We start from the raw sequence: 57,671 nt of genomic DNA on the forward strand, positions 1-57,671 counted from the left end.
TATCCTGCACCTCGCGCCAAGTTTCGTTGGTGCACCGACCGTCTCAAAATCTATCCATCGAACCGCTTCATCGCTCAGGTCGTGAAGGCCAGCGGCGAAGCGATCGTGGTCCTCGGTACGCGAAAGGCCGAGAGCCAGGCGCGCGCTCGCGCAATGGAGCGGTTCGAGGAAAAGCGAGTGCGAGACAAGCTCAGCCCCAACGGCAAGCTCCTCAACTCCTATGTATACTCGCCGATCGAGAACTGGACCAATGACGATGTCTGGACCTTCCTCATGCAGGTCCGCAATCCTTGGGGTTTCCACAACAAGGACCTGCTGACGATGTACCAAGGCGCGTCGGCTGATGGCGAGTGCCCGCTCGTCATCGACGCTTCGACGCCCAGCTGCGGCGACAGCCGCTTCGGCTGCTGGGTCTGCACTATGGTGGAAAAGGACAAGTCCATGACCGCCATGATCCAGAACGATGCCGAGAAGGAGTGGATGCTCCCCCTGCTTGAGCTGCGCAACGAGCTCGACGTGCGTGATGAGACCAGCGGTAAGCGTGACGACCGGCATTTACGCGATTTTCGCAAGATGAATGGTTCGCTTCAGCTTCACAACAACCGGATGGTGCATGGCCCGTACCTTCAATCCACGCGGGAATATTGGCTCCGGCGGGTGCTGGAGGTTCAGCGCCACATCCGGAGCAATGGCCCGGAGGGCATGGACGAAATCGAGCTGATCAGTCTGCCCGAGCTGCGCGAGATCCGCCGGCTGTGGGTCGTCGACAAGCATGAAATCGAGGACAGCTTGCCACGCATCTACGACGAGGTGCTGGGAGAACCGTTCCCCGATGGCCGAATGGACGACAGCCTGGCCTTCGGCGCGGACGAGATCGCGGTCCTCCGCGACTTGTGCGGGGAGGATCAGCTGCATTTTCAGTTGGCGCGCGAGTTGCTCGATCTAGAGCGCCAGCATCGCTCAATGGCGCGGCGATCGGGGCTCTTCAAGGCGCTTGAGCAGTCGCTACGCCGCGGCTCCTACGATAGTGCCGACCAAGCAGCCGAGACCGCGCTTCGCCGTCGCGACTATCTTGGCGGCCTGCGTGAAGAGGACGACGAGGAAGATCTGCTGCTGCCGCTGGAGGGGCTCACCGCCAATGAGGAAGGGAGCGCGCGGGCATGATCCTCGACGAACTCGTCCTCCACGATTTCGGAGTCTATGGCGGGCGCCAGCGGATCGCGCTGACTCCCACGGCGCGGGACAAGCCGATCATTCTATTCGGCGGATTGAACGGCGGCGGCAAGACAACGCTGCTCGATGCGCTCCAGCTATGCTTCTTCGGCAATGTCGCACAGTGCGCAGGACGCGGCGACCTGACTTACGACGAATATTTGCGGCGCAGCGTGCACCATGGTGCCGAAGCTTCGGAAGCCGCGATCGAAGTGGCTTTCCGGCATACGGTCGACGGCGAGGTGCAGAATTGGCGCCTCACGCGCTCTTGGTCAGCGGGCGAACAGGTGCGCGAGCGCTTTCAGGTGATCCGTAATGATCGCTTGGACCGCGCAGCGAGCGAACAGTGGAGCGCGCAGGTCGAGGATTTCATCCCCGCCAGAATCGCCCACCTCTTTCTGTTCGATGGCGAGAAGGTGGAGGGCTATGCGGATCTCGCGCAGGCACCGATCCTGATTCGTACTGCCATCCAAAACCTGCTGGGGCTCGACATCGTCGAGCGCCTGAACGCCGACCTCGTCACCATCGAGCGCCGGAAGAAGACCGAACTCAAGGCACCCGAGGACGCCGAGGCGCTGAACGCCCTGCGCGACCAGATCCGACAGGTGGCAGCGGCGCGTAGTGGTGTTGTGCGAGAGCGTGCCGCCGCCCTTGTCGACATTGACCGGCTGCGCCGGACGGTCTCCGAACTCGATCAGCGTTACCAGCGCGAAGGCGGGTCCCTTTATGAGGATCGTGGTCGCCTCGAGGCGGAACTCAGCGTATCACGGCGCGCCGAAGATGCCGTCCACCGTTCCATGCGCGACTTGGCCGCGGGCGCGGCCCCGCTCGCCTTGGTGACCCACCTGCTCGACGATATTGTCGAGCAGGCGAAGCGGGAGGAACTCTCCAGACGAAGCGCGCATACCGCCGAGATCATCGCGGACGAACATGCTGCCCTGCTGCAATTGCCCGCGCTGGCCAAGCTGTCGGCCAAGGACCGGGCGGCGTTCCTTGCCTATTCAACGGCACGCATCGACACCCTGCGGTCCGCTGCTGGCGAGCCATGTCTCCTCGAACTTGACGCCGGAACCCACGCGCTGGTTACCAGTCTCCTCGATGGTGACTTGACAGAGATACGTCGCCAGGGCGCCGATCTTGTTGCCCAGGGGCAGCAACTCGCGGCGACAATCGAGCATGCCAAGCTGATGGTCTCCGCGATCCCGAGCGAGGGAGCAATTGCCGATCTGATCAGTCAGCGCGACATCGCGCACAACGAGCTCAGGATCGCCGAATATGAACAGGGACGCCGCGACGCCGAGCTCAGTCGTCTTGATCGTGAGCTTGAGACCTTACGCGAGAAGGAAACGCGCTTGTTGGAGAGCGTTGCACGCGCAGAGTTCGAGCGCGAGGATGTCAGTCGCATCCTCATTCACAGCTCCCGTGTGCGCGAGACCTTGGGCAAGTTCCGCACGGCGGTCGTAGAGCGGCATGTTCGGCGCATCGAGGCCTTCGTGCTCGACAGTTTCCGTCAGCTGATGCGCAAGGAGAATCTCATCACGGGATTGCGCATCGACCCGTCGACCTTTCACCTTGAGCTCAAGGGCTCTCGCGGCCGCACGATCACTGCTGAACGCCTGTCGGCAGGCGAACGTCAGCTCCTAGCGATTGCCATCATCTGGGGACTGGCGCGCGCCTCGGGGCGTCCACTTCCCACCGTTATCGACACGCCGCTCGGCCGACTCGATTCCGCTCATCGCTCCCGTCTGGTCACCCGCTATTTCCCTCATGCAAGCCATCAGGTGATGCTGCTCTCGACCGATGAAGAAATCACGCGCCGCTATTACCGTGATCTCAAGCACTCGGTCGGACGCAGCTACCGTCTCCGGTTCGACGAAGACGAAGCGCGAACCATAGTCGAGGAGGGCTATTTCCCGGACGACACTCCGCGTGTCGAGGAGGCCGCCTGATGGTTGAACATATCCGGCTGTCGAAGCAAGCTCGCGAGCAGCTGATCCGTCTCAAGCGGTATACGGGCCTTGAGCAGTGGAATGTGCTATGCCGCTGGGCTTTCTGTCGCTCGCTCGCCGAGCCGACACCTCCAGCCCCCGCGAAAATCCCCAGCGACAGCAATGTCGAAATGTCTTGGCGCGTCTTCGGCGGCCGCCACAGCGACGTCTATATGGCTCTGCTCAAAGCGCGGTGCCTGCGCGACGGGATTTCGCTAGAGGAAGAAGCCATCTCCCAGCAGTTCCGGCTTCATCTGCATCGTGGCATCGGCCTCTTGGCAAATGATCGCGACCTGCGGTCAATCAGGGACTTTCTCGGCCAACTTGAGGTCTCTTGCGCCACGGCGTGAGGCCGCTCAGTCGGCGCTCCGCCGGTAGGCGCGACACAAAATGCGGTGACGCCGCTCACTCGGTCGGGCACAACGCTCCCGTCCCCTTAGCCGGGGACGGCCGACACCCGCGATGGCGGGCAGTGGAGAGCGTCATTGGGGATCAAGCCGGATCAGTTGTCGATCAGAACGCTGTTCGAACAAAAGCACACCTTCGCCGTTCCGAAATATCAGCGCGGCTATGCGTGGGACGACCAGGCGGTTTCTGACTTCATCCACGACATCGCGAGATGCCTCGCCAAGCGGAAAGAAGGCGGCAAACTCAACCACTTTTTTGGCGGCATCGTCACCGTGCCGAGCGCACTCGGAAACTCGAGCCGATCAAATTACGAGGTCATCGATGGCCAGCAACGCCTGGCTTCCTTCGTCCTACTGATTGGGGCGCTCGTGGCGCAAATGCGCAACGCCCTTGGCGATCTCACAAAGAAGGCCAAGCCCTCTGAGGAAGAGACCAAGGCAAGCGCATTCCTCACCAATACGGTGGACGCCCTCTCCAAACTTTACCTCCACTACCGGGACAGCATTGCACTCGAATATGTCGAGGTACCGAAACTTACGCTTTCCGACGCCGATCGCGATTTTTTCATAGGGCTGCTTGAGGGCAAGTCACCAACAAGTAGCCGCGCTTCTCACGACCGGCTGCAAACAGCGTGGGACCTACTGACCAGTTTCGTGAAGACAACGTTCCTGTCTGAAGGCCTCGCAAAGAATGCCGAGCACATCCAGCTGCTGGCCGATCGCGTGTTAGGGGAGGACTGCACTGTTATTTTTATGTCTTCGGACACCCGCTCGGAGGCGTATCAGATATTCCAAGTGCTCAATGATCGGGGCGTCCAGCTCACCGACAGTGATCTTCTACGAGCAGCTACGATGGAGCTGCTCGACGCGACCCCTCTGGCAAGCTCGCAGGGAGGGCTCGCTAGCGCTTGGGACGAGGTGCTCGCCTACGAGCCCAAGGTGATCGACACGTATCTGAAGTGGTATTACTCAAGCCACGAGGGAAAGCGTCCCTCCTCGTCCGAACTGACCGACCAGTTTTTGGAGTACAGGTTCAAGGTCACAGCCGGCACAAAGGTCACGAAAGCGCTGGCAAACTCCATCGTGGATGAAGTCGAACGCATGGACGCCGCGTTCGAGCTGCTCGATAAAATGGGCGACGGTGCCTGGCCCTTTTCGAAGGACAAGTCGACCGTCCGATGGGATCGCGAACGGCTGTCTATGCTGGTCACCCATCTCAAGCATAGCAATGCAATGCCTTTGCTGCTCGCCTTGCACGAGTTGGGATCTATAAAGTTTGCTGAAGCGGTCGCCTCGCTCGAACGGTTCGTCTTCCGTTACAAGACTATCGGTAACGCGCATATCAGCCCGATGACGGACCTATATCTGCGGCATGCGAAAAGGATCCGCGACAATCCGGCGGGCTACAAACTCAGCACGCTGCGTACGGAGCTCGGGGATCTTCTCGACAAGATGGTTCCTCTTGACGTCTTCGAGGCCAGTTTGCGCCAGCTGCGATACAATAAGCGGGCAGGAAACGGTCACATCCGGTACCTGCTGATTACTCTCGAAGATCATCGCAGCTGGTTCGAAAAGGGCGCCAATGGAGTTCCGAGATGCAAGGACAAGTCCGCCATTCTGGACTTCTCGAACACCACGCTGGAACACATCTACCCGCGCTCAGCAAAGGCCTCCGACAAAATAGCGGCGATGGAACCGCTCAAGGACGCACTCGGCAACCTCGCGATTTTTGGGCCAGATGACAATGACGCGCTTGCGAACAAACCGTTCGCCGAAAAGAAGAAGATGCTCGCCAAGTCCAACGTTTCCCTAAATCGAGAGGTCGGCCAGCTTGCTGACTGGACAAAGGCGACGTTCGAAGCGCGAGCAAATAGGCTCGTCCAGATGGCCCTCAAGATTTTCGTGCCGTAGGAGCATTCATCACGCGCAGTAGTTCTGCTCACCTCCAACCAAGGGGCTGGGGGATCGCGACCTCTTCGAACAGAAAAGGCTCATCCCGCGCTGGCGCGGCGCAATGCAAGGTCGTGACATAGTCGATCGCAGACACCGGGCCATCATGCCATTCCTCAATAAGCTCGTCCGGATCAAGCGCGCACAGGATCAGGACTTGGATCAGGATGAGGGTAAGGCGGATGTTCGCAGGGAACTGCCGGATAGCAGGATCGTCATCGACCGCGTAGGTCGATCGCTCACCCCAATCGTCCGGGTCCGGCTTGCGCAGGTCGCCATGCGCCAGCGCGTTGCGGAATTGGCGCAGATGCTCGGCGGCGAGCGCGGCGAGCGCTCCGCCGGCCGCCGCGCGCCGCACCTCCGGACCCTGCAGGGTACGCCCCTTGTCGAAGCGCAGCGCGATCGCATCCGCGAACGCGTTCCGAAGGCCTGGCATATGCCGGTCGCCAAACCTGCGCAGCAAGAGCTCGCGCCCAAAGGCGCCCTTCGGCTGACCCTTGCCGTCCGCGCCTCGCGCCAAAGCGACTGCGCCTTCATAGGCTGCCCAGACGAGATTGAACGTGATTACGCCGGCAAGGTGCTTCGCGGCGACCTCGCTGTTCACGTCCTCATACTCAGCAGCGGGACTGCACATGAAGCTCGTGTTGGTGATATCGGTGTCGCACGACAGGTCGTTGAGCGAGGCCGCGAGGTGCAGCTGCTCGAAAATCGGAAACCAATCCGCATCGGGCGAACCTTGTTCAAGCTCTCCCGCGACCAGGCACAGGCGCTTAATATGCTCCCGTAGCGGGGTCCAATGCTTGGTTTGTTGCTGGGGTTCATTCCAGATCGGATCCGTGGCCTTGAACCGCGTCCGCAGCCTGCCTTGATCCGCCGCGCTCCGGTCCAGACGGTCCGCCGAGGGCAAGCGTGCGAGCTGGTCCAACGTGAAACTTGGGCGCGTCCGTCGCGGCGGGTCGGGGTCGACCCTCCCCGCAGTCGCGATGAGCCAATTTCGCGTCGCACGGCGCAGGTGCGTCTCTAATCGCCCAAGGCTCCAGCGTCGCCATGCGGGAGGGCTCTGCGACGATTGAGATGCTGATGGCGTGCCCATCGCGACGAACAGGCTATTGGCGGTTGTCGTCGATGAACTTCACGAACTTCTGGATCTGTGCGACCGCCTCCTCCATCATTGGCTTGATATGCTCCCCCTGCATTAGCAAGGTGTCGAGCTTGATCTGCTTCAGCCCGTTCAACAGATCGTTGAGCGCCTTGACGGGGGTATTCTGCTCCCGATGCGAATCCGCTTCGCGGTTGAGGCGCCAAACCGGCGTTGCATCGTCCGGCTCCGAGATGCTCAGCCGCCGCGAGAAGTTCGTGGTCCCCGTCTTCGCATCGTAACGAGCGATCTTCTGCCACAGCCGGATATCCTCCGCCTTCTGGAAGACATTCTCGTTGATAGCGTCGGGATCGTCGCCCGTGGTCTCGCGCTTCTTGGAAAAGGCCCATTTGAACAGCGCCTCCTCGCCCTCGTCTGTCAGCTGAAGACGATCCGGGGTGAAACCGAATTCGTTGCGCGCGTGCGTGCTCGCCAGGATATTATCGAAATAATATTGATCGCCCGCGCCGAGCTTGTTGCCAGCTGCCTCGATCTGCTCCTCATAATTCGCCTTGAAGTGGCTGAACGCGGAAACGGCCTGGATATTCTTCCGGATCTGATCCGGCTTGAGCGGCAGCTCGGCCGCGATCCGGTCGAGGATCGGCTGCTCCAGCCGAAGCGGCTCGTCCTCTCCGTGTTTGTCGTAATAGGCGCTTTCATAAAGCGAGATGATGTAAAGATTGGTGGCGTAAGGCCCCCAGCCCTTTGCGGGCATCACGTGGCGCACGCCAAGCAGACGCGGCAGCTTCAAGCGCAGCTCGGTCGCATCGGCGGCAAGCACGGGATAGACGGTGAGCGTCCTGGTATCGGCGATCAGCTGCTCGATCTTCTTGATCAACAACTCCTGCTGGTGGATCTGCGACTGTGGCGACCCGGACTTGATCAGACGATCGAGCTTCTTCTGCTCGCGATCGAGCCGCTCGGGCAGGCGCTTGAGCAGCGAGACACGTGTATTGCCCTCGACGACAATATGACCTTCGCCACTGGGATGCTCCCAGACGAGAATCTGGTCGACCGGCGTCCACCCTTGTTCGATGATCGAGGCTTCAAGATCGCCGGCATTGTAGGTCTCGTAGACCTTCACCACGAGCTTGCTCTGGACCTCGGGATCAAAGATGGTCTTCGCGTTGGCGTAGCCCGGCGCAGGCTTGGGCGCGATGCGCGGGTTGTTGGGATCAAGCGCGATCTTGTCGAGTTCGAGATCGAACGGCTTGCCGAGATCCTTCTTGGTCTGATCGTTGATGCTCACGGGCGGGGCTCCTTCGTATTCGGGGTAAGATCAAGACTGAACTGCGCCCGTCCATCGTCCGACAGCAGGCGATCGGCTCGGGCCAGATGAGTGAGCGGCAGGCGCGGCTGAACAAGCCGCGCTGCCATCATCGAGAATTGCGCCAGCTGCTCCGATGGCTCGACGAGCCGCAGCGCGGCGCGGATCTGCTCAAGCCAGTCGATCAATTCCGCCGTCACGTCGGCGGTGAGCAGAACGGCCTCGCTGCCGCCGAACGGGAGCGATGTCTTGATCGCCATCGCATAGCGCTCAGGATCGACAACATAGCTGCGCTCGACCTCGCCGCGGTTATGGCAGTCGGCGAGGAAATTCGACAGCGCCAACGGCAGTGCCGGACGATAACGCAATGTCACGTAGCGCAGCCAGGTCGTACTATGGTTGGGCTTGTACCCGCGACTGCCTTGCGCCGCGCCCGGCGCGCGCGTTAGTTCCTCATGCGCAAAGTAGGCGGCGGTCAGCACGCCCATCATCTGGCGCCTGAAGCGCTGGTCCCCCTGCGGCATTCCGAGACTTGGGCCGACCACGTCCAGAAATTCGCTGGGATCCGATCGCTCCGCCCCCATCTGGCTGAAACGGTTATAAACCGCCCTAAACACCGCGGAATTCTCGCTTGTCTCGACGAACACGCCCCACGCGGCATTCTGCTCGAAATCCTCCGGCGCGCCGAAATAAGGGAGGCCATAGAACATGAGCCGGGGCGGATGGGCCGGATCGCTCGCCGCCAAGGTATCCATCGCGTCCGCCCGGGCCCGGGCCTCAACATGGTGCGCCGCCAAGAGTTCGGCGCCGAGCGTCAGCAACTCACCCTTGTCGGCGAAATCGCAGTCGCGCAGTTCGGGAAGTAGGCGGTCGTCGATCTCCTGATAGAGCCAGCGCTGGTCGAACCGATAGGCCAGCGTCGGATTGTCCGCTTGGACAACCCAGGCTTCCGTCTTGCCGGGCGCATAGCGCACGCAGCGCCCCGCCGCCTGCATCAGCTTGATCACGCTCTCGGTCTTGTAGGTGATGACAACGGCGTCGATGCGGGGATCGTCATACCCTTCGAGCAGCATCTGCGCGGAGATCAAGATCGCTCGAGGCTTGGCGGCGAACACCGCCAGGAAATCCTCATTGTCCAACGACAGCGAATTGCCGGTGCCGTCGATGAAACCGACGTCGGTCGATCGCAGCGGATGCCGCGGGTCGGCGTCGATCGCCACGGCCAGACGCTCGTGGAGCAGGCGCATCTGCTCGCGCCGAGTCACGAGGACAAGCGTCTTCTTGAACCGGTCGGCACTGTCGGCAACGAGACGATCGACCAGATCGTTGATCGTGTCGTCGGAGAAGGAGAAATCCTCCACCGCGAACGACTCGAACGTCGGCGTGATGATCGCGCCCCGCTCAGCCAATTCTCGATAGGTGATGGTGAAGGCCACCTCATCGATGCCGATCGGAAGCAGATCCGGTCGGTTCGGCGTCGCCGTTAGCAGCAAGACCGGGAATGGGTGCGGCGCCTCGAAGATCGGCTGATAGGTGGGCGCAGCCGCATGGTGCGCTTCGTCGATCACGACGAGAGCCGGCGGCTCACCGGCATTGATCCTGTCAAGCGCCTCCGCCAGCATCACGAATTCAACGCGACCGGCAAGGTCCAGCGCTCCGCTGGGAAGCGAACTGGGGCTTTCGGTCAGCAACTTGTCGAGCTCGCGGTTCGCTTGCGCATGAAGCGACTTGCGATGCGTCACCCAGATTGCCTTCGAGTCCTTCGACTGGGCGCGCGCGAGCATCTCCAAGATGATGCGGAAGGCCGTTCGCGTCTTGCCCGCGCCTGTCGGCAGAACGAGGCCGATGTTGCCCGCCGGACGACGCCTGAAGGCGTCGAGGCAATCGGCCAGCGCCTTGTCCTGATAGCTCCAGTCGGGGCCGGTGGATGGGGGCGGCTCTTCCTCGGGCGTCGGGGCGGCTTTTTGACCTACAGCTTCAAGAGACAGGCGGACCACCGCTGGCGGCAGCGAGAGCCGCTCTGCCGCCAGCGCCAGGTCGACAGGCGCGCCGCCGCTGGCTGACATGATGCGATGCCCGGCCTCGGCCAGGCGTTGCTGGTCGGCCGCCCGCTGCGCTCTCGATCGCGGACCAAGCCGTTCGGCAGCCAGGCGCAGCGTGTCGAAGCTTTGTTCATTGAGCCCGCGCGAGAACATGTCTGAGAGAACCGCGTGCAGCCGGTTCTGATGGATCGGCTGCCCGTCTCCGGCGAGCACGTCGTTGAGCAGCTTGGCAACCGCCGCGACGCCGCCCGTGTCCAGATACAGCGGCACCACCAGCTCTCGAACGAGCCGCTGCACCTCCTCGCTACCGACGTTGATCCTTGCCATGACGCCCCTCTAAACGCGCCAATTCCAAAATGCAAGCGTTTTGAAATTCAAATGGCTTTCGTTCCATTTTGTGTCGAAAAGAGCTTGCGGCTGCGGAGGGGGCGTGTAATAGGGCAGGAGTCGAAGCCGCGCCCGTGGGCGCGGCAGCGAAGTGAAGGGGGAGAAAAAACGAAACCCCGCGAGGGCCCGGAAGGGCTGTCGCGGGGCTCTGGGGTCCGGGACCGTGATGCCGTCGGCAGTGACGGTTCACCGGCTCACGGGAGGAGAATAAGGTGACGCGCGCTGCTAATCAACTCCCTTCCGTCCCCGGGCTCTCCGGAAGCATCTCACGCGCGCGTGTCCGCCAGTTTATGCGCGCCGCCGGACATGACGCGACCCGCGCTCTGGCACTGCACGATTGGAACGAGCAGGTCGGCGCCGCATTCTATCGGCCGCTTCAAAAGGCAGAGCTGGCGCTGCGCGTCCGCGTGAACGACGCCTTTACCGCCGTCTACGGCCATCGATGGTTCCAGGATCCGTCCTTCACGCGCCGCTCGACCCACGCCGACCGGAAGAGCATCGCTGAGGCGGTGAGTCGCCTGATGAAGGACGGTCTCGCCATCGACGCCGAAGCGATGATGGCGAAATCGTCCTTCGGGCTCTGCGTCGGTCTGCTGCGGCCCGTCTTCAACCCGGATGTATGGAGCACGCAGCTGCGTGTCGTCTTCCCCCATCTTCCCGCCGACCAAGGGAGGCACGAACTAGCCCAGCTCGGCTCTCAGGCCGCGGCCCTTCGCAATAGGATTGATCACCACGAGCCGCTTGTCGACCTCGACCTTTCGCTTCAGCACGCGAAAGTAATGAAGCTTCTGGCGTGGATCGATCCGGCACTGGCAGCGAAGGCACAAGCCGATCACACAGTGCCGCTCCTCCTCCGAGCCAAGCCCTAAGGAAACCGACGATCAACGGCCTGCCGCTCTGGACCCGCGACGAGACAATCCTCGCCCTTCACTTGGCGAGTGACCGCCGGCGCCTCCCGACCAGCGAAGATCCAGATGTCCTTGCTCTTTCGACTTTTCTGCGGGCGAGTGAGAACGGGGGCGGCGATGGTCGCTTTCGCAATCCGCATGGTGTCGCAAGGAAGGTCGCTCATTTCGTTAGCAAGCGGACCGGACAGCCAACGCGCTCCGATTCGGAGATGGAGCGTATGATCTGGCAAGAATTCAGCCATTCGTCACTGGCTCTGATCGAAGCGGCGGAAGCGGCCCGCGCCAGCCTTGCTCAGCGCTGCACCATACCGCCTTCGCCGTCGCGAGGGCCTGCTCCTACGACCATCGACGTCACGCGAGTGCCCCGCCGCGAAGCGGCTTTCGTCTACGTTGCGCGACTTCTCGGCTTCCGAACCGAGCAAGGGAAGATCCTGCTGAAAGTCGGTTTCAGCGGCGATCCTCGCCGCCGTTCGGCGGAGCTGAACGCCGCGTTCCCGACAATCGTGCCGCTTCGTTGGCGGATGATACGGCAATGGCAAATGCAGGATCTCATGCAGGCATATCGCTGTGAGCAGGCGATCCTGACCTGGGCGGAACGTCGGCAATTCTCCTGCGGCGGCGAATTCCTCCTTATCGCAGAAACTGACGTCCAGATTTGCGAGGGCTACTGCCAACAGGTGGTCGGCAAAGCGCGTAGCGTAACAGACTCTCCCACCAATGTCGGCAAATCCGAAGTGGTGCGACGGCAACGACCACGGCGTTCCAAGGCGGCGGGAAGGTCCACGGGGAAGAAGAAAGTTAAGCGAATTCGGCGCGCGGGGCGCCGCGTCGAACTACCTTCCCAACGCTAGCCGCTACTTCTCTGCTTTACGGGAAGAGCTGGGTTTGAGGTGGACCGCCCGCGCCTTCTTGCCCACCACACGATCGCCGGCCCTTTTCCAGCGATCATTGTCGATCAGGCGCGAGCGCCTGATCTCGATCGCGTGGTCCGCCACGATGGATGAAAGCACTGCCTGCACACTTTGGGCGACCGCATCGGGCAACCATGGGCTAAGTTCGATCCGGCCAATGAGCTCGAGCGGAAAGTCGATTCTGAGCACCGGCTGCTGCGGCTCTGCGGTTTCGGCGATGACGCGATATTCGATCTCGTCCGTGAACCCATATCGCTTGCAGAAGGGAAGATTGGCGAGGTCCTGTGGCCGAAGCCGATCGACCTTTTCCAGGACGAGATAGTCTACCGTCTTGAATCGCACATGCTGGAGCTTGGACAACAGCGCCTCAAATGGTTCCCGCTTTATCTCTAGACAGGCCCCATCCGCGCCGCCTGTAAAAACTTTCCAATGGTGATATGTTTCTGCGCATTGGGCAGCGCAAAGTGCATAAAGCCCGCCGAGCTGGCGTGCCTCCTTGTAGAGGCCCATAAAATAACGATCGTTGCGATCATCCCAGCTTTCGGGATTCAGGAGCGGCAGCTGCTGTCGGCGCAGGATATCAACCACGCTCGACAACGACGTATAGCGTCGGATTACGTCTGAATGCAGCTTCATGCGATTGAACTTCCTCTCAACGCTTCTTCGTCGATCGAGATATAGCCATTGCGCCCGCATGGCTAACTTCTTGCGAGCGCCGACCGGTAATCGGAAGAGTATGGGATCTTGCGAGACTAGGTTACGAGTGCGGCCCGGCGGGCGCTGCCGTGCAACGCCGTTGTCGCGAGGTGTGACCGGATGGCAAATTGCGCGCCGGCTCTTCCAGCGGTGGCAAATCCTCGCGGCAGATACATTGAAAATTATGCCATAAATATGCCATGGGCTTATCACGGTCAGAGAAACTGAGGTCACTGCTCGGCACATTCGAGCCGCGCAGCGTCGTGACCATCGCCTATCTCAAAGCCCGGCAAACGCCGCAGGATCTTCAAAATTACACGTCATCGCGCTGGCCGATGTCACTCGACCGTGGCACCTTAAGCGCCCGATGGAAACCGTGACCTGACAGGGCGCGCTGCGCAGCCTCCAGATCCAACTTCGGTTAAGCCGCTTTCAGCCGATCTCACTCAGCCGAGAGAACCGGCGGCCATGTGACAAATCCTCCGACAGAATCGGAATCTCTCCGAGGATTGGTCACATGGTGTTACGCTCAGCACCCATATGCCGAAGTCCGCTTGGGACGCCGAGTTGGAACTATGAAGGCCGCCTTGGAGAGGATGTTGCTGGTTCTTGCCATGCCTTCCAGTGACGCCTTCAGTCTTGCGGGGACGCCTCATTCAGCTTCGATTGCAGCGCTGCGATACTTTCGATCACGGCGTCAAAATCGGGTGCGACGCCGAAGATCATGGTGCTCATCGCCGCATAGTCGCGGCGCAGGTCGTCATACATCGCTCCTTCGGGGCACAACGTGAAGCTCGGGGCTACCGCAGATGCTAGGTCGAAGTCCGGCCGATTGAAGAACATGCGAGCGTGCGCGACGCAATCGGCGCCGAGCGCGGGGTTTGCCAGCGCCTTCTGGCCTACGTCCGATGCCATGAGCATGTGGATGTCGTAATAATGGCGCGACACGCGGTGGCCGCCGCCGCGCAGTTCGCCGCGGATATCGAACCAGCGGCGCAGCCCGTGCAGAATTACGACCTTGTCCCAGAAGGTTCGCTCGGCATCGACGATGGTGACGTTCGGCACGGTCAGGTCGAGGTCGGGGGCATCGTCGTGGACATAGGGACGGATGGAATGGACCGCGTTTGGATCGAGCGCGGATTTGGCACCGGACTCAATCTTCACTGCCTTGTCGATATAGCCGTCGGCAGGTGTCGCGGCCGGATAGAGGACCAGCAGCGTCTGGCTGTCGCCATCATGCGGTGTGATACGGAGCCAGTCCGCGGGCAGTGCCATCCGCTCGGCGGTCGCTGCGGCGATCGAGGACAGCTGCTCCAGAAGCGGCCCGTTGATATAGGCTTCGCAGGCCGTCTTGATCGCATCGAGCGCGGCATCGCGCTTTTTGCGGCTCAGCGCCTGCAGCTCATCGACGCTGGCAGCTTCGCCGAGATCGTCGCGGAAGACCGTGACGTCGATGTCCTCGGAGAAGCGGCGGATGAGGCCAAATCCCTTTGACAGCGACGTGCCGCCCTTGAACAGCAGCCTCGGGCCTTCGGGAAGTCCGTTGAAGAGCGCATCGAGCGTCCAGCAGACCCAGAAGTCCTTCTCGGCGTTCTGCGGCGTTGTGCCGAGGCGCTGCGCGGTCGCGGTAAAGAGACCCGCGCGGGTATCCTGATCCGCGGACAGGATTGCATCATAATTTGGGTTCATGCGGCTTTGGGCTCGGCGGTGAGGATCGTTCTCAGATAGTCCTGCATCCAGGCCGGCAATGCCGACATGCCGTCGTGTAGATCCTTGCGTAGCCGCGCGCCATCCGGCTCGCGCCAGAGAAGCTGCTGGAGCCGATGGCGGATAGAGCGGTCCTCGTCGGCGTCGGCCGCAGTGTCGCGCAACCAGTGGAGTGCCTGGACGATCCGCATGGCCGGGCGACCGGCCCAGAAGAGTTTGCTGGCGGCCGTGGGCCGGAAGCTGATTTCGAGATTGCCGAGATGGACGGGCTTCAGTCGGGAATCAGTGTGGACGACAATCTTGGCGGGGACCGCGTTGGTGAGACCAAGATCGTTGGCGGCAGTCATGCCGTCGACCAGGACGCGAATTTGATCGCGACGGGCGATCGCCTCGACCACTTGGCGAGGATCGGCAGGATTCGGCGCCTTGGTGAGGCTGTTGAAATCCGGCCTATCATATAGGCCTCGGTCGACCCTCCGGAGCGTGCCGGTGGCGACCAGACGCTGGAGGGCCTTGTCAATGGCATCGCGCGTAGCGAGGTCGAGAAAGTCCGCCGCCGTCCATACGCTGCGTGGTGCACCGGCACTGATCCGCTGCAGGATGCGGGTCTTCAGATCAGCGGTCTCATTCATTGTCCGAAATTTGTATATGTTTTTCGGACAAAGCGCAATCGCAATCCGTCCGGAATTTGTAGGCGTATTTCGGACACAAGCCCAGCCAGCCGCTGCCGAGAAGGACTCGAACCCCCCGTCCATTCACGTCCAGCCTTTTCCACGAATCCAGATCGTGATATCAATGCTCTTGGCGAGTTCGCAAGTCTATGATTTGACTGGGAAATCAACCGCTTAGCCGCCCAGCGATCAAGCTCTTCTGGGCACCTGCTCAGACTTGCCTCTGCATATATACCCCAGCACCCTGCCCGCAAAGACGGTCGATGGCGACAGGCTACGAAATCGTCCGGCGATGACTTAGCGCTCGCATGTGGGACTAAATGTGGGACTGGCGACCGGTCAATTTTTTTCCCTTTTGTTATCAATGCGTTAATAGGGCTGCATGATCCCTCCCGCTCCGCCACTTCAGTCCGGAATGGACAATCAGCACGAAAGCGCTGCGGGCAGCCTTGGCGAAGGTCCGCGGACCGTCTGGCACCATTGCCGTCGACTAGGGCGCCTTGTCAGGCCGAAGTCTCTCGGCATATCCGGTCAGTTGTAGCGCTTGTCTGGGAGACAAAGTGCGCTTCACCTGCCCAATGGTCGCATCCGCTTCACGCGCATGGCCCGTTGCGAACAGGCAGCGCGCCAGTTCAATCAACGCGCGCTGCCGCACGGAAAGATTGCCGAACGGATCGAAGAAGGAGTCTATGCGCAAGGCATCCTGCACGCCCGTCCAGCTAAATCTGACATCGTCCGCCGTGCCCGCCGCGAGAAGACGGAATTGCCGTGAGGCTTGCGCAGGCGTGATCCGACCTGTCAGTAACTCATAACGGATACGCAGGAGGTTCGCCTCGGGGCCTTGCTGCCGCGCCTGGAACCGGTCCAGCACATTTCCCACCCACCGCCAGTTGACGATGCCGGTTTCGGCTTGGGCGCCAAGGAGGTTGAACGACAGGATTGCCGCCAGATGCTCCGTGGTGGTCGCTGCCTCGACAGCGTCATCGTCGGGTCTGGCGTAGGCGGAGGCCTTCACCAGTTCGATCGCCGGATCATGTGAGAGGATGTCCTCCAGATCTGGCTTGTGAAAATAACCCACGACGACCAGCACGGTCTTGCCTGGATGGGCGATGGCCGCTGCGTGGATGCGCCTTGCCTGGAGGAAAGTCCGGTAGAGATAGAGGCGGCGCGGCAGATCCAGGTCCGCGCGGGGCGCAGGGGTCGCAGCCCAGTGTACGACGGCCGCCAGATTCTGCGGATCGTCGGCAGCGAAGAAGTCACGGGTCAAGCTTGCGCGATCCGGGAAGGTCAGGAAACCCTGAAAGCCGCTGGGACGGCGTATTTCCAGCGGTGTGTCGAGGTCCAGGCCGAAGCCCAGTTTCGCGTCCTCGACCGGCGGCATCCAGTCGATCGGGCAGAGGGTGGTCCGCGATGCCTTGGCATAGGGTAAGATGATCCCCTGCACCTCATAGGTATATTCGTAATAATCGCCGCGCGCAGCCTGTTCGGGCGGGCGCTCGATGCAGATGGCATCGGGTTGCACCTGTTTCAGATAGGCCGCCAACATGCCGGGCTGATCGCGTTCGGAGAGAAGTTGGGTCCCATGATCCACTCCCAGCACGATCACGCGCGTGCGCGGCGCATCAGACGGTGCGGAACGCGCCATCTGCAGGGGAAGCAGGGCTGTCAGTGAAAAGAAACAGGCAATCAGAAAACGCAAGAATGTGACTCCGAGCTGAGAGGCTGGCGCACAACGCAAATACGCATGAGCGACTATTGCAGGGCGGTCTGAACGGGTATCTCCGCGCTTCTGATGCAGCAAGCGGATCGTTTGCTTTCAGGCCACGTCTCCGCAGGCTTACAGGACCGGCAGCTACGCGTGACATGCCGCCGGGTAGCTCGGCCGCATCGGAACATCCGCGCACGTCGCTTCCTTCGCCTCGTGCCCTCACAGATTCCGGCAGCGCCGTGCTTCTACCAGCGGGGTTTCAGCGCGGCGCCGCTGATGAACAGCAATAGGATGAGAGACATATCCGACCTGCCCGTCTTCGATATCCAGGGTGATCGGAAAGCTGTTCGAGCGACATAGGGCGGAGTGCGGCCAGCGACCCGGACGGGCGTCAGGAGCGCTCCGCTATCGCAGTGCGAGCCCTCCCCCTGGAAGAAAGGGGGGGGGTGCTGGGACTTGGCCCCGGGCTGATCGCCATTCGCCCCTAGATCATGTCGTCCTTGAGCGTGCGCGATGCTTTCCAGTAGTGGAAGGCCGCCCAGAAGGCGAAGCAGGCGCAGATCACCATGGCGTAGCGGATGCCGAGCGTGCCGGCCGCCGCGCAGTCCGCTGCGGTCTGGGCCGCGGTCTGGGCCGTGCTGCCGTGGCATTGCGCGGCGTAATCGCCCGCGAACATCCGTGCCGCGAACGTATCGCTGAGGAAGCCGACGAAGAGCGGGCCGATGCCCATGCCGACGAGGTTCTGGAAGAAGATGATGATGGCGGACGCCGTGCCGCGCATGCGCGGCTCGACCATGTTCTGCACCGCGCCGAAGGTGGGTGCGTAGAATGTGAAGGCCAGTGTCGCGCCAATGACGACGAGCGGCATGGCGGTCTGCCAGTTGGGCATGGAGAGGCCGATCATGTAGAGCGGCGCGGCGCATGCAAGGCAGATGGCCGGCAGCCAGGCATACCAGCGCTCGTCCCGCTTGCCCGCCCAATCCGCACCCATGCCGCCGAGGAGCGTGCCGGTCCCGTTGGAGACGGCCGTGACGATCCCGAAGAGAAGGCCGGCCTGCGTCATGCTCATCTCATAGGCCCGGCCAAAATACATCGGCAGGAACAGCAGGATGCCGAAATTCACGAAGCTGGTGAGGCCGCAGGCCATGCCCAGATGCAGGAATGTGCGCTTGGCCCGCAGGATGCGCAGCATCGCCATGAAGCGGGGCGCTTCACGCGCCATGCTGGCGGGATCATCGAACCGGCCGCGGACCGGTTCCTTGACCGTCAGGATGAGCAGGGCGAGCAGCATACCGGGCGCGCCCACGATGAGGAAGGTGTTTCGCCAGCCGAATGTCTCTCCAAGCCACCCCCCGCCAAAGCCGCCGATGAGCGAGCCGAAGGAGGCGCCGAGCGCCACCACGGCGAGGGCCGTGGCCCTTTTGTTGCGCGGGAAGCGATCCGACACCATCGAGACGGTGCAGGGGCTGGCCGCCGACTCGCCGATGCCGACGCCGAGCCGGAGCAGCAGCAGCTGCCAGTAATTGGCGGCATAGGCGCTCAGCATGGTCGTCAGCGACCAGATGGTGGTCGCGATGGCGAGCAGCGGGACACGCTTGCGCCGATCCGCCAGCCGGGCCACCGGGATCCCGGCCGTCGTGTAAAGCAACGCAAAGGCAAGCCCGGTGAGCAGCCCGAACTGCGCATCGCTGATGCCCAGATCGGCCTTGATGGCCGGCCCGAGCGCGGCCACGATCACGCGATCGATGAAGCAGGACAATGCGACCAGCAGCAGGATGAACATCATCCAGTAGGGGTAAGGCTCCGGCTCGGCCCCAGCTGTTTCATCAACCTTCATCGACTCTCCCCCTCCCGGACAATTCTGTGCGCCCCTGATTGAGCGATGGTCTGTTTCAGTCCTTCGTGCCGGGCATTCCCGGTCCGCGATCGACAAGCGCCGTCCCGGCACCCAGCGCCGTGTCCGTCCACATGCGGACGTCCAGATCGGCGATTCGCCAGCTCTTCCCGGCGGACCGGAACAGCGCATGCCATGTGCCCATGCGCCAGGATGCGCCGCGCGGCCAGTATTGCCGGTGGAATTCATGGCGGAAAATCATGCAGTAGGCCGCCACCCGGATGTCTTCTCCCTCACGGCTGAGGCAGGTGGCATTGAACTGGTGCTGGTGGCCATAGGTCTGCGTGGCCCGCTGGCCCATGCTGCCGCCGATGAAGGACTTGATGCCTTCATGGCCTTCGAAGACGCCCGGGCTGCCGTCCCGCAAGGGGTGACGCAGGATGCCGTCTTCGGTGAAGCAATCGAGATAAGCCGCCAGATCGCCCGAGTCGATCGCCCAGGAATAGCGGGCCATGCGATCGGCGATCATAAGCCGGTCGCGCACGGCGATGTCGTCGAAATCCTCGATCATAGCGCGCTTCCCGCGTCGCCAGCCAATATCCGCGTCGTTTTCATCGCGCTCAACACGTCCTCTCCTCCGATATCCTCGCCGAGCCCTCCGCTTCCGTCGCGTGGACCCTGCATGGGCAACGTTGAAGCAGAACACGCGATGTATGTAAAGTTTGCATTATCGCTTGCGCATTCTCGCAGCATTGATGTATCGGATACATAAATCCGGCGAGGTCAACTCTCCGGGCGCCCTGCCTTGGACAGGGCGGGCACATCATAGGAGAGGAGAGAAAATGATCTGTCGGTCTTATCCGAAACGCCGCGCCATCCGGGGTGCCTCTTTGCTCGTGCTGAGCATGCTCGCCACGGCAGCGCATGGCCAGCAGGCTGAAACGCCAGCGCCGCAGGACGACCGCAATGCCGACATCATCGTGACGGCACAGTTCCGGTCCACCAACCTGCAGGACACGCCGCTGGCAATCACCGCGCTAACCGGCGAGCAGCTTGCCGATCGCAGCTTCAACAACATCGCGGACGTGGGCAGGGCCGCGCCGAGCGTCACCTTGCGCCTCGCCAGTTCGGGCTACGGCAAGTCCACCCAGGCCTATATTCGCGGCATCGGCCAGACCGATTTCAACTTCGCGCTCGAGCCGGCCGTGGGCTTCTATGTGGATGACGTCTACCATGCGTCGCTGTTCGGCACGTCCTTCGACCTGCTCGACCTCGAACGGATCGAGATCCTTCGCGGACCGCAGGGCACATTGTTCGGAAAGAACTCGATCGGCGGCGCCGTCCGCCTGATTTCGCAGAAGCCCCGGGATCGCTTCGAGGCGTCCATCGAGGGCACTTATGGCAGCTATGACCGGATCGATCTGCGCGGCATGGTGAACATCCCGCTGGTTGCGGAGCAACTGGCGCTGCGCCTCTCCTTCGCATCCAAGGAACGCGATGGTTATGTCGACCGGGTCGACTTCGCCTGCGCCTATCCGCAGCTCGCGGGCAATCTCACCCCCACGGTCTCGCAGCATGGCAACAGCTGCAAGCTCGGCACGCTGGGCGGCGAGAGTGTTCGCGCGGGCCGGGCGGCCCTGCGCTGGACGCCATCATCGGACATCGAGGTCAATCTGGCCGCCGAGATCATCCGCGACAATTCGGAAGGCGCGGCGGACTCGCTCATCTACATCAATACCGCTGCGACCGCGCTGGTGAATCACAACAATAATCGGCTGATTCCCGCTTATGGCATTCCCTATGACGGGCGCTTCATCGTCGATCCCTATGTGTCCTTCGCGTCCTATGACAGCAAGTTCCTGGGGCGCGAGGTGCCGGCCGTGAACACGGTGCATTCCGAGAGCTATTCCGGCGACATCGCCTGGAACATCACGGAGAATGTCCAGTTCAAGTCGATTACCGCTTATCAGAAGTTCAATGGCCGCTTCACGCAGAACGCCAACAACGCGCCGCTGCCTGTCGCCCTGACCGACAATATCGCCGGCTTCGAGCAGTTTACACAGGAATTCCGAGTGGTGGGCACGTCCTTCAATGACATGCTCGACTGGGCCGCCGGCGTATTCTACTTCGAGGGCGACAGCACGCTGGGCGGCGGCGCCTATCTGGCCGCCTCGAACATCGGGTTCGATCAGAACGACAGCACCCATGCGAAGAACCGCTCCGCCTTCGCGCATGGCACGCTGCACCTGACCGAGCAGTTCTCGCTCACCGCCGGCCTGCGCTACACCAAGGAATCCAAGTCCTATCGCTTCGACCGGGTGAACGTTCCGGCGGGCACGCCCTTCTTCGCCGGCGGCGCCTTCACGTCGCCCGAAGCCGAGATGGATCGGGTGGATTACAAGATCGGCCTCGATTACCAGCTTACCGACCGGGTGATGGTCTATGGCCAGTTCTCGACCGGCTTCAAGGGCGGCGGCATCAATCCGCGCCCCTTCACGCCGGCAGCCGCCGTGCCGTTCGGTCCAGAAACACTGAACGCCTATGAAATCGGCCTCAAGAGCGACCTGTTCGACCGGCTGGTGCGGCTCAACCTGGCGGCTTATCACAGCGATTATTCGAACCTGCAGCTGAGCGCGAACGGCTTCGACAATAATGGCGCGCCGAGCATCGTCATCGCCAATGCCGGCAGTGCCCGCATCAACGGCGTGGAAGCCGAGATGGAAATCCGCCCGGCCCGCGGGCTCCAGATCGACATGTCGGCCAGCTATACCGACTTCAAGATCAAGGATCTGGGGGCGGCGGCCGGCGTATCGGGCGGACCGACGCTGGACAGCAAGGCGCCGGGCGTCCCGGAATGGAAGTATAATGCCGGCATCCAGTATCGCGCCGAACTGGGCAATGGTGGAAGCCTGACGCCGCGCTTCGACGTCTATTACCAGTCCCGGCTGTTCAACGAGTGGACCAACAATCCGCGCGCAGCGGAAGATGGCTATGCGCTTGCCAATGCCCGCCTGACTTACAATGCGCCGGACGAGGAATGGTATGCCGCGCTCTCGGTGACCAACCTCTTCGACCAGTTCTATTATGTGAACCGGTTCATCCAGTCGGGCACCTACATCTTCACCGGCCAGCCCAGCAGGCCGCGCGAATGGGCGGTGACTGTCGGCCGCCGCTTCTGATCTTCGCGTCGAGGGGATACCATCGGGCAATCCCCTCGGCCGTTTCTTGGGGCCATGACAGCCGTTGCGCTGCCAAGGTGAGGGAGGCATGGAATTGGCAGAGGAACTCTCGCTGGCCGAACTGGCCGAGGAAGTCGCCCGGCTGCAACACCGGCTCGGCGTGATGGAAGACATCCAGGCCGTACGGACGCTCCAGTTCAAATATGGCTACTATATGGACAAGGGCCTCTATGACGAGGTCGTGGATCTGTTCGCGCAGGACGGGCAGTTGCACTTCATGGGCGGCATCTTCCGCGGCAAGGCCGGGCTGAAGCGCCTCTACTGCGATCGCCTGCGCAACAATTTCACCGATGGAAACAATGGACCGGTCTACGGCCTGCTGGCCGAGCATCTGCAATTGCAGGACATTGTCGACATCGCGCCGGATCGGCAAAGCGCCCGGGGCCGCTTCCGGGCCTTCATGCAGGGCGGCAGCCATGCGACGAAAGAGAAGATCAATCCGCGCCTGCCGCTGCAATGGTGGGAAGCCGGCGTCTATGAGAACAGCTATGTGAAGGAAGACGGCGTCTGGAAGATCGCGGTGCTCGATTATCACATGTTCTGGCAGGCCGACTATGAAACGGGCTGGGCGCACAGCAAGCCTTATGCGGGCCATTTCTTCCAGAAAGTGTTTCCCGACGACCCGGGCGGGCCAGACGAACTCACTGACCGGGAGCCGAATTTCTGGCCGGAAACCCCGATCGTCGACTTTCATTATCCGCATCCGGTCAGCGGAGAGACCTGGTCGGGAGATCGGCCTGACGGGCGGCGACCGCGCTGAGCGCGCCTACCGCCGGAGCATAGACAAGGAGACGGACGATGCCAGCGCTTGCCGGCGAAATTGCGATCGTGACAGGCGCGGGGCGGGGTTTCGGCCGCGCCATCGCGGAACGACTGGCGAGCGAAGGCGCGGCCGTCGCGCTGATCGCGCGCAACAGGGCACAGCTTGACGAAGCCGTTGCCGGCATTCGACAGGCGGGCGGGAAAGCCATTGCGCTTTGCGCGGACGTCACCGATCCGGCGGATGTCGACCGGGCGGTGTCACAGGCCGAAGCAGAACTGGGCGCCCCGAGCATCCTCATCAACAACGCGGGCGTGCCCGGCCCTATCGGCCCCATCTGGGAGCTGGACATGGATGCCTGGTGGGCGGCCCAGCAGGTCCATATCCGCGCGCCCATGCTGTTCCTGCGGCGCCTCCTGCCGGGCATGGTCGAGCGCGACCGGGGCCGGATCGTCATTGTCTCGGCGATCGCCGCGCGGAAGGTGGCGCCCTATCTCAGTGCCTATTGCACGGGAAAGATCGCGCAGAACCGGATCGTGGAGGAAGCCGCGGCCGAGCTTGCGGATACCAGCGTGAAGATTTTCGCGATCGACCCCGGCTTTGTCTTCACCTCGCTCGCCCGCGACACCATGAACGCGCCCGAGGCGCAGAAGTGGCTCCCCGGCATGGTCGCTCGCCTCAAGGACGTGTCCGACGGCGCCGAGACGGCAGCCGGGCTGGCGCGCTGCGCGCAGCGCTGTCTCGATCTGGTCTCCGGCCGCTATGATTCGCTGTCCGGTCGCTATCTGGAAATCCCCGATGATCTCGATGCGATTGTTGCATCCCTCTCCGCGTAGAAACCCGATAATGTATCTTTTACATTTATCTGGCCGGTAGTTGCCGCTTATGATGTAAGCCTTGCATCGCACTCAGCCTGCCGATATGCAGGGGGCATAACAGGGAGAGAGTGATGTCCGAGCTGTTTCCGCCCAATCTAGATGCCCCCCGTTTTTCCCGCGCCCTGAAAGCCTTTGCGAGCGTCGTCGGATCGCAATGGGTCCTTTCGAGCGAGGAAGACCGCGCCAGCTATGTCGATCCCTATGCGCTTGGCGACGGGTTGAACCATGCGGCCTCGGCAGCGGTCGCGCCGGCCAGCGCGGAGGAAGTGCAGGCGCTGGTTCGTCTCGCCAACGAGCACAAGGTTCCGCTGTGGCCGACGGCGCGGGGCAAGAATCTGGGCTATGGCTGGGCCGCGCCGGCGATGCCGGGCACGGTCGTGCTTGATCTTGGCCGGATGGACCGCATCCTCGATGTCGACGTGAAGTTCGGCCATTGCCTCGTCGAGCCGGGCGTGGGCTTCTACGATCTCTACAATTTCCTGCGTGAGAACGACATTCCCCTGTGGATGTCGTTGCCGGGCAATGCCTGGGGCAGCGTGATGGGCAATGCCCTGGAGCGGGGCCTGGGCTACACGCCCTATGGCGATCACGCCGCCAAGATCTGCGGCATGGAAGTCGTGACGCCGACCGGCGACCTGCTGCGCACGGGCATGGGCGCGATGGCCGGCAGCAAGACCTGGCAAGCCTATCAGCATGGCTTCGGCCCCTCCTGGGATCAGGCCTTCGTCCAGTCCAATTTTGGCGTCGTCACGAAAATGGGCCTGTGGCTGATGCCCGAGCCGGAAATGACGCTGCGAGCCAAGATCGAGTTGCCGCAGGCCGATGACATCGGATGGGCGATCGATGAACTGCACCAGCTCCGCCTCAACAATGTCGTCGACCATAATTTCGTGTTCGGCAACTATCTGCACGACGCGGCCGTGCTGTCCCAGCGCAGCGAATGGTATGATGGCAAGGGCGCGCTTCCCGATGCCATCGCCGACAAGATGATGAAGCATTACGACATCGGCTGGTGGCGTTTCTCGCTCGGTATCTACGGGCATGAAGGCATCGTGCGCGCCAAGGAACAGCTCATCCGCAAGGCACTCGAGCCGCATCTGGGCAAGCCGATCGAGTTCGAGGAATGGCACCGGGGCGAGCCGCTCGACCGGGCTGCGGCGCGGGCGCCCAGCGCCACTGCCCTGCAGATCGTCAACTGGTGGGGCGGCCGGGGTGGTCATATGGGTTTCTCGCCCGTCATGCCGCCCGACGGCGCCCTCGCCCGCAAGACGTTCCGCGCGATGAAGGCGCGTTTCGAGGAACATGGCCTCGATTATTACACCTCCTTCACCATGGGGCATCGCCACATCAACAATGTGAACATCCTGCTCTACGATCGGGACGATGCGGATATGGTGTCGCGCGCCGGCAAGCTGTTCCACACTCTCATCGGCGATGCCAAGGCGGCCGGCTTCGGCGAATATCGCACGCATCTCGACTTCATGGACCCGGTCTCGAAAAGCTTCGATTTCAATGGCGGCGCGCTGGGCCGCTTCAACGAGAGCGTGAAGAACGCCATCGATCCCAATGGCATCATCGCGCCGGGCAAGAACGGCATCTGGCCGGCCCCCTACAAGACGATCGGCACGGGAGACCCGGCATGAAGGCTCTGGGCATGACCATCGTGGCGGCATTGATCGCCGCTGGTGCCGCCGCGCACAGCTTCGCTTCCCCGGATCAGGCCATGGTTGCTCCTGCCACGGTCCCGGCGCCTGCCGGGCTGGATGGCCGGGGACTGTTCCTCAAGCATTGCGGCTATTGCCACCTGCCCGGAGGCACGGGCAGCATTCAGCTCGAACGGCGCTGGGGCAAGGCCCGCGCGCTCCTTGCCGAACGGACCGACCTTCCTGCCGAATATGTGAAGGGCGTGGCGCGACAGGGCATCTTCAGCATGCCGCCCATCACGCGTGTCGAAGTGACGGACGATGAACTCGACAAGCTCGCGGCCTATCTCGCCACCGCCGACAAGACCAAGGCACATGGGCGATGATCCGGCGCGACCTTCTCAAGCTCGGCAGCCTCGCAACCGCTGGCCTTGCCTTCCCTGCCCCCCTCTTTGCGGCCACCGGCAGGGCGCAGGCGATGTCCGTCATCATCGATCCCCGCTTCAAGGCCGCCCTTGCCTTCGCGGATGCTGCCCGCCTCGGCGGCGCGCGCGTGTTTGCCAGCGAGGGCGACTTGGTAAGCCTCTGGTATGGGCCGTTACACGATGCATCGCCCGTCGGCCTGCGGGGCCTCACGGGCTATGGCGACATGATCGTAGCGGGCGGTCTTGCCGCTGCCGCCCGACGGCCATTCAGCTTTCGCATGTCGCATCATGTTGCGCAGGGTGAACAGTTGCACCGGCTATCAGTCGGTTCACCCGCCCAGGCCGACGTGCTTCAGGCCGCTGGCGACCAATGGCCTCGGGCGCTCTGGAGCCTGATGACGGCTGGTTCAGGCACGCCCGGGAAGGTGCGTGCCGGGCAAACCGAAGCGGCTGGACGCGAAGGGACCTTGTGGTCCTGGGCCATTGCCTAAGCGACGTGGATCGCCCAAGCTGAGGGCATATTGATTTTGAGGGCGGCGAATTAAATGACGAATATGTCGAGCGAAGGACCTGTCCGCCGCCGGGCGGGAGCGACCCTTGCCGACGTCGCCAGAGCCGCGCGTGTGTCGACCGCCACAGTGTCGCGCGCACTCAATACGCCCGACCTGCTCACCAAGGAGACGCTGGGCCGCGTCCATGCCGCGATTGCCGAGACGGGTTATATTCCATCCCTCACGACCGGCACGGTCATCACCAATCGCAGCCGGCTGATCGCCATCATGGCCCCGCCCACGCCGCTCGAACTGTTCGATACCACGGTAAGGGCAGCGGTCGCCGCGCTCGATGATGGGGGCTACCAGACCCTGCTTGGCATCTACGAGCGAAACGCGACGCGCGAGAAGATCGTGACCCAGATCCTCAGCCGACGCCCCGGCGGGCTCATCCTCATCGGCCTGCCGATGTCGCCTGACGTCCGCGCCTTGCTGGTGGAATCCAATCTGCCGATCGTGGAGACCTGGGAGACGCCCATCACGCCCATCGACATGGTCGCGGGCATTTCCCATCACGACATCGGGATCGAGGTGGGCAATTTCCTGCTCCGCAAGGGCTATCAGCGGCCGATGATCTTTTCGACCGACAGCAGCCGTGGCCATATCCGGCGCTACGGGATCTCACGGGTGCTGATGGAAGCCGGCCGCCCGGAACCCAGGAGCATCGACCACACCCTGCCGGGCACGATCGGCGAAGGCCGGCGCAGCTTCGCCCGCATCTGGGAAGCCGGCGAGCGGCCGGACGTGATCGTCTGCTCCTCCGACTGGCTTGCGCAGGGCATCCTCATAGAAGCCTCGGTGCGCGGCGTGCGGGTGCCGGAGGACGTAGCGGTGGTCGGCTTCGGCGATTTCGATTTCGCGCGGGAACTGGAGCCCTCCCTGACCTCGGTCCGCATCGATGGCGCGGAAATGGGGCGGCAGGCCGCCGCCCTCATGCTCCAGGCCCTGTCCAGAAGCCAGCGCGACCGCTCGAAGGCGCCTCGTATCGACATTGGTTTCAAGCTGGTGGAGCGCCGGAGCACATGAACAGGGCCATGGAACTGCCGCCCGAAATACAGCGCTTCCTCGATGCCTCGCATGGCCTGCTGATCGACGGCGCCTGGCAGCCTGCCGCGAGCGGCGAAACGCTTTCCGTGGAGGACCCCGCCACCGGGCGGACGATCAGCAGCATCGCGGCGGGCGGCGCGGACGACATCGACAACGCCGTCCAGGCTGCGGGGCGTGCGCTGCGCGCGCCAGCCTGGCGCAGCATGCCGCCGGGCGAGCGGACGCGCTTGCTCTGGAGGCTCGCCGATCTCATCGAGCGCGACCGCGAGGCGCTCGCTTTCCTGGAGAGCCTCGATAACGGGATGCCGCTCTCCCTCGCCCGGTTCAGCGCCGGCGGGGCGATATCGGGACTACGCTACAATGCCGGCTGGGCAGGCAAGATATCGGGCGAAACGCCGACCGTCTCGGCGCCCGATCATCACGCTTACACCGTGTACGAGCCGGTAGGCGTGGTTGGCGCGATCATCCCCTGGAACCTTCCCCTGACGATGGCTGCGAACAAGATCGGCCCGGCGATCGCGGCGGGCTGCACCATCGTGCTGAAGCCGGCCGAGCTGACATCGCTTTCCGCGCTCTGGCTCGGCAGTCTCGTTCTCGAGGCCGGATTCCCCGCCGGCGTTATCAATATCGTCACGGGGCTGGGCTCGCAGGCAGGCGCCGCGCTGGCGGCCCATCCACGCGTCTCCAAGATCAGTTTCACCGGCTCGACGGCGACCGGGCAGGCCATTGCCGCCGCTGCCCTGCCGACGCTCAAGCGCGTCACGCTCGAACTGGGCGGCAAGTCTCCGGTCTTCATCTTCCCGGACGCGGATCTCGATGCAGCGACGCTGGGCGCGGCGAACGGCATTTTTCTCAATTCCGGCCAGGTCTGCGTCGCGGGCTCCCGGCTGTACGCCCATCGCCAGGTGTTCGATCGCGTGGTGGAATCAGTCGCGGCGCACGCAGCGGCACTGCGTGTGGGTCCGGGGACCGCGGACGGCACGCAAATCGGTCCGCTTGTGTCGGGCGGGCAGAAGCAACGCGTCGAGGGCTTCCTCGCGCAGGCGGCGACCGATGGCTGCACGATGGTGGCGGGTGGTGATCTGGCCGATCCGGCAGGGCATTTTGTCCGCCCGACCGTACTCGCGGGCGTCGAGCCGCATATGAGCGTGTATCGCGAGGAAATCTTCGGCCCGGTGCTGACGGTCATGCCGTTCGAGGCAGATGATCTCGATCTGATCGCCGCACGCGCGAACGATACGCGCTATGGCCTGTCCGCGAACATCTGGACACGCGACATTTCCCGGGCACACAGGCTGGCCCGGCTGATCGACGCCGGGACCATAAGAGTGAACGGCGCCGGCATCGATCATGCCCTGCCTTTCGGGGGCTTCAAGCAATCGGGCTGGGGACGCGAGAACGGGCGAGAGGGTATTCTGGCTCATATGGAGCTCAAGTCCGTATCCATTCGCCTGTGACGGCGGCAGGGCCGAGGGATTCCGGTGCTCCCGGCGTCGGGTTCGGCATTGCTGTCGAGTTGTGCGGCCGGCTCAGCGCTTCCCGCCGCCTTTCCCTGACAGGACGTCCCTGAATGCCGCCGCAAGCGAGCCGGCCTCATCCTCGCGGAGCACGCCGAGGGCCCGCAGCGCCTCGTCGGCGCCCGCAGCCCGGGGATAGGGATCGAGATTGAGCGCCAGCGTCTGCGCCGCTGCTTCGCCGAGGTCGATTCTCTCGTCCTCCAGCGGCAGCAGGTCGCAATCCTCGTCGCGCAGCTCGATCTCGTCTTCCTCCGACTCCGCTGTCTCCAGGTCCCGCACGAAGCGGATGACGAACGGCGCGTCCAGATGCGCCGGGACATCTTCGTCCGTGGCGACGCAGGCCTGCACCAGATCCGCCGTCACGGTCCCGTCGACGCGGTAACCGTTCGCTTCCGGCGAAATCCGCGCGGATGCCTCCAGGCGATCGAGCCTCCGCAACCCGAAGCGCCCCGCGAGCGCGGCGCGCTCCTGGTCCGTGGCGCTAATGACATGTTCGCGCGTCCCCTCGCCTATTTCATTGACGCGGACGATGCGGGAAAATTCGGGCGGCCGCTCCGGCATGGTTCAGCCCCGCAACCGGCCGGAAAGAAGCGCGTCGCGATCCTGCCCCGACAAGCGCCCGAAAAGCGCCCGCAATTCTCCCTCAAGATACGCAAGCGCTTCCGGCGCCGGCGCATTGCCGCGATAGAGATTTCTCACCAGCGCCTCCGACAGAGGCGCCTCGCCGGCCAGACCCGCCCGATAGGCCGCCAGCCGGCCGCCAAGTGCTCCCACCATATGGCCCACCTGTTTGCCGACGACGACATCCCCGAAGCCGATCTGGCGAATCTGGGCATCCATGTCGTCGATGAAAAGCTCCGTCAGCCTGGCCGATTCACCCTTCGCATCTAGCGCTTCGAGCCGAAGCAGCACCAGCGAGAGCACCGCCGCCACCATGTCGAACCGGCCGTCCAGCGAATCGGCCACGCCGCCGCGCTCATACCAGTGCGGTTCACGGGCCGTGGCGACGATCATCGCATAAAGGGGTCGCAGCGCCGCGCGATCATCCTTGCGAGCGAAAAGAGATGACAAAAGACTCATGTGCGGTTCAGCTTTGCGCAGCCAGGGAAAGTTCAGGATGGATCATGATGGCGGGTCTCCACCATCGGACAGTTGCATATTGATTGCAGAGGCTGGCAATGCAATGGGCGGCGAGGCCCGCCGGGCGCATTTTCGAGAAGGACACGAGCGGACGATGAACATGCAGCGAGGGATGAAGCGACCGCTCCTTGTGGCGAGCGTGGCGGCGATCCTGCTGCTCGCGGGCGGCTGCACCCGGATCCGGGCGCACCAGGGCTATCTCGTCGACCAGCTCATCGTCGATTCCGTGTTGCCCGGCGTGGACAACAAGGCCTCCGTGGAAGGCGCGCTTGGCCGGCCCACCTTCGTCTCGCAGTTCGGGCCGGAGCGCTGGTATTATGTCGCGCGCGATACGCGGGCGCTCGCTTTCAGTTCGCCGCGCCCGACGGAGCAGTTGCTCATCACTGTCCAGTTCGATGGACAGGGCAACGTCGCCACGATCGATCGCAACGCAACGCTCGATCAGGTCGCCAATCTGTCCCCCGTCGGCGCCAAGACGCCTACGCTGGGCCGGAAGCGGAGCCTCCTCGACGAGATTTTCGGCAATATCGGCGCGGTGGGTGCGGGCGGCATGGGCGGCGGCGGCGCGCCGACGGGCCCGGGCCCCAACGGCGGCTGACATCGTCAATCGTCCCGGTGATTTCCGGGACGCTTTCGGCTCGAAGGGCGCCGCGCATGTGGTTTTCCTTGCAATCGACCCGTTGTTGACTTCATGATGGGCAATTGAGGGAGAGCCGCGATGCAGCATTTCGGCGATCTGCAGCCCCTGGGGCGGCCGGATTTCTTTGCCGAGCAGGCGCCGGTCGGCAGATACAGCGCCAGGCGAAGCCGCTGGCGGTTCGCGGTGGGATCGCTTGAAGTCGGCTTCGACCGGGCAAGCGAAACCATCGATGCCGAAACGCCGCGACAACAGGCCGGGCCGCGTCTGGACTTCGCCCAGCGCCTCATGATCCTTGTCGGAACGATAAGCTGTGCCGCCCTCCTGCTGGCGCTGGCCGGATGGATGTGGTCGAAGCGCGGCTCGTCCATCATGGGCGGGGAAACCGTCTCGGCTGCGATCATCGATCGCGAGGATGCTGCAGCGCCGGCGAGCCCCGGCGAAACGCCCGTCGTGATCCCCACGAAGGCGGAACCGACCCGGCTGACCGCCGTCATCGAGCGGCAGGCGGCTGCCCCGGCCGTGGCGCCCACGAAGCGCGCATCCGTGGCCATCGCGCAGGGCGAGGCCATTGCCCCCAAGGCAGCGGCCATTGGTCCGGCATCCGCGCCCGACGAAGCGATCGTCGCCTCAGGCAATTATCTGCTCATCCCGAGCGTGGCTCATGCGCTCTCGACCGCCATGGCCAGTGGGGAAGCGCAGAACTGGGTCGCCGGCAACTATCATGGCCTCGTCGTCGTCGGCGACGCGGAGCTCAAGGACAGCAAGCGCTGCCGGCAAGGCACCGTGTTGCTGCGCGATGGATCGCTTCAGGGCCGGACCCAGCGGTTCGAGCGCTGCATCTGAGCTGACGCGCGGCCGGATCGCCGGCCGGGCGCGGCAGTCTGTTCAGCGTGCGATGCCGCCGGCAGCGAGCACGGCGAGCGTCACCAGTTCCGACGCGGTCGATGCCATGGCGGCGATCTGCACCGGCTGGCCCATGCCGATGAGCATCGGGCCGATCACGGAGTCCCCGCCCAGTTCCCGCAGCAGCTTGGCGGAAAGATTGGCCGACTGGAGCCCCGGCATCACCAGCACATTGGCCGGCCCGGACAGGCGACTGAAGGGATAGCTCTGCATCACGCGCGTGTTGAGCGCCACGTCCGGTGCCATCTCCCCCTCATATTCGAAATCGACATTGCGCTGGTCGAGCAGGCCGACTGCCTCGCGAATATTGTCGAGCCAGTTGCCCGGCGGATTTCCGAAGGTGGAATAGGAAAGGAAGGCAACGCGCGGCTCATGGCCCATCCGACGCGCGACGGCGGCGGTGCCGATGGCGATATCGGCAAGCTCCGCGGCGCCGGGACGCTCGTTGACGGTGGTGTCGGCCATGAACACCGTGTGGCTACGGCCGACAAGGACATGGATGCCGAAGCAGGTGCGATCCGGCGCCGGATCGATGACCCGGCGCAATTCGCGCATGGTCTGGGCATAAGTGCGGGTGACGCCGGTGATCATCGCGTCCGCCTCGCCCATCTTGAGCAGCAGCGCGCCGAAGATGTTGCGATCGCGATTGACCATCCGCTCGCAGTCGCGCCGCAGATAGCCGCGCCGCTGGAGGCGCTCGTAAAGCGCGTCGACCATTTTCGGCACGAGCGGCGAATTCACGCTGTTGTAGAGCTCGAAGCTTTCCGGGTCGCGGACGCCCAATTCCCTCAGCTTCTCATAAACGTCCTGACGGCCGACCAGCACCGGAATGCCGTAACCGCCGTCCCGGAACTGGATCGCCGCGCGCAGGACGACTTCCTCCTCGGCTTCCGCGAAGAGGACGCGCTTGGGCGCCGCCCGCGCGCCCTCATAAGCGAGCGTCAGGACCGAGGTGGTGGGATTGAGCCGCGCGCGCAGGGTCTGCCGATAGGCGGCCATGTCCTCGATCGGCTGCTGCGCCACGCCCGATTCCATCGCGGCCTGCGCGACGGCGGCCGGCACCACCTCCATCAGACGGGGGTCGAAGGGCGCGGGAATGATATAGTCCGCGCCGAAGCTGTGCGACTTGCCATAGGCCAGCGCGACTTCCTCCGGCACCTGCTCGCGCGCGAGCGAAGCGATCGCCTGCGCTGCGGCGATCTTCATCGCTTCGTTGATCGCGGTGGCCCGCACGTCGAGCGCACCACGAAAGATGAAGGGGAAGCCGAGGACGTTGTTGACCTGGTTCGGATAGTCCGACCGGCCCGTCGCCACGATGGCATCGGGCCGCGCCGCCTTGGCGACGGGCGGCAGGATTTCCGGATCCGGATTGGCCATCGCGAAAATGATCGGCCGGGCGTTCATCTCGCCGATCCACTCGGGCCTGAGCGCATCCTTGGCGGAGAGCCCAAGGAAGATGTCCGCGCCCTTGAGCGCATCATGCAGCGTCCGCGCCTCCGTGCGCACTGCATGGGCGGACTTGAACTGGTCCATGCCGTGCGTGCGTCCCTGATAGATCACGCCTTCGCGATCGCACATGGTGACGTTGTCGTGCGGCACGCCCAGCGCCTTGATGAGTTCGGTGCAGGCGATGGCGGCAGCGCCCGCGCCATTCACGACGACGCGGGCCTCGCTGATGTCGCGTCCGGTCAGGTGGCAGGCATTGATGAGCCCGGCGGCGCAGATGATGGCCGTGCCGTGCTGGTCGTCATGCATGACCGGAATGTTCATCCGCTCCTTGAGCGCCGCCTCGATCATGAAGCATTCAGGCGCCTTGATGTCTTCGAGGTTGATGCCGCCGAAGCTGGGCTCGAGCAGCGCCACCGCGTCGATGAAGGCCTGCGGGTCTTCGGTGTCCACCTCGAGGTCGATGGCGTCCACGTCCGCGAAGCGCTTGAACAGGACGGCCTTGCCTTCCATCACCGGCTTCGACGCCAGCGCTCCGAGATTGCCGAGGCCCAGGATCGCAGTGCCGTTCGAGATGACCGCGACGAGATTGCCCCGCGCGGTGTAATCATAGGCCGTCTGCGGATTTTCGGCGATCTCCCGCACGGGAACCGCCACGCCGGGCGAATAGGCCAGCGCGAGGTCGCGCTGCGTGGCCATGGGCTTGGAAGCGATGATCTCGATCTTCCCGGGTCGCCCGGCCGAATGAAAGAGAAGCGCCTCGCGCTCCGAGAATTCGATGGTCGTCTTGTCGCTGGTCGTATCTGTCATGGGAGTGGGGCCCTTCGATCAAGTCTGCCCTAGCGACAATCCGATCCGATCGACAAGGGGTGCGGACATGATTTCCGTCGCGGCAGGCGCCTTTTCGCCATCCGCATGCGCTGCTAACGCAATGCGCGTGACCAATCATGCCAATCCCGGGTCGAAGACCGACAAAGCCGCACGAAGCGCAGCCAGCGCCCCCACGCCCATGATGGCCCAGTATCTGGCCCTGAAGGCGGAGGCGGGCGGGGACCTGCTTTTCTATCGCATGGGCGACTTCTTCGAGCTGTTCTTCGATGACGCCAAGGTGGCCGCGCAAGTCCTCGACATCGCGCTGACCACGCGCGGCGAACATCTCGGCGAGCCGATCCCGATGTGCGGCGTGCCCGTGCACAGCGCGGACAGCTATCTGGCGCGCCTCATCAGGGCGGGGCACCGTGTTGCCATTGCCGAGCAGACCGAGACGCCGGAACAGGCCCGCGCGCGGGGCTCCAAGGCGCTGGTCGGCCGCGCGATCGTGCGCTTCGTCACGGCCGGCACGCTCACCGAGGAAGCGTTGCTGGACAGCCGCCGGGCCAATCTGCTGGCGGCGGTGGGCGAGAGCGGTGGCGCGAAGGCCGTCGCCGCAGCCGATATATCCACGGGCAGGTTGGAGGTGGTGACGCTCGAAGGGCACGCCATCGAGGCTGAACTGGCCCGCCTGGGCGCGAGCGAGGTTATCGCGCGGCCCGGACTGGCGGAAAGCATCCCCGCAGCCATGCCGTTCGAGAGCCGGAGTTTCGACAGCGCGCGGGCCGAAGAGCATATCCGCCGGCATTTCGGCGTCACGACACTGGAGAGCTTCGGCGCCTTCTCGCGGGCGGAGCTTTCCGCGCTGGGCGGGCTGCTCGCTTATCTCGAGCATGTCGGCAAGGGCCGCATGCCGTTTCTCGCTGCCCCGGTCCGGCTGGGTTCGGGCGCACATCTCGCGATCGATCCGGCCACCCGCGAGAGCCTGGAGATCGTGCAGACGCAGAGCGGTCAGCGGGCCGGCAGCCTGCTGGCGGCCGTCGACCGGACGGTGACCGGCGCGGGCGCGCGGCTGCTGGCGGCCGATCTCTCCGCTCCCCTGATGAACCGCGAAGCGATCGAGGCCCGGCTGAGCCTCGTCCAGTGGTTCCACGACGATGGACCGCTCCGCGAGGATGTCCGTGCCCGATTGCGGGCCTTGCCCGATGTCGGTCGGGCGCTCGGCCGCATAGCCATCGGCCGGGGCAGCCCGCGCGATCTGGGGCAATTGCGCGATGGCCTCGATGCCGCCCATCGCCTGCGCGAGAGGCTGGGGCGCCTGCCCTCGCGGCCCGCGCTGCTTGACGACCTGCTGCCGCATTTCGACGGGCACGGGGAACTGATCGACATATTACAGCGCGCCATCGTCGCCGCTCCGCCGACGGAAGCTGCCAATGGTGGCTATATCGCCGAGGGCTATGATGCCGCGCTCGACGAACTGCGCCGCCTGGCGGGGGACGGCCGGCGCGCGATCGCTAGCCTGGAAGCCCGCTACCGTGAGGAGACGGGGATCGCCGCGCTCAAGATCCGCCACAATGGTGTGCTTGGCTATCATGTCGAAGTGCCTGCCCGCCATGCCGATGCCCTGCTGGCGCAGGACAGCGGCTTCACGCATCGCCAGACCCTGGCCGGCGTGGTGCGCTTCAATTCGGTGGATCTTCATGAACAGGCGGGCCGGGTCGCCCAGGCCGGCGCGCATGCCCTCGCCGCCGAGGCAGCGCATTTCGAGGAGCTGGTCGCACGCACTGTCCGCAGGCGCGAGGCGATCGCCCGGACGGCGGACGCGCTGGCTCGGATCGATGTCGCGGCCGCCCTCGCGGAGCGCGGCGTCGAGGGCGGATGGACGCGCCCGGCCCTGGTGGAGGATCGTTGCCTCGATGTATCCGGCGGTCGCCACCCCGTGGTCGAGGCCGCACTCGGGCGCGAAGGCGCTGCCTTTGTCGCGAATGACTGCCGGCTGGACGAGGGCGATCGGCTGTGGCTGGTCACCGGGCCCAATATGGGCGGCAAGTCCACCTTCCTGCGCCAGAACGCGCTGATCGTCATCCTGGCGCAGGCGGGCAGCTTCGTGCCGGCCCGCGCCGCTCGGCTTGGCCTTGTCGACCGGCTGTTCAGCCGGGTCGGTGCGTCGGACAATCTGGCGCGGGGCCGGTCCACCTTCATGGTGGAGATGATCGAGACGGCCGCCATTCTCGCGCAGGCCACCGAGCGCAGCTTCGTCATTCTCGACGAGGTGGGGCGCGGCACCTCGACTTATGACGGGCTGGCCATCGCCTGGGCAGTGGTGGAGGCGATCCACGACGTGAACGCGTGCCGCTGCCTGTTCGCGACTCACTATCATGAGCTGACGCGCCTCGCCGAACGGCTGGAAGCGCTGTCGCTCCACCATGTGCGGGCGCGCGAGTGGCAGGGCGATCTCGTGCTGCTGCACGAAGTGAGCGAGGGGCCGGCCGATCGCAGCTACGGCATCGCGGTCGCCCGACTCGCTGGACTGCCGCCGCAGGTGCTGGCCCGCGCGAAGGACGTGCTTGCCAGGCTGGAAGCCGGAAAGGCGCAGACCGGCGGCATCGCGGCCGGCCTCGATGATCTGCCGCTGTTCGCCGCCGCGCTGGCTCCGCAGCCCGACAAGGCGCCCGATCCGCTGCGCGAGCGGCTGGCGCAGACCGATGCCGACAGTCTTTCGCCCCGCGAAGCGCTCGAGCTCGTCTATGCCCTCAAGCAATTATCGGACGCCGCTCCTATATGAGTGTCATGAACAAGCTTGCCGAATCGCTGCCCGGACGGCGCACCATCATCGATCGCCGGCAAGTCGCCGATGCGCTGAACGCCGAGCTGGTCGGCCTCGGCGACGTTCTGGCGCGCCGACAGGCGATCGTGGTCACGCTGCGCGAGGCGCTGGCGGCGGGGCGCCGGGAAGTGTCGGCGAGGCTCGCACGCAATCCCACGCGCGGTCGCGACGCGGTGACGGCGCAGGCCTTCCTCATGGACCAGATCGTGCGCCTGCTTTTCGACGCGACGGTCACGCATCTTTATCCGGTCAGCAATCCCACGGCGGCCGAGCGCCTGAGCGTTATCGCCGTGGGCGGCTACGGACGCGGAGAGATGGCGCCATACAGCGACGTCGATATCGGCTTCATCACGCCCTACAAGCCGACGTCCTGGACGGAGCAGGTGATCGAATCCATGCTCTATGCCCTCTGGGACCTGGGCCTCAAGGTCGGTCATTCCAGCCGCTCGATCGACGAGACCATGCGCATGGCGAGGTCCGACCTCACCATTCGCACGGCGCTACTGGAGGCACGCTTCATCTGGGGCGACCGTGGTGTCTATGACGAATGCGTGCGGCGCTTCGACAGCGACGTGATGCAAGGCACGGCGCGCAGCTTCGTGGCCGAGAAGCTGGCGGAGCGGGACGCGCGTCACAAGCAGATGGGTGACAGCCGCTATGTGGTGGAACCCAATGTCAAGGAGGGCAAGGGCGGCCTGCGCGACCTGCACACGCTCTTCTGGATCGGCAAATATGTGAACCGCGTACGCACCGTCGCCGAGCTGGTGGATGTCGGCCTGCTGACGCGGGCGGAGCTCTCCCAGTTCCAGCGCGCCGAGAATTTCCTGTGGGCCGTGCGGTGCCACATGCACGAGATATCGAACCGCGCCGAGGACCGGCTGACCTTCGATCTCCAGATCGAGGTGGCGCACCGGATGGGCTTCGTCGAGAAGCGCGGACGCCCCCCGGTCGAGCGCTTCATGCATCTCTATTTCCTGATGGCGAAGACGGTCGGCGATCTTACCGGCGTCTTTCTCGCGCATCTGGATGACACCATGGCCCGCAAGGGCCGCCGCTACATCCCGGCCATTTTCAGCCGTCCGCGCAAGCTGGACGGCTTCGTGCTGGATCGCGGCCGGATCGCCATTCCGCATGACGACTTCTTCCGCGAGCGACCGGTGCGGATGATCGAGATCTTCGCGCTGGCCGACAAGCACGACCTTCAGATCCATCCGAACGCCATGCGCGCCCTCAATCGTGACGCCGTCCTCATCGACCGGAAGGTACGCAACCATCCGGAAGCCAATGCCCTGTTCATGGGCATCCTCACATCGCCGCGCGACCCCGAGAAAGTGCTGCGCTGGATGAACGAGGCGGGCACGTTCGGCCGTTTCGTGCCGGACTTCGGCCGGGTCGTCGCGCAGATGCAGTTCGACATGTATCACCACTACACGGTCGACGAGCACACGATCCGGGCGATCGGCCTCCTCTCGCGGATCGAGAAGGGGGACCTGCGGGAAGACCATCCGCTCGGCAGCGCGATCATCACCAGGATCAATTCCCGGCGCGTGCTTTACGTCGCCGTTCTGCTCCACGACATCGCCAAGGGACGTGGCGGCGATCACAGCCTGCAAGGCGCCGAGATCGCCGAGAAACTTTGCCCGAGGCTGGGGTTGAGCGCCGCCGAGACCGAGACCGTCGCCTGGCTGGTGCGCTATCATCTGCTGATGTCGGCAACGGCCTTCAAGCGCGACCTGGCCGATTACAAGACGATCCTCGATTTCGCCGAAGTCGTGCAGAGCCCGGAGCGCCTGCGTCTGCTGCTGCTGCTGACCGTCGTGGATATCCGCGCCGTCGGGCCGGGTGTCTGGAACAGCTGGAAGCGCCAGCTCCTCACCGAGCTCTATGATGCCGCCGAGGAAGTCATCCGCCCCGGCCACAAGCAGCGGGGCAGGCAGGAGCGGATCGAGGAAAAGCGACAGAAGCTCTCCCAGCGCCTCGGCATCGGGGACAAGGCCTTCGACAAGCTGGTGAAGCATTTTCCCCAGTCATACTGGATTGCCGAGCCTGACCACATTCTGGAGCAGAATGCGCGGCACCTGCTGTCCGCAGGGCAGACCGGTCTTTCGATCGAGGCGCAGCCCTATCCGGAACGTGGCGCGACTCTGGTCACCGTCTATGCGGCCGACCATCCCGGCCTCTTCTATCGCATTGCCGGCGCCATCCATCTGGCGGGCGGCAACATCATCGATGCCCGCATCCACACGCTGAAGGACGGTTCGGCGCTCGATAATTTCCTGGTGCAGGATCCGCTTGGCCGTCGTTTCGATGCGCCCGAGCAGCTCGCGCGCATCAAGACCTATATCGAGGACGCGCTGGCCAATCGGCAGAAGCTGCTGACCAAGCTCGACCAGCGGCCCCTGCCCCGCACGCGCGCGGAAGCTTTCGAGGTCGTGCCGCAGGTCATCATCGACAACAAGGCCTCGAACCGCTTCACCGTGGTCGAGGTGATGGCGCGTGACCGGCCGGCGCTGCTGCTGAGCCTTGCCTTCGCCCTGTTCCAGTCCAAGACCATGGTCCACAGCGCTCATGTCGCCACGTTCGGCGAGCGGGCAGTGGACACTTTCTATCTCACCGATCTCCTCGGCGGAAAACTCGAGAGCAAGTCGCGCCTGGCGACGCTGGAGCGGCGCCTGCTCGATGCCGCCGACAATCGGTGCGGCGAATTGCTCGACGTGAACAATTTCGCCATGTCGGGCTGACACGGCAAACTGAAGCGTCCGGCGGAACCAGCCGTCCCGGCCCGCCGCGTCTGTGAAGAGAGCGGCGCGCCGGGCGACGGGCGGCGTTGCGTCAGTGCGAGATCAGCACCGGCACCTGAGCCTTGGCCAGCAGTTTCCGGCTCGCGCCGCCGAAAATCTGTTCGCGCAGGCGGCTGTGCCCGTAGCTGCCCATCACGCACCAGCGCGCGCCCGATCCGTTCAATTCGTCGAGCAGCTGGGTGCCGACATCGCCCGTCTTGGGGAGCAGACGGGCCGTGACCTTGCAGCCATGGCGATCGAGATAGGCGGCCACTTCGTCAGGGCTCGCTTCCCCTTCGCCGATGGTCAGCACCTCCACTTCGCTGGCCAGCTTGAGCAGCGGAACCGCGGCCCGAATGGCGGCGTCCGCGGGCGCCGAACCGTCCCAGGCGACGAGCACCTTGCCAAAGAGATCGAGCCGCTTCTGGTCCGTCGGCACCAGCAGGATCGGCGCCGAGGTCAGCTCCGCCAGCCGCGCGGCGGCATTGCCCGACTCGGCAATCTCCCCGAGGCCCTGCTTGCCCACGACGATGAGGTCCACCAGACGGATACTGTCGGTGATCGCCACGTCGGACTGGCCGTGAACGCGCGCCCATTCATAGCTCACGCCTTCATTGGCAAGTCGAGGCTCGAGTCGCTCGACATTGCTGTCCTCACGCTCCCGCTCGTCCATGAGCAGGACGCCCGCGCCGCCGCCGACGCCGAATCCATCGGCAATCACCGGCATCTGCACGACGTCGAGGCAGACCAGATGGCCCTCGACAGCCCTTACGACATCAAGCGCGGATTGCAGGCGCGCTTCCTGGCATACATCGTCATGAATCAGCACCATCACCGTTTTCATGGCAGCCTCCTCGCATTGGGCGGGCCCCGACCCGCTTCCGGCTTGTGGCACATTGTGCCTGCCAGGCCGAGCTTGCCTTGACCGGAGTCAAAAACAACCCCGCATTCCTGCAGTGCCTGCGCGTTGCCCGCGCGATTCCTGCTTGCCTCCCGGCGGGTCCGCGACTATAGCGCCGCGCTTCCATGCAACCATGGATGCCAGGGGACGGGCCGGCTGTAAGGGCTGCCGTGTTCGTCCGCAATCGTCTGCGTCATGCTCCTTGCGAGCGGCGCATAAACGGACAAGGAGACGAAAATGCCCAAGCTCAAGACCAAGAGCGGTGTGAAGAAACGCTTCAAGTTCACCGCCACCGGCAAGGTCAAGCATGGTGTGGCCGGCAAGCGCCACCGCCTGATCTCGCACAATGCGAAATATATTCGCCAGAACCGTGGCACGGAGGTTCTCTCCGACGCTGACGTCGCCCATGTGCGCCTCTGGGCGCCCTACGGCCTGAAGTAAGGAGTAGAGCGACATGGCACGTGTGAAACGCGGCACGACCACGAAGGCGAAGCACAAGAGGATTCTGGATCAGGCGAAGGGCTATTATGGCCGTCGCAAGAACACGATCCGCATCGCCCGTCAGGCCGTCGAGAAGGCCGGGCAGTACGCCTATCGCGACCGCAAGGTGAAGAAGCGCAGCTTCCGCGCCCTGTGGATCCAGCGCATCAACGCCGCCGTCCGCATGGAAGGCCTGACCTACGGTCAGTTCATGCACGGCCTCAAGCTCGCAGGCGTCGAACTGGACCGCAAGGTCCTGGCCGACATCGCGATGCACGAGGGCGAGGCGTTCAAGGGCATCATCGCGCAGGCCCGCGCGGCACTGCCCGCCGCCTGATCGGCAGCGCAATCCTGTCCCGAAGGGCGCCGGGGTCACCTCCGGCGCCCTTTTCGTTTGCGCCGAATTAGGCTAGCGGACCCGCCCATGAGTGAAGTCACATCCCTGAAGGACGGCCTCGTCGCCGAAATCGCCGCCGCCGATACGCTCGATGCCGTGGAATCGCTGCGCGTCGGCGCTCTGGGCAAGAACGGCGTCGTGACCGCGCTGCTCAAGACGCTTGGCGCGATGACCCCGGAGGAACGGCAGGCCAAGGGCCCGGCCATCCACGAGCTGCGGGAAAGCGTGACGGCGGCGCTGGCCACACGCAAGGCGGCGCTGGAAACCGCGGCTCTCGATGCGCGCCTCGCGGCCGAACGGCTCGACATGACCCTGCCCGCCGACCTGCCCCCGCAAGGCAGCGTCCATCCGGTCAGCCAGGTGATGGACGAGCTGGCGGAAATCTTCGCGGATCTCGGCTTCTCCGTCGCGACCGGCCCGGAGATCGAGGATGACTGGCGCAATTTCACGGCGCTGAACATCCCGGAGACGCATCCGGCCCGTGCGATGCACGACACATTCTATTTCGGCGACAATTATCGCGCGCCCGGCGGCAATGGCGAAACGGCCGCCATGTTGCTGCGCACGCATACCTCGCCAGTGCAGATCCGCACGATGATGCAGCAGGACGCGCCGATCCGCATCATCGCGCCGGGCCGCGTCTATCGCTCCGATTCGGACGCGACCCATACGCCGATGTTCCATCAGATCGAGGGCCTCGTCATCGACAAGGGCATTCACCTCGGCCACCTCAAATGGACGCTGGAGACCTTCCTCAAGGCCTTCTTCGAGCGGGAGGACATCGTGCTGCGCCTGCGCCCCAGCTATTTCCCCTTCACCGAGCCGTCCGTCGAGGTCGATGTCGGCTACACGGTCGAGAAGGGGCAGCGCGTGATCGGCGGCAGCGGCGATGCGGAGAATGGCGGCTGGATGGAAGTGCTGGGCAGCGGCATGGTCCACCCGGCCGTGATCCGCAACAGCGGCCTTGATCCGGCGGAATGGCAGGGCTTCGCCTTCGGCACCGGCGTCGACCGGCTGGCGATGCTCAAATATGGCATGAATGACCTGCGCGCCTTCTTCGACGGCGATCTGCGCTGGCTGCGCCATTATGGCTTCTCCGCGCTGGATGTGCCCACGCTCAGCGGAGGAGTCGGCGCATGAAGTTCACATTGTCCTGGCTCAAGGAGCATCTCGAGACCGACGCCGCGCTGAGCGATATCCTGCGCGCGCTCAACGATATCGGGCTGGAAGTCGAAGGCGTCGAGAATCCGGCGGAGAAGCTGGAAGGCTTCCGCATCGCGAAGGTTCTCACCGCCAGCCCGCATCCGCAGGCGGACAAGCTGCAGGTGCTGAGCGTCGACGCCGGCGACGGCGCGATGCAGGTGGTGTGTGGCGCGCCCAACGCCCGTGCCGGCCTTGTCGGCGTGTTCGGCATGCCCGGCGCGACCGTGCCCGCCAATGGCATGGTGCTGCGCGTGGCCGCCATCCGCGGTGTCGAATCGAACGGCATGATGTGCTCCACCCGCGAGCTGGAACTGGGCGAGGATCATGAAGGCATCATCGAGCTGCCGGCCGACGCGCCGGTGGGCACCGCCTTCGCCGATTATGCGCAGCTCGACGATCCCGTCATCGAGGTTTCCATCACTCCCAACCGGCAGGATTGCATGGGCGTGCGCGGCATCGCCCGCGATCTCGCCGCCAAGGGCATCGGCACGCTCAGGCCGCTGGACGCGATCCTCGCCATGCTGCCCCCGGTCGTGCCGCAGGGCCCCGGGCCCGACGTGCGCACCGATGATCCGGAAGGCTGCCCTGCTTTCTATGCGCAGGCCGTGCATGGCGTCACGAACGGCGCTTCGCCGGACTGGCTGCAGCGCCGGCTGAAGGCGATCGGCCAGAAGCCGATCAGCGCGCTGGTCGACATCACCAATTACGTCATGATCGGCCTTGGCCGCCCGCTCCACGTCTATGACATGGCGCGCCTCCGGGGCGGGCTGGTGGCGCGCAAGGCGCGGCCGGGCGAGCAGGTCCTGGCCCTCAACGGCAAGACCTATGCGCTGACCAGCGCCATGACCGTGATCGCCGACGAGGCCGCCGTGCACGACATTGGCGGCATCATGGGCGGCGAACATTCGGGCGCGCAGGACAAGACCACGGACGTGCTCATCGAGTGCGCCTATTTCACGCCCGAGAGTATCGCACGGACCGGCCAGGCGCTCGGCCTCACGTCAGACGCGCGCCAGCGCTTCGAGCGCGGCGTCGATCCGGCCTTCCTCGACGAGGGACTGGCCATCGCGACCCGACTGGTGGTGGCGCTGTGCGGCGGCACGGCCAGCGAGGTCACGCGGGCAGGAAGCCCGCCGCTGGAGACCCGAACCATCGCTTATGATCCTGCCCTCGCCGAACGGCTCGGCGGGCTGGCCATCCCCGAGAACCGGCAAGCGGCGATTCTGGAGAGGCTCGGCTTCACGGTCGGTGCCGACTGGCAGGTGACGGTTCCAAGCTGGCGCCGCGATGTTCATGGGCCCGCCGATATCGTGGAGGAAGTGGTCCGCATCGAGGGGCTCAACGAGGTCCCTTCCGTGCCGCTGCCCCGCGCGGCAGGCGTCGCGAAGCCGACCGCGACACCGCTCCAGCTCATCGAGCGCCGGGCACGCCGGGCGGCTGCGGCGCGTGGCCTCAACGAAGCGATCAACTGGTCCTTCATTTCCGAAGCGGAAGCGGCGCCCTTCGGCGGCGGGGACTGGACGCTGGCCAATCCGATCAGCGAAGACCTCAAGGTCATGCGCCCGACATTGCTTGCGGGCCTGCTCTCGGCGGCGCGGCGCAATGCCGATCGCGGTGCCTCCGCCATCCGCCTCTTCGAGATCGGCCGCCGCTATTTCCGCAAGGCGGATGGCAGCAGCGACGAGCGCCTCACGCTCGGCTTCGTGCTCGTGGGCGAGAAGCTGCCGCGCAGCTGGCAGGGCGGCAAGGCGCAACCCTTCAGCGCATTCGATGCCAAGGCGGAAGCCCTGACCCTGCTCGCGGCGGCAGGCGCGCCGGTCGCGCGCCTGCAGATGATGGACGAGGCCGGCAGCGCCTATCATCCCGGCCAGTCCGGCACGCTGCGGCTGGGGCCCAAGAATGTGCTGGCCGCTTATGGCGTGCTCCACCCCCGCCTTGTCCGCGCCTTCGGCCTGGATGGGACAGTGGTCGCCGGGGAACTGCATCTTGATGCGATTCCGCTGCCGAAGCGGACCGGCTTCATGCGCCCGCCCTACGCGCCGCCCGCCCTCCAGGCCGTCACCCGCGATTTCGCCTTCCTCGTGCCGGAAGCACTGGAAGCCGATGCGCTCGTGCGGGCGGTGCGCGGCGCCGACAAGGCTGCCATCGTGGATGCGCGCCTTTTCGACCTGTTCATCGGGCAAGGCGTGCCGGAGGGCCAGAAGAGCCTCGCCGTGGAAGTGACGCTGCAACCGGGCGACAAGAGCTTCACCGACGAGGAGCTGAAGGCCATCGCCGAGCGCATTGTCGCAGCGGCGGGGAAGCAGGGCGCGGTGCTGCGCGGCTGAGCGCCGTCGCGCCTACTTCTGCTTCTCGTCCTTCTTCTTCCCGTCGTCCTTCGCCTTGACGACGGGCGGCGGCGGCAATTTGCATCCGCGACTGACCGCCAGCCCGCGCAGATAGCCGCGCCGGGCGAGCCCGGCATTGACGGCAGCGTCGAATCGGCGCTCCGCGGGCGCCGCACCGCTCACTTCGCGCACCAGCCCGCGAAAGGGGATGAGCGAATTGACCACCGCCTCGCCGCCCGCCGCGGCGAGCTTGCCGAATTTGTCCTCATTCTCCTTGCTGTTCCCGCCGAAGTCGGGCCCGAGCACTTCGTTCAGCTCCGCGATCTGCGCGATGAGCGTCCGGCACCCCGAGCCCGGCGAGGCATAAGGCTGCGAGACGGCGCGCGTCAGAACCTCGGGGATCTCGGTTTTCTGGATTCCGACGTCGCGCACCGGCTGCGTGGCGATTTCCCCGGCCTTGTCGAGCGTCTTGTCCCCTTCCTTTTCCTGCGCGCCAGCCGCGCCGGCTAGCGTCAATGAAAGGAGGATGGTGAGGACTGGGCGTGTCATGTGATTTTCTCCCTGTCGCATCAGAGCAACGGATCATCCGGGTAACTGATAGCCATTGCTCTGGTTCCCTCGCGCAAGATCGCGATCCGCTGCCCCAGTATAGAGGCGCCGCCCATCCTCACTTCGCCGCCGTCACGACGGAAGGAGCGCAGCTTTTCGCAGCGGCAAGCCCGCGCAGATAGCCACGCCGCGCAAGCCCGGCATTGATCGCCGCGGTGCGCCGCCGGTCGGCGGGCCCCGCGCCCGAGATTTCCCGCACCAGACCCCGGAACGGGATGAGCGAATTGACGATCATTTCCCCGCCGGCATAAGCAAGCTGCTCGACCTTGTCCTCATCGCTCTTGTCCTCCACGTCAAAATCGGGGCCGAGCGCCTGATTGAGGCGAGCCAGCTCATAGTTGAGCCAGCGGCAATCCTGGCGACGCGGCACGGCATAGGGCTTCTCGACGGCCTCCTGGAGGACCGGCGGCACCTTGCGCTTGCTGATGCCGACATCCCGCGCGGGCTGGCTCGCGATGCGCCCCGCCTTCTCCAGTTCTTCTTCCTTGGGCGCCTGCGCGCGGACGGGCATGGTGGCGGGCAGCAGCAGGCCGGCCAGAACGGCACATAAGGGCGCGAGGGTCCGCCTCTGCGGCCCATGCGCCTTCTCCCGCACCCTGAACAGCTTGCGGCCCATGCCTGCCTTTCCCTATAGGAGCGCGATTTCGCTCCACTGACGGCCTCTTCCCCCCGGATCGCGCCACCCTACATCATCGGACAGCTCATGACGATTCCGTCCCGCCGCACTTTCGCGATCATTTCCCACCCCGACGCGGGCAAGACCACGCTGACCGAGAAGCTGCTGCTCGCGGGCGGCGCGATCCATCTCGCCGGCGAGGTGAAGGCACGCGGCGCCAATCGCCGTGCGCGATCCGACTGGATGAAGATCGAGCAGCAGCGGGGGATTTCCGTCACCAGCTCCGTGATGACGTTCGAGCGGCCGGATGCCGACGGCAATGTCATTACCTTCAACCTGCTCGACACGCCGGGCCACGAGGATTTCTCGGAAGACACCTATCGGACGCTGACGGCCGTGGATTCCGCCGTGATGGTGATCGATGCCGCCAAGGGCATCGAGCCACAGACGCGCAAGCTTTTCGAAGTCTGTCGCTTGCGTTCGGTGCCCATCATCACCTTCATCAACAAGGTCGATCGCGAGGGTCGCGACCCATTCGCGCTGCTGGACGAAGTCGCCGACGCCCTCGCGCTGGATGTCTGCCCGATGAGCTGGCCGGTCGGGATGGGCGGCGCATTCGAAGGGATTTTCGACTTCGCGACCAATCGGCTGATGCAGCCCTCCGGTCCGAGCAAGGAATTCCAGGGCACGGTTCATCAGCTTGACGGGCTGGACGATGCGACGCTGGAGCAGCATCTTTCCAAGGATGGGCTGGCGCAGTTGCGCGAGGAAGCCGAGCTTGCCCGCGGCGGCTATGCGTCCTTCGACCTGCAGGCCTATCTCCATGGCGATCTGACGCCGGTCTATTTCGGCTCCGCACTCAAGAATTTCGGCGTGGGCGAGCTGATCGCCGCCCTGTCCGCTTATGCGCCTTCGCCCCGCGCGCAGCCCGCCGAGCCGGCGCCGATCGATCCCGGGAATGATGAAGTGACCGGCTTCATCTTCAAGGTGCAGGCCAATATGGATCCGCAGCACCGGGACCGGATCGCCTTCATGCGGCTATGCTCCGGCAAGTTCCGGCGGGGCATGAAGCTGACGCCGAGCGGCAGCGGAAAGCCGATCGCGGTGCATTCGCCCATCCTGTTTTTCGCGCAGGATCGCGAGATCGCGGACGAAGCCTTCCCCGGCGATATCATCGGCATTCCCAATCACGGCACCTTGCGGGTCGGCGACACGCTTTCGGAGAAGGCGGGAGTCCGCTTCACCGGATTGCCCAATTTCGCGCCAGAAATTCTCCGGCGCATCACGCTCAAGGACCCGACCAAGACCAAGCAGCTGCGCAAGGCGCTCGATGACCTGAGCGAGGAAGGTGTGATCCAGGTCTTCTATCCCGAGATCGGCAGCCAGTGGATCATCGGCGTGGTCGGCCAGTTGCAGCTCGACGTGCTCATCAGCCGCCTCGAGGCCGAATATAAGGTGGGCGCCGCCCTTGAACCGGCGCCATTCGAGACCGCGCGCTGGCTGTCCGGCGAGGGCCGCATGCTGGAGGATTTCGCCGGCGTGAATCGCTCCAGCATGGCGAAGGACAGGGACGGGAACCCCGTTTTCCTGGCTCGCTCAGCCTGGGATGTCGGATATCAGTCGGAGCGGCATCCCGAAATCAAGTTCAGCGCGACCCGGGAACGATAAGGGGCTCAGCCCGCCTCGCTCTTGACGAGCTTGAGGTCGGCCGCTTGGGCGCTGCTCTTGTGGCTCATCCTGCCGTCGATCTGCCCGCCCGTGGCGATGCTGATGATCTCGTACGTCACGTCGCCAGTGATGCGGGCGCTGGCCTCCAGGATCAGCTCGTCCACGGTGACAGCGCCTTCGATCAGGCCGGCGATGCGCGCGCTCTTGGCGGTCACATGACCGATGATGCGGCTGTCGGCCCCCTGTACGAGCTGCGTGCAACTGATGTCGCCTTCGACCTTGCCGTCGATGTGGAGGTCCACGGTCGCCTCGATATTCCCGCTGATGACGACATCGCCGCCGATGATCGAGAAGGGCGTATGCTTAGCCCCGGTCGCTGCGGTCATGGACACGCCGCTTTGCTGTCTGCTGGACTTCGAGAACATCCTGCCGTGCCTCCAGAAAGGGACGCGGGTTCACTGCCGCGCCGTTCACCCGCACTTCGAAATGGAGATGCGATCCTGTCGAACGGCCGGTCGAGCCCATGCGGCCGATCTTCTGTCCGCGGCCAATCGTCTGCCCCACTTTCACGTCATAGCCGGAAAGATGGGCATAACGTGTCATCAGGCCCTTCCCGTGATCGATCTCGATCGTATTGCCATAGCCATGCTGAACGCCGACATGGCTGATCTTTCCCGGCGCTGCGGCGAGGATGGCCTGACCGTGAGGGCCACGGAAATCGATGCCGGCATGGAATGCCAGCATGCCGTTGAACGGGTCACGCCGATAGCCATAGGAGCTGGTCTGCATCGGTGCGGTGGTCGGGCGGCCGGAGGGAATGGCCGCCAGCGTCGTTTCCAGCGCATTGAGGCGCGTCAGCAAAACCGCCAGATCGCGCAATTCCGGCGCGAAGTCGAATGACCGGGCAGCGGGGACGAAGGGGCCGCCCTGTCCGCGGGGCATCCTGCCGAGCGTGGCGGGATTGAGACCAAAGCTGCGTATGGCCTTTTCCACGCGGGCGAGGCGGGCCTGCGCGGCTGCGGCGAGGCTGGTCTCGAGCGCGCGCTGACGTTCGAGCAGGGCCTGCATGCGGGCCGTCTCGGGCGATACGCTGCTCAGGGGTTTGCCGGACGCGGCGGCGGGGCCATTGCCGGTTCCGCCTGCCGCAGCACCTTCCACGCCTTCCGGCGCGACGCGCAGGTCGACTCGCTGGAGAACCTGCTCAAGCGCCTCCTGGCGCTGTTCGATATCATGCGCGATTTCGCTGACGGACCGCTTGTAGGCGTCCACCTGTGCCTGGCGGGAGCTGAGCGCGGCCCGGTCGCGGGCGAGATCGCTGCGCTCCCACCACATGGCAGCCTGGCTCCAGAGCATCGCGAACGTGCCGATGGTCCAGAGCAGCACGACGAAAGCCGCCACGGCAGCCGCCATCCACTGAACGCGTGTTGAAATCCGAAGGAATCGCACCTGCCCGCCAGTGCGCAGGAAAATCTCTCGCTCTGGTGCGAGAGATTGCAGGAACGCGATCACCCCTCCGGGAGTTATGTTGTTCGATGCCACCCGATTGCTCTGTTATATATCATTTGATCAGAGGCGCTGGCGCTACCAGAGGACGCCTCTCCCGGCGAATCGTCCACCCCTCGCCAGCGACGAGTCGAAGGCAAGGTGAGGTGAACCGAGACAGATAGGCGCCGCGGACCCGAAAATAACGGAACCGCGCGCCCGCGACTCGCGGGCAGGCCATCGCCGCGGCGGCCCTTCTGCGCGCTCTGGCCCCTTTCTCTTTTTTCGCTGGAGAGGACTCGGCGCAGGATCGATGAAGGGGCGTTGCCACAGCAATTTTGCGCGGCTATAGGCCATTCCTCGCCATGTGGGGACGCCACTCCCCCGGCGCTGCGCGGAGACGTGGGTGAGTGGCTGAAACCAGCGGTTTGCTAAACCGTCGTAGCCTTAAGGGGCTACCGAGGGTTCGAATCCCTCCGTCTCCGCCACTTTTCCTGTTCTCGTTTAGACGTTTAGACAATACGCGAAGCGGCTTTATCCCTTAATAGCTCCACACTGCCAACTTTACCGAAAGTTTCGACGGGAGCATAAATGTCAAAGTTCGAGCCGCTTGCAGACTATTGTCGCAACCAAACGCTGCGTGAGTTTGAGCTCACTTTTCCAAAGATCGAAACGATCATTGGGGACAAACTTCCCGCAAGCGCGCTCCGTCCCCAATACTGGGCAAATGTGGTGGATGGAGGCGGCCCTGTTCGTGCTGCTATGCGGGAAACGATGTATGACACATTCCTTATAGCGGGATCGCGACGGGTTAGGTTTGAGCGTCGACGGTAAGGGCGGACGTCCACGGCCGGGAATCAAAGCACGGTTTTATAGCACAACGATCGTTGCCCGAATCGGAACCAGGCCCGCCTTCAGGCGCCGAACGGGCGGGCCAAGGTGCGGCACCATGCGCCGAACGCGGCTTCGCTGGCGAGCAGGCTGAGCGCTGCGAGCGCAATCATGGCGGCGCCGAGCCAGCGTTCCCCGCCATGGGCGCGCAGGGCCGATTGCAGGCGGCCGAAACCGAGGCCGGCGGCGATGAGAGCGGGCAAGGTGCCGAGACCGAAGCCGAGCATGACGAGCGCTCCGCCAGCGGCACTGCCCGCGAACAGTGCGAAGAGCAGTGCGCCATAGACCATGCCGCAGGGCAGCAGCCCCCAGGCGAGGCCACCGGCGAAGCGGCGCGCGGCGACTGGCATGTGCAGCAATGCCCGCGCCATCAGGCGGCGCGGCGCGAAGCCATGGCCGAGCAAAGCCGGCGCAGGCGCCAGCCCGGCCGTCACCAGACCCATCCAGCCGAGCGAGGCGGCGGCGGCCCAGCGCAGCAGATGATGCCCCGCCGCGGCATCCACCTGCCCCGCTGCAAGGCCGCCAGCCGCCCCCGCGAGGGCACCGAGCAAGGCATAGCTCAGGATGCGGCCGCCATGGAGCAGGGCCTGCGCGCGCATGTCCGCCGCTGGCGTGGTACAACCGCCGGCATAGCCGAACATCAAGGAGATGCCGCCGCACATGCCAATGCAATGCAGGCTGGAAGCGAGGCCGAGCGCGGCACCCCCGAGAAGGCTGAACGAGGAGGCCATCAGGGCCTCCGCGCCCGGACGCCGCACCTCGCCCGGCGAGCATATGGCGTCATGGTGAGGCGTGGGTCGCTGGTCATCGCCCCGGCCTAGATGGCTGTACTGAAACGCTGCGGCTGCTGGGTACGCCAGCGGTCGAACAGCACAGCGATGACGCGGCCATAGGGCCGGCCCTCCTCCGTGATGCGCAACTGCTCCCCCTCCAGCGAAGCGAGACCGCGCTCGAGGAAGGGCGCGAGGCCCTGGCCGATCGTGGCATCGCCGAGAAAGGCGCCGACATTCGCCGCGCGGCCGCACAGCAGGTCCGCGATGATGGCGGCGCGGCGCTGGTCCTCCCGATCCCGCGCGACGCCGCGCTCGCCGGTGAGCAGGCCGGCGAGCGCGCCCATGCGATAGCGCCCACTGTTCTTCTCATTCTGCACGAGCAGGTCGGGGAACTCGCTGATCGCGGTGGCGCCCAGGCCGATGAGAACGCGCGCCTGATCGTCCGTGAAGCCCTGGAAATTGCGCCGCACCCGCCCCTCGCGCGAGGCGAGGGCCAGCGGATCGTGCGGAAGGGCGAAATGATCGAAGCCCACGGCGACATAGCCAGCGGCGACCAGCCGGTCGTGCCCCAGCGCGGCCATGGCGAAGCGCTCGGGCTGGTCGGGGAGATTGTCCGCGCGGATGCGGCGCTGGCGCGGCAGCAGATGCGGCACATGGGCATAGCCGAACAGCGCGATCCGCTCCGGCGCGAGGGCGAGTGTCTCGTCCAGCGTGGCGGAGAGAAGCGCGCGATCCTGCCCCGGCAGGCCGTACATGAGATCGAAATTGATCGAGCTGACGCCCTGGGCGCGCAGGGCCGCGACTGTCTCCACGATCATCTCGCGCGGCTGGACGCGGCCGATCGCTTCCTGAATCGCCGTATCGAAGGTCTGGACGCCAAGACTGGCGCGCGTCACGCCGGCACGGCCGAGCACGGCGAACCAGTCCGCGCTGGTCGTGCGCGGATCGAGCTCGATGGAGATGTCCGCGCCTTCCGCGTCGAAAGCCCGGCGCATCGCGCCCAGCAGGCGCATGAACTGATCCGGGGTGAGCGCATTGGGACTGCCGCCGCCAAAGGCGATGCGGCCGACCTGCCCTCGCCCGCCCAGCCGGCCCGCGACCGTCTCCACCTCGGCGCACAGCGCATCGAGATAGGCGGTCAGCCGCTGGGCGCGATTGGCCCGGCCGGTGTTGCAGCCGCAATACCAGCAGATCTCCTCGCAAAAGGGGATATGCGCATAAAGGGAAACAGGCTCGTCCGGCGCAATGCGCGCGAGCGCGGCCTCCTGTTGGGCGGATCCGACGGCGGCCGAGAACTCGGCGGCGGTCGGATAGCTGGTGTAACGCGGCACGGGCCGCGCCAGCAGATCGGGATGGCAGCTCCACATGGACGGCACGCTAGCCGCTGCGCGCCGCTGGTTCCTTGCGCTCGATCAAAGCGCGGCTTGCCTCCCGTCAAGGCTCCGGCCGGCCGCGTGGCCTAGGGCTGCGGCCATCGTTCAGGGAAAGAAAGGAACGAGAACCATGAAAGCAAGATTTCTCACCTGCGCCGCCGGCGCCCTCGCTCTGGTGATGCCGATGGCCGCGCAGGCGGGCACCCCGGACGGCAAGCTGCAGGTCAAGGTGCTTGGTACCGCCGTGCTGCCCGAGGGCGGCATCGACGAGATCCGCTCCGCCAGCGTGACCCTGCCTGCCGGCACCGATACCAAGGCCAGCGACAATTATGTGCCGACCGTGGCCATCGAATATTTCGTCACGCCGTCCATCTCCGTCGAGACGATCTGCTGCACCACGGCGCACCATGTCGACGGTTCCGGCGCGATCGCCGGAGTGGACAAACTGCTCGACGACATCCTCATCGTGCCCGCCACTTTCACGCTGAAATATCACCTGACCGGCCTCGGTGCGGTGAAGCCCTATATCGGTGCGGGCCCCAGCTACTTCCTGGTGCTCGATTCCAAGGTGGGCAGCGGCGGCGTCGCGGCCCTCGGGGCGGACAGCGGCAAGCTGAAGAGCAAGTTCGGCGCCGCGGTCCAGGCCGGCGTGGACATCGCTATTGGCGATCAGGGCTTCGGCCTGACGGTGGACGCCAAGCGCTATTTCATGAAGCCGATCGCGGCTTTCTACAATGCCTCGGGCGCCACGATCCTCGAGACCCGGCACAAGCTGGACCCGTGGGTCGTGAGCGCGGGTATTTCCTACCGCTTCTGATCTGATCCCCAACCGGGTCGCGGCAACAGCGCGGGCCCTCCGCAACGGAGGGACCCGCGCTTTGCTTTTGTTGTGGCGAGGGCACGCGGGCACAGCCTCAGCTTGTTGCGCGAGACGACTGCTAACGATGTCGAGCATGACACAAGAGCTGTCGATGAGCCGCACCAATGTCGGCCGGTCTCCGCAGGCCATCATCGGAAGCGCTCTCCGCCCTCTTCAGGCGAGCGGCTGGTCCTTCCCGAACGGGTGCGAGCACGAAAAAGCGGATCAGGCCCGGATATCACTGCCGGGCAGGCATCCGGCCCTCAGGACGCCGGGCTGTCGTCATCCTCGATGAGGATACGCATGGCGGCGCCGTCCGGATCGTCGAACTGCCCGGCCCGCAATGACCAGAGGAAAGCCACGAGCCCGGTCAGGCCGAGCAGCAGCGCGACGGGGATGAGGAACAGGAGACCGTTCATTTGACTTTCCAGCGCAGGCGGAGCGAGTTGGCGATGACGATCAGCGAGCTGGTCGACATGGCGACAGCGGCGATAAGCGGTGTCACCTTGCCCGCCATTGCCAGCGGCACCGCGAGGACATTGTAGCCGACCGCCAGCGCGAAATTTTCCCGCACCACGCGCATGGTCGCGCGGGCGGCGCGGACCGCCACGGGAATGCCGCCGAGCCGGTCGCCCAGGAAGACGATGTCCGCCGCCTGCTGGCCGACATCGCTGGCCGAGGCGGGCGCCATGGAGACATGCGCGGCAGCCAGCGCGGGGCCGTCGTTGAGGCCGTCGCCGACCATCAGGGGACGGTGACCGGCGGCGATGCGGGCCTCCAGCAATGCCATCTTGTCGGCCGGGCGCATGTCGCCCTCGCCCGGGATACCGAGCCTGTCGGAGACCGCCTTCACGGCATCCTCCCGGTCCCCCGACATGATTCGCGCAGGCAGGCCGAGCGCGGCAAGCTGGGCCAGCGCATCGGCGGCGTCGGGACGCAGGGCATCGGTGAAGCGGATGATATGCGGTGCCTCACCGAGCAGGTCGAGTGCCACGGCGGCGCGCCCGTCGCCATCGGCGGGCAGTTCCCCGGGACGCGGGCGGCGCATGGCGACCAGATGGTCCCCATAGCGCGCCTCCACGCCTTCGCCGGGCTTCTCGACGACGTCGGTCAGGGTGGCCGGACCGACATCGGCCCCGCCCAGCGCCTGACGCAGCGCAATCGCGAGCGGGTGACGGCTCGCCATCGCCAGCGCGCGAACAATGCCGCGTTCAGCCTCGCCGAGTGTCTCCAGCCCGTCAGGCACCGGGCGGCCGAGCGTGAGCGTGCCGGTCTTGTCGAGCAGCGCTTCATCGGCTTGCGCGAGCCGCTCCAGTGCGCTGCCATCCTTCACCAGCAGGCCCGCGCGCATCATGGTGCCGCAGACGACGACCTGCGCCACCGGCACGGCGAGGCCGAGCGCGCAGGGGCAGGTGATGATGAGCACCGCGATGGCCACCAGCAGCGACTGGTGCCAGCCGGCGCCCGCGATCATCCAGCCCGCAAAGCTCAGACCGGCGAGCAGGTGTACGACTGGCGCGTACAGGCGCGAGGCGCGATCGGCGATGCGGACATAATGCGAGCGGGACTGCGCCGCGCCTTCCATCAGCCGCGCAATCTCCGCGATGGTGCGTGCCTCGCCGACCGCCGTAACCCGCAGCGTCACCGGCGCTTCCAGGTTGAGCGTGCCGGCAGTGGCGGTGTCGCCCGGCCCGGCCACCACCGGCGCGCTTTCGCCCGTGAGCAGCGAGAGGTCGAACCGGCTGCTGCCCTGCTCGATGATACCGTCCGCCGCCAGCCGCTCGCCGGCCGCGACCAGCAGCCGGTCGCCCACGGCGAGCGCGTCGGCCGAGACCCACTGGCTGCCGCCGGCGGCGTCGAGCCGCATGGCGCCGGGCGCCGTACGCCGCACCAGGGCTTCGGCGCCGCTTGCCGCGCGGCCGCGCATCATCTCGTCGAGCACGCGGCCCGCGAGAAGGAAGGCGAGCAGCATCAGCGCGCCATCGAACCAGGCATGCTCGCCGCCCACGATCGTCTCGTAGAAGCTCATGCCGGTGGCGAGCGTGACGCCGATGGAGATCGGCACATCCATGTTGGTGGTGCCCGCCCTCAGCGCCCGGAATGCCGATTCGAAGAAGGGACGCCCGGCATAGGCAACTGCCGGGATGGCGATGAGCGCCGAGATCCAGTGGAAGAGATGGCGCGCATTGCCATCCGCGCCTGACCAGACCGAGACGGACAGCAGCATCACGTTCATCGCCGCGAAGCCGGCAACGGCGAGAGCGCGGATCAGGCGCTTGAGCGCGGCGCTGCGTGCCTGGCTGGCGGCCCCCTGAAGCGACTGCGCCTCGAAGCCGATCGCGTCGAAGGCCCGGATGATGTCCGGCTCCTCGAGCGCGGGGGCATGGGCCACCGTGACCGTCTTGCTGGAGAAATTGACGCGCGCGCCCTCAATGCCCGGCTGCGCGGGCAACAGGCGCTCGATCTTGGCGATGCAGCCGGCACAATGCATGTCCGGCACGGCGAAACGGGTTTCGACCGGCGTGCCGGTCCAGGCCTCGCTGGCGTCATGATAGCTCATGACAGGTCGACGATGCGATTGAGCTCCCGGCCATGGGCCTGCGCCCGGACATGAATGATCCAGCGCCCGGCGGGCAGCGCGCCGACGCTCTGGTAACGGCCGCCGCCGATATGGCGGAACTGCATGGTCCGCTCGGGCGCGCGGCCGAGCGGATGGCGCACCAGCGCGGTGATCCGGGCATCGGTCATCGCCGAGGCAGCCTCGTGCAGCGTGACGTCCAGCCGCTGGCCGGGCGTGCGGGCGAGGTCCAGCGTCCAGCCCAGCGCCTCTTCCTCCCGGGCCTTTTCCAGCCAGCCATTGAACCTCTGGCTCGCGACATAGCTGTTCTCCACGACCTTGCCGCCGAAGGTGCTGCTGGCGAGGCGCGCCATGGTGAGATTGACCGCGATCACGATGCCGAAGAACGTGACCAGAATGGCAGCCATGTGCCGCCCGGTGAACCGGCCGGCGCCCTTGTGTGCCTGCTCGCCTTCATGCCTGCCAGTCATTCGCTTTCCTCCGGACGAACAAAGCTTTCCGCATCGCGCGCCTTTTCACCGCCATCACCCCCCGCCTGGACCGTGAACGCAAAGTCCTCCCGGGCGGAACCGGCCGCGGGCGCGACGACATAGATATGTTCCTTGAGCACCTGATCGGCAGGCACTTCGACGGTGATGCTCCGTGCGGCGGATTCGCGGGTGTCGCTTTCCTTCCACATGCGCGCGCCGGGCAGCCCCTCGAGAGCGATGGTCATTTCGCGCGGGCGATTCTCCATGTTGCGCAGCTTGATGAGCCAGGCATTGCGGATCGACCCGTCCGACAGGCGGACATATTCGGGATTGCGATCGGCATTGGCGGCGATGTCGATCCGCGCCCGGGTGCCGAGGGCGAACAGCATCGCGACCCCGATGGCGCACCAGAGGCCGAAATAGACGAGCGTGCGCGGGCGCAGCAGGCGCCGTATCGCGGGCACGGGCGCTTCGCCGCGCATCTCGCGCTCGCAGTCCAGCTCGGTCGCATAATCGATGAGGCCGCGCGGCCGGTCGATCTGATCCATCACCTTGTCGCAGGCGTCGATGCACAGCGCGCAGGTGATGCAGCCAATCTGCGGCCCTTCGCGGATATCGATGCCGGTGGGGCACACCTGCACGCACTGCAGGCAATCGATGCAGTCGCCGAAATGTGCCTCGTCACTGGCGGCGCGCTTCTTGCCGTGGCTGCGTGGCTCGCCGCGCCAGTGCTTGTAGGTCACGATCAGCGATTTCTCGTCCGTCATCGCGGCCTGGATGCGCGGCCAGGGGCACATGTAGATGCACACCTGCTCGCGCATGAAACCGCCCAGGATGAAGGTGGTCATCGTGAGGACGAAAGTGGTGCCATAGGCCACGAAGGGGGCCTGACCGGTCCAGAATGCGTGCTGCAGCGTCGGCGCATCGGCGAAATAGAAGATCCACGCGCCGCCGGTCGCGAAGGAGATGAGCAGCCAGACCGCCCATTTGCGCATCCGCTTCCATACCTTGCTGGCCGTCCATGGCGCACGATCGAGCCGGATCTGCGCATTACGATCGCCGTCGAGGAAGCGCTCGACATGCTGGAACAGGTCGGTCCACACCGTTTGCGGACAGGCATAACCGCACCAGGCGCGGCCGACGGCGGACGTCACCAGGAACAGGCCGACACCCGCCATGATGAGCAGACCGGCGACATAATAGAATTCGTGCGGCCAGATCTCGATCGAGAACATGAAGAAGCGCCGATTGGCGAGATCGATCAGCACGGCCTGGTCGGGCGCATGGGGGCCGCGATCCCAGCGGATCCATGGCGTCACCCAGTAGATGGTGAGCGTCACCGCCATCACCAGCCACTTGAATCGGCGGAACGGCCCGTCGACCTGCTTGGGGAAGACGGCCTTGCGCTTCTGATAGACGCCCAGCGGCGAATCGGTGATGTCGTTCATGCTATTCATGGCAGCACGTCCCAAGGGGGAGAAACTCGTGCGCGCGACGCTAGCGAGTCTGGCGCGCGAAGCATTGAGGCAGATCAAGAGGCTGCCTGCCCCTGCGTGGCTGCTGCCGGGTCGCCCATGAAGGCTCCCCGCCTCCATCGCGCGATCGCTCCGCC

Annotated in this window: 47 protein-coding genes and 1 tRNA gene (1 of these 48 only partly in view); 25 read left to right on the top strand and 23 right to left on the bottom strand. The window is 64.8% G+C overall.

Features of this window, described 5'->3' with window-relative positions; all coding sequences use genetic code 11:
* The 4 genes from dndC to HNP60_RS18955 all read left to right on the top strand — a co-directional run.
* Positions 1–1,164: the 3' portion of a DNA phosphorothioation system sulfurtransferase DndC gene (gene dndC, locus HNP60_RS18940; RefSeq protein ID WP_221414667.1), read on the top strand. 396 nt of this gene lie to the left of the window's left edge; 1,164 of the gene's 1,560 nt are visible here — the last part of the coding sequence; the start codon falls outside the window, past its left edge; it ends in the stop codon at positions 1,162–1,164.
* On the top strand, positions 1,161–3,161 hold the full coding sequence (gene dndD, locus HNP60_RS18945; RefSeq protein WP_184156548.1) for a DNA sulfur modification protein DndD: 2,001 nt from the start codon (positions 1,161–1,163) through the stop codon (positions 3,159–3,161). Before dndC ends, dndD begins: the two co-directional genes overlap by 4 nt.
* Entirely contained in the window at positions 3,161–3,550 is a 390-nt protein-coding gene (gene dndE / locus HNP60_RS18950; protein WP_184156550.1) for a DNA sulfur modification protein DndE, read from the top strand. Before dndD ends, dndE begins: the two co-directional genes overlap by 1 nt.
* A gap of 135 nt (positions 3,551–3,685) precedes the next feature.
* A complete protein-coding gene (locus HNP60_RS18955; protein WP_184156552.1) occupies positions 3,686–5,518 on the top strand; it encodes a DUF262 domain-containing protein in 1,833 nt (610 codons plus the stop codon).
* A gap of 28 nt (positions 5,519–5,546) precedes the next feature.
* On the opposite strand, the gene HNP60_RS18960 is transcribed toward HNP60_RS18955, so the two are convergent.
* The 3 genes from HNP60_RS18960 to HNP60_RS18970 form a co-directional block, all read right to left on the bottom strand.
* Positions 5,547–6,482, bottom strand: coding sequence for a hypothetical protein (locus HNP60_RS18960; protein ID WP_184156554.1), 936 nt, complete (start codon positions 6,480–6,482; stop codon positions 5,547–5,549).
* Positions 6,483–6,663: 181 nt separating this feature from the next.
* A complete protein-coding gene (locus HNP60_RS18965) occupies positions 6,664–7,944 on the bottom strand; it encodes a hypothetical protein (protein ID WP_184156556.1) in 1,281 nt (426 codons plus the stop codon).
* Positions 7,941–10,331, bottom strand: a complete 2,391-nt coding sequence (locus HNP60_RS18970; protein ID WP_184156558.1) for a DEAD/DEAH box helicase — start codon at positions 10,329–10,331, stop codon at positions 7,941–7,943. Before HNP60_RS18970 ends, HNP60_RS18965 begins: the two co-directional genes overlap by 4 nt.
* A gap of 272 nt (positions 10,332–10,603) precedes the next feature.
* Between HNP60_RS18970 and HNP60_RS18975 the strand changes: the two genes are divergently transcribed.
* Both HNP60_RS18975 and HNP60_RS18980 read left to right on the top strand, forming a co-directional pair.
* Positions 10,604–11,260 carry a hypothetical protein gene (locus HNP60_RS18975; protein WP_184156560.1) on the top strand — a complete coding sequence of 219 codons (657 nt, stop codon included), beginning with the start codon at positions 10,604–10,606 and terminating at the stop codon, positions 11,258–11,260.
* A gap of 257 nt (positions 11,261–11,517) precedes the next feature.
* Positions 11,518–12,150, top strand: a complete 633-nt coding sequence (locus HNP60_RS18980; protein ID WP_184156562.1) for a GIY-YIG nuclease family protein — start codon at positions 11,518–11,520, stop codon at positions 12,148–12,150.
* A 3-nt stretch (positions 12,151–12,153) separates the two neighbouring features.
* Here HNP60_RS18980 and HNP60_RS18985 read toward each other — a convergent pair whose 3' ends face one another.
* The 6 genes from HNP60_RS18985 to HNP60_RS19010 form a co-directional block, all read right to left on the bottom strand.
* Entirely contained in the window at positions 12,154–12,846 is a 693-nt protein-coding gene (locus HNP60_RS18985; RefSeq protein WP_184156565.1) for a DUF2971 domain-containing protein, read from the bottom strand.
* 693 nt (positions 12,847–13,539) lie between these two features.
* Positions 13,540–14,595 (bottom strand): nucleotidyl transferase AbiEii/AbiGii toxin family protein, encoded by a 1,056-nt coding sequence (locus tag HNP60_RS18990; protein ID WP_184156567.1) that lies wholly within the window; start codon positions 14,593–14,595, stop codon positions 13,540–13,542.
* A complete protein-coding gene (locus tag HNP60_RS18995) occupies positions 14,592–15,245 on the bottom strand; it encodes a DUF6088 family protein (protein WP_184156569.1) in 654 nt (217 codons plus the stop codon). Before HNP60_RS18995 ends, HNP60_RS18990 begins: the two co-directional genes overlap by 4 nt.
* 529 nt (positions 15,246–15,774) lie before the next feature.
* Complete coding sequence (locus tag HNP60_RS19000; RefSeq protein ID WP_260394978.1) at positions 15,775–16,983, bottom strand: hypothetical protein; 1,209 nt, start codon at positions 16,981–16,983, stop codon at positions 15,775–15,777.
* A gap of 493 nt (positions 16,984–17,476) precedes the next feature.
* Positions 17,477–18,829: a spinster family MFS transporter gene (locus HNP60_RS19005; protein WP_184156571.1), complete on the bottom strand. Its 1,353-nt coding sequence runs from the start codon at positions 18,827–18,829 to the stop codon at positions 17,477–17,479.
* A gap of 55 nt (positions 18,830–18,884) precedes the next feature.
* A complete protein-coding gene (locus tag HNP60_RS19010; protein WP_184156573.1) occupies positions 18,885–19,397 on the bottom strand; it encodes a nuclear transport factor 2 family protein in 513 nt (170 codons plus the stop codon).
* 271 nt (positions 19,398–19,668) lie between these two features.
* Between HNP60_RS19010 and HNP60_RS19015 the strand changes: the two genes are divergently transcribed.
* From HNP60_RS19015 to HNP60_RS19050, 8 genes are all read left to right on the top strand, one after another.
* A complete protein-coding gene (locus HNP60_RS19015; RefSeq protein WP_184156575.1) occupies positions 19,669–22,005 on the top strand; it encodes a TonB-dependent receptor in 2,337 nt (778 codons plus the stop codon).
* A gap of 88 nt (positions 22,006–22,093) precedes the next feature.
* Positions 22,094–22,825 (top strand): nuclear transport factor 2 family protein, encoded by a 732-nt coding sequence (locus tag HNP60_RS19020; protein ID WP_184156577.1) that lies wholly within the window; start codon positions 22,094–22,096, stop codon positions 22,823–22,825.
* Between the two features lie 38 nt (positions 22,826–22,863).
* Positions 22,864–23,661, top strand: a complete 798-nt coding sequence (locus HNP60_RS19025) for an SDR family NAD(P)-dependent oxidoreductase (protein WP_184156579.1) — start codon at positions 22,864–22,866, stop codon at positions 23,659–23,661.
* Positions 23,662–23,774: 113 nt separating this feature from the next.
* On the top strand, positions 23,775–25,346 hold the full coding sequence (locus tag HNP60_RS19030; protein ID WP_184156580.1) for an FAD-binding oxidoreductase: 1,572 nt from the start codon (positions 23,775–23,777) through the stop codon (positions 25,344–25,346).
* On the top strand, positions 25,343–25,732 hold the full coding sequence (locus HNP60_RS19035) for a c-type cytochrome (protein ID WP_184156581.1): 390 nt from the start codon (positions 25,343–25,345) through the stop codon (positions 25,730–25,732). Before HNP60_RS19030 ends, HNP60_RS19035 begins: the two co-directional genes overlap by 4 nt.
* Complete coding sequence (locus HNP60_RS19040) at positions 25,729–26,262, top strand: hypothetical protein (protein WP_184052082.1); 534 nt, start codon at positions 25,729–25,731, stop codon at positions 26,260–26,262. The genes HNP60_RS19035 and HNP60_RS19040 overlap by 4 nt, the downstream gene beginning before the upstream one ends.
* Before the next feature lie 54 nt (positions 26,263–26,316).
* Positions 26,317–27,348 carry a LacI family DNA-binding transcriptional regulator gene (locus HNP60_RS19045; RefSeq protein ID WP_184156582.1) on the top strand — a complete coding sequence of 344 codons (1,032 nt, stop codon included), beginning with the start codon at positions 26,317–26,319 and terminating at the stop codon, positions 27,346–27,348.
* On the top strand, positions 27,345–28,826 hold the full coding sequence (locus HNP60_RS19050) for an aldehyde dehydrogenase family protein (RefSeq protein WP_184156583.1): 1,482 nt from the start codon (positions 27,345–27,347) through the stop codon (positions 28,824–28,826). The genes HNP60_RS19045 and HNP60_RS19050 overlap by 4 nt, the downstream gene beginning before the upstream one ends.
* Positions 28,827–28,898: 72 nt before the next feature.
* Here the strand turns inward: HNP60_RS19050 and HNP60_RS19055 are convergent, their stop codons facing one another.
* Together HNP60_RS19055 and HNP60_RS19060 are read right to left on the bottom strand one after the other, a co-directional pair.
* Entirely contained in the window at positions 28,899–29,447 is a 549-nt protein-coding gene (locus tag HNP60_RS19055) for a YceD family protein (protein WP_184156584.1), read from the bottom strand.
* A 3-nt stretch (positions 29,448–29,450) separates the two neighbouring features.
* Positions 29,451–29,966, bottom strand: coding sequence for a ubiquinol-cytochrome C chaperone family protein (locus HNP60_RS19060; protein ID WP_014078126.1), 516 nt, complete (start codon positions 29,964–29,966; stop codon positions 29,451–29,453).
* A 154-nt stretch (positions 29,967–30,120) separates the two neighbouring features.
* Between HNP60_RS19060 and HNP60_RS19065 the strand changes: the two genes are divergently transcribed.
* The gene (locus tag HNP60_RS19065) at positions 30,121–30,624 is read left to right on the top strand and encodes an outer membrane protein assembly factor BamE (RefSeq protein WP_184052072.1); all 504 of its coding nucleotides are present in this window, start codon (positions 30,121–30,123) and stop codon (positions 30,622–30,624) included.
* 120 nt (positions 30,625–30,744) lie between these two features.
* Complete coding sequence (locus HNP60_RS19070) at positions 30,745–31,509, top strand: hypothetical protein (RefSeq protein WP_184156585.1); 765 nt, start codon at positions 30,745–30,747, stop codon at positions 31,507–31,509.
* Positions 31,510–31,551: 42 nt separating this feature from the next.
* Here the strand turns inward: HNP60_RS19070 and HNP60_RS19075 are convergent, their stop codons facing one another.
* Entirely contained in the window at positions 31,552–33,825 is a 2,274-nt protein-coding gene (locus HNP60_RS19075; protein ID WP_184156587.1) for an NADP-dependent malic enzyme, read from the bottom strand.
* Positions 33,826–33,946: 121 nt separating this feature from the next.
* Between HNP60_RS19075 and mutS the strand changes: the two genes are divergently transcribed.
* Together mutS and HNP60_RS19085 are read left to right on the top strand one after the other, a co-directional pair.
* The gene (gene mutS / locus HNP60_RS19080; protein WP_476712841.1) at positions 33,947–36,610 is read left to right on the top strand and encodes a DNA mismatch repair protein MutS; all 2,664 of its coding nucleotides are present in this window, start codon (positions 33,947–33,949) and stop codon (positions 36,608–36,610) included.
* A 5-nt stretch (positions 36,611–36,615) separates the two neighbouring features.
* Entirely contained in the window at positions 36,616–39,393 is a 2,778-nt protein-coding gene (locus tag HNP60_RS19085; protein WP_260394980.1) for a [protein-PII] uridylyltransferase, read from the top strand.
* A gap of 91 nt (positions 39,394–39,484) precedes the next feature.
* On the opposite strand, the gene HNP60_RS19090 is transcribed toward HNP60_RS19085, so the two are convergent.
* Positions 39,485–40,276 carry a universal stress protein gene (locus tag HNP60_RS19090; protein ID WP_184156591.1) on the bottom strand — a complete coding sequence of 264 codons (792 nt, stop codon included), beginning with the start codon at positions 40,274–40,276 and terminating at the stop codon, positions 39,485–39,487.
* Positions 40,277–40,570: 294 nt separating this feature from the next.
* Between HNP60_RS19090 and rpmI the strand changes: the two genes are divergently transcribed.
* The 4 genes from rpmI to pheT all read left to right on the top strand — a co-directional run bounded on the left by rpmI (position 40,571) and on the right by pheT (position 44,740).
* Complete coding sequence (gene rpmI / locus HNP60_RS19095; protein ID WP_014078133.1) at positions 40,571–40,774, top strand: 50S ribosomal protein L35; 204 nt, start codon at positions 40,571–40,573, stop codon at positions 40,772–40,774.
* 13 nt (positions 40,775–40,787) lie between these two features.
* A complete protein-coding gene (gene rplT, locus HNP60_RS19100; RefSeq protein WP_014078134.1) occupies positions 40,788–41,150 on the top strand; it encodes a 50S ribosomal protein L20 in 363 nt (120 codons plus the stop codon).
* 87 nt (positions 41,151–41,237) lie between these two features.
* Positions 41,238–42,350, top strand: a complete 1,113-nt coding sequence (gene pheS, locus HNP60_RS19105; RefSeq protein ID WP_184156593.1) for a phenylalanine--tRNA ligase subunit alpha — start codon at positions 41,238–41,240, stop codon at positions 42,348–42,350.
* Positions 42,347–44,740, top strand: coding sequence for a phenylalanine--tRNA ligase subunit beta (gene pheT, locus HNP60_RS19110; protein ID WP_184156595.1), 2,394 nt, complete (start codon positions 42,347–42,349; stop codon positions 44,738–44,740). Before pheS ends, pheT begins: the two co-directional genes overlap by 4 nt.
* Positions 44,741–44,752: 12 nt before the next feature.
* Here the strand turns inward: pheT and HNP60_RS19115 are convergent, their stop codons facing one another.
* Positions 44,753–45,289 (bottom strand): hypothetical protein, encoded by a 537-nt coding sequence (locus HNP60_RS19115; protein WP_260394981.1) that lies wholly within the window; start codon positions 45,287–45,289, stop codon positions 44,753–44,755.
* A gap of 118 nt (positions 45,290–45,407) precedes the next feature.
* Positions 45,408–45,965, bottom strand: coding sequence for a hypothetical protein (locus HNP60_RS19120; protein ID WP_260394982.1), 558 nt, complete (start codon positions 45,963–45,965; stop codon positions 45,408–45,410).
* Positions 45,966–46,052: 87 nt separating this feature from the next.
* On the opposite strand from HNP60_RS19120, the gene HNP60_RS19125 reads away from it, so the two are divergent.
* Positions 46,053–47,633, top strand: coding sequence for a peptide chain release factor 3 (locus HNP60_RS19125; RefSeq protein ID WP_184156600.1), 1,581 nt, complete (start codon positions 46,053–46,055; stop codon positions 47,631–47,633).
* A gap of 5 nt (positions 47,634–47,638) precedes the next feature.
* Here the strand turns inward: HNP60_RS19125 and HNP60_RS19130 are convergent, their stop codons facing one another.
* Together HNP60_RS19130 and HNP60_RS19135 are read right to left on the bottom strand one after the other, a co-directional pair.
* Positions 47,639–48,019, bottom strand: coding sequence for a bactofilin family protein (locus tag HNP60_RS19130; protein WP_184156602.1), 381 nt, complete (start codon positions 48,017–48,019; stop codon positions 47,639–47,641).
* A complete protein-coding gene (locus HNP60_RS19135; protein ID WP_338056745.1) occupies positions 47,997–49,031 on the bottom strand; it encodes a M23 family metallopeptidase in 1,035 nt (344 codons plus the stop codon). Before HNP60_RS19135 ends, HNP60_RS19130 begins: the two co-directional genes overlap by 23 nt.
* A gap of 480 nt (positions 49,032–49,511) precedes the next feature.
* On the opposite strand from HNP60_RS19135, the gene HNP60_RS19140 reads away from it, so the two are divergent.
* Positions 49,512–49,603 (top strand) — tRNA-Ser (locus HNP60_RS19140).
* 426 nt (positions 49,604–50,029) lie between these two features.
* Here HNP60_RS19140 and HNP60_RS19145 read toward each other — a convergent pair.
* Both HNP60_RS19145 and hemN read right to left on the bottom strand, forming a co-directional pair.
* Complete coding sequence (locus HNP60_RS19145) at positions 50,030–50,737, bottom strand: sulfite exporter TauE/SafE family protein (protein ID WP_184156606.1); 708 nt, start codon at positions 50,735–50,737, stop codon at positions 50,030–50,032.
* 86 nt (positions 50,738–50,823) lie between these two features.
* Positions 50,824–52,146: an oxygen-independent coproporphyrinogen III oxidase gene (hemN, locus tag HNP60_RS19150; RefSeq protein ID WP_184156608.1), complete on the bottom strand. Its 1,323-nt coding sequence runs from the start codon at positions 52,144–52,146 to the stop codon at positions 50,824–50,826.
* Between the two features lie 136 nt (positions 52,147–52,282).
* Here hemN and HNP60_RS19155 point away from each other — a divergent pair, with 136 nt between their 5' ends.
* Positions 52,283–52,969, top strand: a complete 687-nt coding sequence (locus HNP60_RS19155) for an OmpW/AlkL family protein (RefSeq protein ID WP_184156610.1) — start codon at positions 52,283–52,285, stop codon at positions 52,967–52,969.
* 305 nt (positions 52,970–53,274) lie between these two features.
* Here the strand turns inward: HNP60_RS19155 and ccoS are convergent, their stop codons facing one another.
* Genes ccoS through ccoG form a run of 4 tightly spaced genes read right to left on the bottom strand, consistent with a single transcriptional unit; the run spans position 53,275 to position 57,516 of the window.
* Positions 53,275–53,430: a cbb3-type cytochrome oxidase assembly protein CcoS gene (gene ccoS, locus HNP60_RS19160; protein WP_184052046.1), complete on the bottom strand. Its 156-nt coding sequence runs from the start codon at positions 53,428–53,430 to the stop codon at positions 53,275–53,277.
* Positions 53,427–55,571, bottom strand: coding sequence for a heavy metal translocating P-type ATPase (locus HNP60_RS19165; protein ID WP_184156611.1), 2,145 nt, complete (start codon positions 55,569–55,571; stop codon positions 53,427–53,429). The genes ccoS and HNP60_RS19165 overlap by 4 nt, the downstream gene beginning before the upstream one ends.
* Complete coding sequence (locus tag HNP60_RS19170; protein ID WP_184156613.1) at positions 55,568–56,059, bottom strand: FixH family protein; 492 nt, start codon at positions 56,057–56,059, stop codon at positions 55,568–55,570. The genes HNP60_RS19165 and HNP60_RS19170 overlap by 4 nt, the downstream gene beginning before the upstream one ends.
* Complete coding sequence (gene ccoG, locus HNP60_RS19175; protein WP_184156615.1) at positions 56,056–57,516, bottom strand: cytochrome c oxidase accessory protein CcoG; 1,461 nt, start codon at positions 57,514–57,516, stop codon at positions 56,056–56,058. The genes HNP60_RS19170 and ccoG overlap by 4 nt, the downstream gene beginning before the upstream one ends.
* Positions 57,517–57,671: the final 155 nt, after the last annotated feature.

This window comes from Sphingobium lignivorans (assembly GCF_014203955.1).
In the GTDB taxonomy this organism is placed as follows: Bacteria; Pseudomonadota; Alphaproteobacteria; order Sphingomonadales; family Sphingomonadaceae; genus Sphingobium; species Sphingobium lignivorans.

Excerpts from the sequence above, each read along its gene's own strand:
- rpmI (WP_014078133.1), top strand. The coding sequence starts at position 40,571 with ATGCCCAAGCTCAAGACCAAGAGCGGTGTGAAGAAACGCTTCAAGTTC.
- rplT (WP_014078134.1), top strand. The coding sequence starts at position 40,788 with ATGGCACGTGTGAAACGCGGCACGACCACGAAGGCGAAGCACAAGAGG.
- HNP60_RS19055 (WP_184156584.1), bottom strand. The coding sequence starts at position 29,447 with ATGCCGGAGCGGCCGCCCGAATTTTCCCGCATCGTCCGCGTCAATGAA.
- mutS (WP_476712841.1), top strand. The coding sequence starts at position 33,947 with ATGCGCGTGACCAATCATGCCAATCCCGGGTCGAAGACCGACAAAGCC.
- HNP60_RS19070 (WP_184156585.1), top strand. The coding sequence starts at position 30,745 with ATGCAGCATTTCGGCGATCTGCAGCCCCTGGGGCGGCCGGATTTCTTT.
- pheS (WP_184156593.1), top strand. The coding sequence starts at position 41,238 with ATGAGTGAAGTCACATCCCTGAAGGACGGCCTCGTCGCCGAAATCGCC.
- HNP60_RS19020 (WP_184156577.1), top strand. The coding sequence starts at position 22,094 with ATGGAATTGGCAGAGGAACTCTCGCTGGCCGAACTGGCCGAGGAAGTC.
- HNP60_RS19005 (WP_184156571.1), bottom strand. The coding sequence starts at position 18,829 with ATGAAGGTTGATGAAACAGCTGGGGCCGAGCCGGAGCCTTACCCCTAC.
- HNP60_RS19120 (WP_260394982.1), bottom strand. The coding sequence starts at position 45,965 with ATGGGCCGCAAGCTGTTCAGGGTGCGGGAGAAGGCGCATGGGCCGCAG.
- HNP60_RS19130 (WP_184156602.1), bottom strand. The coding sequence starts at position 48,019 with ATGACCGCAGCGACCGGGGCTAAGCATACGCCCTTCTCGATCATCGGC.
- HNP60_RS19060 (WP_014078126.1), bottom strand. The coding sequence starts at position 29,966 with ATGAGTCTTTTGTCATCTCTTTTCGCTCGCAAGGATGATCGCGCGGCG.
- HNP60_RS18970 (WP_184156558.1), bottom strand. The coding sequence starts at position 10,331 with ATGGCAAGGATCAACGTCGGTAGCGAGGAGGTGCAGCGGCTCGTTCGA.
- ccoS (WP_184052046.1), bottom strand. The coding sequence starts at position 53,430 with ATGAACGGTCTCCTGTTCCTCATCCCCGTCGCGCTGCTGCTCGGCCTG.
- HNP60_RS19145 (WP_184156606.1), bottom strand. The coding sequence starts at position 50,737 with ATGGCCTCCTCGTTCAGCCTTCTCGGGGGTGCCGCGCTCGGCCTCGCT.
- ccoG (WP_184156615.1), bottom strand. The coding sequence starts at position 57,516 with ATGAATAGCATGAACGACATCACCGATTCGCCGCTGGGCGTCTATCAG.
- HNP60_RS19030 (WP_184156580.1), top strand. The coding sequence starts at position 23,775 with ATGTCCGAGCTGTTTCCGCCCAATCTAGATGCCCCCCGTTTTTCCCGC.
- HNP60_RS19040 (WP_184052082.1), top strand. The coding sequence starts at position 25,729 with ATGATCCGGCGCGACCTTCTCAAGCTCGGCAGCCTCGCAACCGCTGGC.
- HNP60_RS18990 (WP_184156567.1), bottom strand. The coding sequence starts at position 14,595 with ATGAACCCAAATTATGATGCAATCCTGTCCGCGGATCAGGATACCCGC.
- hemN (WP_184156608.1), bottom strand. The coding sequence starts at position 52,146 with ATGTGGAGCTGCCATCCCGATCTGCTGGCGCGGCCCGTGCCGCGTTAC.
- HNP60_RS19155 (WP_184156610.1), top strand. The coding sequence starts at position 52,283 with ATGAAAGCAAGATTTCTCACCTGCGCCGCCGGCGCCCTCGCTCTGGTG.
- HNP60_RS19025 (WP_184156579.1), top strand. The coding sequence starts at position 22,864 with ATGCCAGCGCTTGCCGGCGAAATTGCGATCGTGACAGGCGCGGGGCGG.
- HNP60_RS19010 (WP_184156573.1), bottom strand. The coding sequence starts at position 19,397 with ATGATCGAGGATTTCGACGACATCGCCGTGCGCGACCGGCTTATGATC.
- HNP60_RS18995 (WP_184156569.1), bottom strand. The coding sequence starts at position 15,245 with ATGAATGAGACCGCTGATCTGAAGACCCGCATCCTGCAGCGGATCAGT.
- HNP60_RS19090 (WP_184156591.1), bottom strand. The coding sequence starts at position 40,276 with ATGAAAACGGTGATGGTGCTGATTCATGACGATGTATGCCAGGAAGCG.
- dndE (WP_184156550.1), top strand. The coding sequence starts at position 3,161 with ATGGTTGAACATATCCGGCTGTCGAAGCAAGCTCGCGAGCAGCTGATC.
- HNP60_RS19085 (WP_260394980.1), top strand. The coding sequence starts at position 36,616 with ATGAACAAGCTTGCCGAATCGCTGCCCGGACGGCGCACCATCATCGAT.
- HNP60_RS19075 (WP_184156587.1), bottom strand. The coding sequence starts at position 33,825 with ATGACAGATACGACCAGCGACAAGACGACCATCGAATTCTCGGAGCGC.
- HNP60_RS19045 (WP_184156582.1), top strand. The coding sequence starts at position 26,317 with ATGACGAATATGTCGAGCGAAGGACCTGTCCGCCGCCGGGCGGGAGCG.
- HNP60_RS18980 (WP_184156562.1), top strand. The coding sequence starts at position 11,518 with ATGATCTGGCAAGAATTCAGCCATTCGTCACTGGCTCTGATCGAAGCG.
- HNP60_RS18985 (WP_184156565.1), bottom strand. The coding sequence starts at position 12,846 with ATGAAGCTGCATTCAGACGTAATCCGACGCTATACGTCGTTGTCGAGC.
- pheT (WP_184156595.1), top strand. The coding sequence starts at position 42,347 with ATGAAGTTCACATTGTCCTGGCTCAAGGAGCATCTCGAGACCGACGCC.
- HNP60_RS19015 (WP_184156575.1), top strand. The coding sequence starts at position 19,669 with ATGATCTGTCGGTCTTATCCGAAACGCCGCGCCATCCGGGGTGCCTCT.
- HNP60_RS19035 (WP_184156581.1), top strand. The coding sequence starts at position 25,343 with ATGAAGGCTCTGGGCATGACCATCGTGGCGGCATTGATCGCCGCTGGT.
- HNP60_RS19115 (WP_260394981.1), bottom strand. The coding sequence starts at position 45,289 with ATGACACGCCCAGTCCTCACCATCCTCCTTTCATTGACGCTAGCCGGC.
- dndD (WP_184156548.1), top strand. The coding sequence starts at position 1,161 with ATGATCCTCGACGAACTCGTCCTCCACGATTTCGGAGTCTATGGCGGG.
- HNP60_RS19125 (WP_184156600.1), top strand. The coding sequence starts at position 46,053 with ATGACGATTCCGTCCCGCCGCACTTTCGCGATCATTTCCCACCCCGAC.
- HNP60_RS19165 (WP_184156611.1), bottom strand. The coding sequence starts at position 55,571 with ATGAGCTATCATGACGCCAGCGAGGCCTGGACCGGCACGCCGGTCGAA.
- HNP60_RS19170 (WP_184156613.1), bottom strand. The coding sequence starts at position 56,059 with ATGACTGGCAGGCATGAAGGCGAGCAGGCACACAAGGGCGCCGGCCGG.
- HNP60_RS19050 (WP_184156583.1), top strand. The coding sequence starts at position 27,345 with ATGAACAGGGCCATGGAACTGCCGCCCGAAATACAGCGCTTCCTCGAT.
- HNP60_RS19065 (WP_184052072.1), top strand. The coding sequence starts at position 30,121 with ATGAACATGCAGCGAGGGATGAAGCGACCGCTCCTTGTGGCGAGCGTG.